General features: G+C 56.2%; 53 protein-coding genes (2 of these 53 only partly in view). 27 read left to right on the top strand and 26 right to left on the bottom strand.

The features are described from left to right. The 4 genes from V9K67_RS19670 to V9K67_RS19655 form a co-directional block, all read right to left on the bottom strand. On the bottom strand, positions 1 to 423 hold the 5' portion of the coding sequence (locus V9K67_RS19670) for a DUF4331 family protein (protein WP_336725429.1). It extends 111 nt beyond the left edge of the window; 423 of the gene's 534 nt are visible here — the first part of the coding sequence; its start codon is at positions 421 to 423; its stop codon lies beyond the left edge, outside the window. A gap of 86 nt (positions 424 to 509) precedes the next feature. Continuing rightward, on the bottom strand, positions 510 to 1,181 hold the full coding sequence (locus V9K67_RS19665) for a DUF4331 family protein (RefSeq protein WP_336725426.1): 672 nt from the start codon (positions 1,179 to 1,181) through the stop codon (positions 510 to 512). Positions 1,182 to 1,348: 167 nt separating this feature from the next. Then, positions 1,349 to 2,236 carry an SDR family oxidoreductase gene (locus V9K67_RS19660; RefSeq protein ID WP_336725423.1) on the bottom strand — a complete coding sequence of 296 codons (888 nt, stop codon included), beginning with the start codon at positions 2,234 to 2,236 and terminating at the stop codon, positions 1,349 to 1,351. A 225-nt stretch (positions 2,237 to 2,461) separates the two neighbouring features. Then, positions 2,462 to 3,046, bottom strand: a complete 585-nt coding sequence (locus V9K67_RS19655; RefSeq protein WP_336725420.1) for a hypothetical protein — start codon at positions 3,044 to 3,046, stop codon at positions 2,462 to 2,464. Positions 3,047 to 3,451: 405 nt separating this feature from the next. Between V9K67_RS19655 and pfkA the strand changes: the two genes are divergently transcribed. From pfkA to V9K67_RS19640, 3 genes are all read left to right on the top strand, one after another. Beyond that, positions 3,452 to 4,435, top strand: coding sequence for a 6-phosphofructokinase (gene pfkA, locus V9K67_RS19650; protein WP_336725417.1), 984 nt, complete (start codon positions 3,452 to 3,454; stop codon positions 4,433 to 4,435). A gap of 325 nt (positions 4,436 to 4,760) precedes the next feature. Next, on the top strand, positions 4,761 to 6,254 hold the full coding sequence (gene pyk / locus V9K67_RS19645) for a pyruvate kinase (RefSeq protein WP_336725414.1): 1,494 nt from the start codon (positions 4,761 to 4,763) through the stop codon (positions 6,252 to 6,254). A gap of 73 nt (positions 6,255 to 6,327) precedes the next feature. Continuing rightward, positions 6,328 to 6,672, top strand: coding sequence for an avidin-fold protein (locus V9K67_RS19640; protein WP_336725411.1), 345 nt, complete (start codon positions 6,328 to 6,330; stop codon positions 6,670 to 6,672). 121 nt (positions 6,673 to 6,793) lie between these two features. Here the strand turns inward: V9K67_RS19640 and V9K67_RS19635 are convergent, their stop codons facing one another. Beyond that, positions 6,794 to 7,210 (bottom strand): c-type cytochrome, encoded by a 417-nt coding sequence (locus V9K67_RS19635; RefSeq protein WP_336725409.1) that lies wholly within the window; start codon positions 7,208 to 7,210, stop codon positions 6,794 to 6,796. Between the two features lie 190 nt (positions 7,211 to 7,400). Here V9K67_RS19635 and V9K67_RS19630 point away from each other — a divergent pair, with 190 nt between their 5' ends. Then, positions 7,401 to 7,958, top strand: a complete 558-nt coding sequence (locus V9K67_RS19630) for an NADPH-dependent FMN reductase (protein ID WP_336725407.1) — start codon at positions 7,401 to 7,403, stop codon at positions 7,956 to 7,958. A 123-nt stretch (positions 7,959 to 8,081) separates the two neighbouring features. Here V9K67_RS19630 and hmpA read toward each other — a convergent pair whose 3' ends face one another. Continuing rightward, entirely contained in the window at positions 8,082 to 9,287 is a 1,206-nt protein-coding gene (hmpA, locus tag V9K67_RS19625) for an NO-inducible flavohemoprotein (RefSeq protein WP_336725406.1), read from the bottom strand. Between the two features lie 230 nt (positions 9,288 to 9,517). Between hmpA and V9K67_RS19620 the strand changes: the two genes are divergently transcribed. Then, complete coding sequence (locus V9K67_RS19620) at positions 9,518 to 11,836, top strand: glycoside hydrolase family 20 protein (RefSeq protein ID WP_336725405.1); 2,319 nt, start codon at positions 9,518 to 9,520, stop codon at positions 11,834 to 11,836. 94 nt (positions 11,837 to 11,930) lie between these two features. Here V9K67_RS19620 and kduI read toward each other — a convergent pair whose 3' ends face one another. Continuing rightward, on the bottom strand, positions 11,931 to 12,761 hold the full coding sequence (gene kduI / locus V9K67_RS19615) for a 5-dehydro-4-deoxy-D-glucuronate isomerase (RefSeq protein WP_336725403.1): 831 nt from the start codon (positions 12,759 to 12,761) through the stop codon (positions 11,931 to 11,933). Between the two features lie 249 nt (positions 12,762 to 13,010). Beyond that, on the bottom strand, positions 13,011 to 13,781 hold the full coding sequence (locus V9K67_RS19610) for an SDR family oxidoreductase (RefSeq protein WP_336725402.1): 771 nt from the start codon (positions 13,779 to 13,781) through the stop codon (positions 13,011 to 13,013). Between the two features lie 231 nt (positions 13,782 to 14,012). On the opposite strand from V9K67_RS19610, the gene V9K67_RS19605 reads away from it, so the two are divergent. The 4 genes from V9K67_RS19605 to V9K67_RS19590 all read left to right on the top strand — a co-directional run bounded on the left by V9K67_RS19605 (position 14,013) and on the right by V9K67_RS19590 (position 18,056). Continuing rightward, positions 14,013 to 15,050, top strand: coding sequence for a LacI family DNA-binding transcriptional regulator (locus V9K67_RS19605; protein WP_336725399.1), 1,038 nt, complete (start codon positions 14,013 to 14,015; stop codon positions 15,048 to 15,050). A gap of 101 nt (positions 15,051 to 15,151) precedes the next feature. Beyond that, on the top strand, positions 15,152 to 15,982 hold the full coding sequence (locus V9K67_RS19600; RefSeq protein WP_336725397.1) for an alpha/beta fold hydrolase: 831 nt from the start codon (positions 15,152 to 15,154) through the stop codon (positions 15,980 to 15,982). A 1-nt stretch (position 15,983) separates the two neighbouring features. After that, a complete protein-coding gene (locus V9K67_RS19595) occupies positions 15,984 to 17,171 on the top strand; it encodes an ATP-binding protein (protein ID WP_336725394.1) in 1,188 nt (395 codons plus the stop codon). 63 nt (positions 17,172 to 17,234) lie between these two features. Further along, positions 17,235 to 18,056, top strand: coding sequence for a hypothetical protein (locus tag V9K67_RS19590; protein ID WP_336725392.1), 822 nt, complete (start codon positions 17,235 to 17,237; stop codon positions 18,054 to 18,056). A gap of 29 nt (positions 18,057 to 18,085) precedes the next feature. Here the strand turns inward: V9K67_RS19590 and V9K67_RS19585 are convergent, their stop codons facing one another. Further along, positions 18,086 to 19,075 carry an ROK family protein gene (locus tag V9K67_RS19585; protein ID WP_336725390.1) on the bottom strand — a complete coding sequence of 330 codons (990 nt, stop codon included), beginning with the start codon at positions 19,073 to 19,075 and terminating at the stop codon, positions 18,086 to 18,088. A gap of 170 nt (positions 19,076 to 19,245) precedes the next feature. Here V9K67_RS19585 and V9K67_RS19580 point away from each other — a divergent pair, with 170 nt between their 5' ends. Further along, positions 19,246 to 20,250 carry a Gfo/Idh/MocA family protein gene (locus V9K67_RS19580; RefSeq protein ID WP_336725389.1) on the top strand — a complete coding sequence of 335 codons (1,005 nt, stop codon included), beginning with the start codon at positions 19,246 to 19,248 and terminating at the stop codon, positions 20,248 to 20,250. Between the two features lie 84 nt (positions 20,251 to 20,334). Next, on the top strand, positions 20,335 to 21,369 hold the full coding sequence (locus tag V9K67_RS19575) for an aldo/keto reductase (protein ID WP_336725388.1): 1,035 nt from the start codon (positions 20,335 to 20,337) through the stop codon (positions 21,367 to 21,369). A 123-nt stretch (positions 21,370 to 21,492) separates the two neighbouring features. Here V9K67_RS19575 and V9K67_RS19570 read toward each other — a convergent pair whose 3' ends face one another. Together V9K67_RS19570 and V9K67_RS19565 are read right to left on the bottom strand one after the other, a co-directional pair. Beyond that, complete coding sequence (locus V9K67_RS19570) at positions 21,493 to 21,702, bottom strand: hypothetical protein (RefSeq protein WP_336725387.1); 210 nt, start codon at positions 21,700 to 21,702, stop codon at positions 21,493 to 21,495. A gap of 135 nt (positions 21,703 to 21,837) precedes the next feature. Further along, positions 21,838 to 22,533 (bottom strand): YggS family pyridoxal phosphate-dependent enzyme, encoded by a 696-nt coding sequence (locus V9K67_RS19565; protein ID WP_336725386.1) that lies wholly within the window; start codon positions 22,531 to 22,533, stop codon positions 21,838 to 21,840. Between the two features lie 154 nt (positions 22,534 to 22,687). Between V9K67_RS19565 and V9K67_RS19560 the strand changes: the two genes are divergently transcribed. After that, positions 22,688 to 23,329, top strand: a complete 642-nt coding sequence (locus V9K67_RS19560) for a hypothetical protein (protein ID WP_336725385.1) — start codon at positions 22,688 to 22,690, stop codon at positions 23,327 to 23,329. 72 nt (positions 23,330 to 23,401) lie between these two features. On the opposite strand, the gene V9K67_RS19555 is transcribed toward V9K67_RS19560, so the two are convergent. Continuing rightward, entirely contained in the window at positions 23,402 to 24,526 is a 1,125-nt protein-coding gene (locus V9K67_RS19555) for a hypothetical protein (RefSeq protein ID WP_336725384.1), read from the bottom strand. A gap of 190 nt (positions 24,527 to 24,716) precedes the next feature. After that, positions 24,717 to 25,874, bottom strand: a complete 1,158-nt coding sequence (locus tag V9K67_RS19550; RefSeq protein WP_336725382.1) for an acyl-CoA dehydrogenase — start codon at positions 25,872 to 25,874, stop codon at positions 24,717 to 24,719. 90 nt (positions 25,875 to 25,964) lie between these two features. On the opposite strand from V9K67_RS19550, the gene V9K67_RS19545 reads away from it, so the two are divergent. From V9K67_RS19545 to V9K67_RS19535, 3 genes are all read left to right on the top strand, one after another. After that, positions 25,965 to 26,543, top strand: coding sequence for a Crp/Fnr family transcriptional regulator (locus V9K67_RS19545; protein WP_336725381.1), 579 nt, complete (start codon positions 25,965 to 25,967; stop codon positions 26,541 to 26,543). 174 nt (positions 26,544 to 26,717) lie between these two features. Further along, a complete protein-coding gene (locus V9K67_RS19540; RefSeq protein ID WP_336725379.1) occupies positions 26,718 to 27,263 on the top strand; it encodes an NAD(P)-binding domain-containing protein in 546 nt (181 codons plus the stop codon). Positions 27,264 to 27,326: 63 nt separating this feature from the next. Further along, positions 27,327 to 27,911, top strand: coding sequence for a YceI family protein (locus tag V9K67_RS19535; RefSeq protein WP_336725377.1), 585 nt, complete (start codon positions 27,327 to 27,329; stop codon positions 27,909 to 27,911). Between the two features lie 539 nt (positions 27,912 to 28,450). On the opposite strand, the gene V9K67_RS19530 is transcribed toward V9K67_RS19535, so the two are convergent. From V9K67_RS19530 to V9K67_RS19510, 5 genes are all read right to left on the bottom strand, one after another. Continuing rightward, positions 28,451 to 29,527 carry a fatty acid desaturase family protein gene (locus V9K67_RS19530; protein ID WP_336725375.1) on the bottom strand — a complete coding sequence of 359 codons (1,077 nt, stop codon included), beginning with the start codon at positions 29,525 to 29,527 and terminating at the stop codon, positions 28,451 to 28,453. Positions 29,528 to 29,582: 55 nt separating this feature from the next. Next, on the bottom strand, positions 29,583 to 30,317 hold the full coding sequence (gene bshB1, locus V9K67_RS19525) for a bacillithiol biosynthesis deacetylase BshB1 (RefSeq protein ID WP_336725373.1): 735 nt from the start codon (positions 30,315 to 30,317) through the stop codon (positions 29,583 to 29,585). A 212-nt stretch (positions 30,318 to 30,529) separates the two neighbouring features. Then, the gene (locus V9K67_RS19520; protein ID WP_336725371.1) at positions 30,530 to 31,189 is read right to left on the bottom strand and encodes a DUF4294 domain-containing protein; all 660 of its coding nucleotides are present in this window, start codon (positions 31,187 to 31,189) and stop codon (positions 30,530 to 30,532) included. Positions 31,190 to 31,281: 92 nt separating this feature from the next. Continuing rightward, positions 31,282 to 33,744, bottom strand: a complete 2,463-nt coding sequence (gene ccsA / locus V9K67_RS19515; protein ID WP_336725369.1) for a cytochrome c biogenesis protein CcsA — start codon at positions 33,742 to 33,744, stop codon at positions 31,282 to 31,284. Positions 33,745 to 33,750: 6 nt separating this feature from the next. After that, positions 33,751 to 34,182, bottom strand: coding sequence for a cytochrome c maturation protein CcmE domain-containing protein (locus V9K67_RS19510; RefSeq protein WP_336725366.1), 432 nt, complete (start codon positions 34,180 to 34,182; stop codon positions 33,751 to 33,753). 172 nt (positions 34,183 to 34,354) lie between these two features. On the opposite strand from V9K67_RS19510, the gene V9K67_RS19505 reads away from it, so the two are divergent. Genes V9K67_RS19505 through V9K67_RS19495 form a run of 3 tightly spaced genes read left to right on the top strand, consistent with a single transcriptional unit; the run spans position 34,355 to position 37,346 of the window. Continuing rightward, positions 34,355 to 35,410 carry an agmatinase family protein gene (locus V9K67_RS19505; protein ID WP_336725365.1) on the top strand — a complete coding sequence of 352 codons (1,056 nt, stop codon included), beginning with the start codon at positions 34,355 to 34,357 and terminating at the stop codon, positions 35,408 to 35,410. Next, positions 35,403 to 36,023 carry a hypothetical protein gene (locus V9K67_RS19500; RefSeq protein ID WP_336725363.1) on the top strand — a complete coding sequence of 207 codons (621 nt, stop codon included), beginning with the start codon at positions 35,403 to 35,405 and terminating at the stop codon, positions 36,021 to 36,023. The genes V9K67_RS19505 and V9K67_RS19500 overlap by 8 nt, the downstream gene beginning before the upstream one ends. A gap of 21 nt (positions 36,024 to 36,044) precedes the next feature. Continuing rightward, on the top strand, positions 36,045 to 37,346 hold the full coding sequence (locus V9K67_RS19495; RefSeq protein WP_336725360.1) for a radical SAM family protein: 1,302 nt from the start codon (positions 36,045 to 36,047) through the stop codon (positions 37,344 to 37,346). 185 nt (positions 37,347 to 37,531) lie between these two features. Here V9K67_RS19495 and V9K67_RS19490 read toward each other — a convergent pair whose 3' ends face one another. Beyond that, entirely contained in the window at positions 37,532 to 37,999 is a 468-nt protein-coding gene (locus V9K67_RS19490; protein ID WP_336725359.1) for a CHRD domain-containing protein, read from the bottom strand. Positions 38,000 to 38,254: 255 nt separating this feature from the next. Here V9K67_RS19490 and V9K67_RS19485 point away from each other — a divergent pair, with 255 nt between their 5' ends. After that, positions 38,255 to 39,130: a hypothetical protein gene (locus V9K67_RS19485; protein WP_336725358.1), complete on the top strand. Its 876-nt coding sequence runs from the start codon at positions 38,255 to 38,257 to the stop codon at positions 39,128 to 39,130. A 137-nt stretch (positions 39,131 to 39,267) separates the two neighbouring features. Continuing rightward, positions 39,268 to 40,572, top strand: coding sequence for a bifunctional folylpolyglutamate synthase/dihydrofolate synthase (locus tag V9K67_RS19480; protein ID WP_336725356.1), 1,305 nt, complete (start codon positions 39,268 to 39,270; stop codon positions 40,570 to 40,572). Between the two features lie 59 nt (positions 40,573 to 40,631). Here the strand turns inward: V9K67_RS19480 and V9K67_RS19475 are convergent, their stop codons facing one another. From V9K67_RS19475 to fbp, 4 genes are all read right to left on the bottom strand, one after another. Beyond that, positions 40,632 to 41,177 (bottom strand): NUDIX hydrolase, encoded by a 546-nt coding sequence (locus tag V9K67_RS19475; RefSeq protein WP_336725354.1) that lies wholly within the window; start codon positions 41,175 to 41,177, stop codon positions 40,632 to 40,634. 100 nt (positions 41,178 to 41,277) lie between these two features. Further along, positions 41,278 to 41,802 carry a YfiT family bacillithiol transferase gene (locus V9K67_RS19470; protein ID WP_336725352.1) on the bottom strand — a complete coding sequence of 175 codons (525 nt, stop codon included), beginning with the start codon at positions 41,800 to 41,802 and terminating at the stop codon, positions 41,278 to 41,280. Between the two features lie 59 nt (positions 41,803 to 41,861). Continuing rightward, a complete protein-coding gene (locus V9K67_RS19465) occupies positions 41,862 to 42,623 on the bottom strand; it encodes an ABC transporter ATP-binding protein (protein WP_336725350.1) in 762 nt (253 codons plus the stop codon). Then, positions 42,616 to 43,647 (bottom strand): class 1 fructose-bisphosphatase, encoded by a 1,032-nt coding sequence (gene fbp / locus V9K67_RS19460; RefSeq protein WP_336725348.1) that lies wholly within the window; start codon positions 43,645 to 43,647, stop codon positions 42,616 to 42,618. Before fbp ends, V9K67_RS19465 begins: the two co-directional genes overlap by 8 nt. 199 nt (positions 43,648 to 43,846) lie before the next feature. Between fbp and V9K67_RS19455 the strand changes: the two genes are divergently transcribed. Further along, positions 43,847 to 45,100 carry an aspartate kinase gene (locus V9K67_RS19455; protein WP_336725347.1) on the top strand — a complete coding sequence of 418 codons (1,254 nt, stop codon included), beginning with the start codon at positions 43,847 to 43,849 and terminating at the stop codon, positions 45,098 to 45,100. Between the two features lie 144 nt (positions 45,101 to 45,244). Here the strand turns inward: V9K67_RS19455 and V9K67_RS19450 are convergent, their stop codons facing one another. Further along, positions 45,245 to 46,399: a L,D-transpeptidase family protein gene (locus tag V9K67_RS19450; protein WP_336725345.1), complete on the bottom strand. Its 1,155-nt coding sequence runs from the start codon at positions 46,397 to 46,399 to the stop codon at positions 45,245 to 45,247. An 81-nt stretch (positions 46,400 to 46,480) separates the two neighbouring features. Then, entirely contained in the window at positions 46,481 to 47,614 is a 1,134-nt protein-coding gene (gene hppD / locus V9K67_RS19445) for a 4-hydroxyphenylpyruvate dioxygenase (protein ID WP_336725342.1), read from the bottom strand. A 340-nt stretch (positions 47,615 to 47,954) separates the two neighbouring features. Between hppD and V9K67_RS19440 the strand changes: the two genes are divergently transcribed. The 6 genes from V9K67_RS19440 (at position 47,955) to V9K67_RS19415 (ending at position 56,581) form a co-directional block, all read left to right on the top strand. Then, complete coding sequence (locus V9K67_RS19440; protein WP_336725341.1) at positions 47,955 to 49,088, top strand: 5-(carboxyamino)imidazole ribonucleotide synthase; 1,134 nt, start codon at positions 47,955 to 47,957, stop codon at positions 49,086 to 49,088. Positions 49,089 to 49,355: 267 nt separating this feature from the next. Beyond that, positions 49,356 to 50,441: an efflux RND transporter periplasmic adaptor subunit gene (locus V9K67_RS19435; protein ID WP_336725340.1), complete on the top strand. Its 1,086-nt coding sequence runs from the start codon at positions 49,356 to 49,358 to the stop codon at positions 50,439 to 50,441. An 87-nt stretch (positions 50,442 to 50,528) separates the two neighbouring features. After that, on the top strand, positions 50,529 to 53,642 hold the full coding sequence (locus tag V9K67_RS19430; RefSeq protein ID WP_336725339.1) for an efflux RND transporter permease subunit: 3,114 nt from the start codon (positions 50,529 to 50,531) through the stop codon (positions 53,640 to 53,642). A 13-nt stretch (positions 53,643 to 53,655) separates the two neighbouring features. Continuing rightward, a complete protein-coding gene (locus V9K67_RS19425) occupies positions 53,656 to 54,972 on the top strand; it encodes a TolC family protein (protein ID WP_336725338.1) in 1,317 nt (438 codons plus the stop codon). 33 nt (positions 54,973 to 55,005) lie between these two features. Continuing rightward, positions 55,006 to 55,533 carry a 5-(carboxyamino)imidazole ribonucleotide mutase gene (gene purE, locus V9K67_RS19420; RefSeq protein ID WP_336725337.1) on the top strand — a complete coding sequence of 176 codons (528 nt, stop codon included), beginning with the start codon at positions 55,006 to 55,008 and terminating at the stop codon, positions 55,531 to 55,533. A gap of 103 nt (positions 55,534 to 55,636) precedes the next feature. Beyond that, positions 55,637 to 56,581, top strand: coding sequence for a DUF6929 family protein (locus tag V9K67_RS19415; protein WP_336725335.1), 945 nt, complete (start codon positions 55,637 to 55,639; stop codon positions 56,579 to 56,581). 75 nt (positions 56,582 to 56,656) lie between these two features. On the opposite strand, the gene bshC is transcribed toward V9K67_RS19415, so the two are convergent. Beyond that, positions 56,657 to 56,785, bottom strand: the final stretch of a protein-coding gene (bshC, locus tag V9K67_RS19410; protein ID WP_336725333.1) for a bacillithiol biosynthesis cysteine-adding enzyme BshC. It continues 1,569 nt past the right edge of the window; the window shows 129 of its 1,698 coding nt (coding positions 1,570-1,698); its start codon lies off the right edge, out of view — the gene reads right to left on this strand; its stop codon occupies positions 56,657 to 56,659.

Genomic DNA, 56,785 nt, shown 5'->3' with positions numbered 1-56,785 from the left:
CAGCAGCAGTTCCGTGTCGATCACGTCGTCGGCGAGTGCTCTTCCCGTAAGCACGTTGGTGCCGTCGAAGAAGGTGGTGGTGCCGCTCATTTTTACGTTCAGCACGTCGGTCACCAGGGCCGTCGCGAACTGGTCTTTGGACATGCCCAGGGCATTGCCCATATAGCCGAAGGCGGTGAGCTTGTTGACGAAATCTGTTTTAAACGCCGCGCTCATGGCCGAAGGAACGGTGCCATTAAATTCGTCCTTGCGGGCCATGCCGATGAATACCGTATTGATGGCGGGCCTTGCCATCTGGTCTTTCTGCATGTAGGTACCTGAAGTATCGAAACTGTCTTTATCGTCTTTGTCCTTCTTGCAGCCGGCCAGCAGCACAAGAGCCAATGAGGGCACGAACGCCCATAATTTATTGATGCGTTTCATAATTGCTGATTGAAATGATTTACGGGAAAGAAAGAAGTGATGCGAAAGGAGTGGTCGCTCAAAGCGAATTGCTTATTGCTTATTGCTTATTGCTTCGTTTTCGTTTCCGCCCATACGTTGAGGGTGGCGGCGCTGCCCAGCAGGGACTTGGGAACTTCCACGACGATGGATAGGACATTGGTACCGGCAAAGGTGTCCATGCCGGGGCTGCGGAAGGCCGTTTGGGTGCCGGCCATGATCTCTTTAAAGCGGGTGAGGTCGAAAAAGAAGGGATCGTCCCTGGGACCGGCAAAGACCCGGATGCCGTTGTTGTTCATACCGGTGGCGGGAGACGAGCCGTAAGCCGTTACTGCGGCTTCGGTCATCGGGGCGGAAGTGCGGATAGCGCTCATGGTGCCGGTGGTAGCCGGGGCCACGGGACCGTACACCCGAAGTTTTCCGTTCTGCACCAGGCACTGGAGGACAAGGTCCTCCACGTTATCGCCGGTATTGTCGATATTAAATTCGTACAGCGTATTGGAAGGGAACTGCGCCGTAGCGGTTGCCATAGGCGACATCAATCCCATAACGTTGCAGGCGAACACCATCTTTGAATTGTCGGCCGGGCTTTGAAAGGCGTAAATGTCGGTAATGTCGGTGCCGGCGCTGGTACTGCCCGCACCCGTAACCATAGGCGCATCAATATGGTCGGCGGCCCACAGCACGCCTCCCGCCAGTGCCAGACCGGCAACGAGTCCTGTAATGATCTTGCGTTTCATAAATAATGATTAAGAGGTTGCGAAATATGCATCATGTACGATCGGTGAAACGGTTTGGATTGCCTTTAGAAAAATTTTCCTAAAAACTTTCCAAAAGCGCCGTACGCCTATCCTACAAACTCTTCCTCCAGAAAACTCAGGAACGCAGGAACTTTGGAACCCAGGAACTACTTAAAAGTTCGCTTCAACCCCTCGGAAAAGGGCGTCGCCTGGTAGCCGAGGTCTTTTTGGGCTTTGGAGAGGTCGAAAACGGTGCGGGGCGGGCGTTTGGCGGGTTGGGCGAAGAAGTCGGCGGTTACCGGCCGTATGCGGCTGCTGTCCAGACCCAGGTGGTCGGCGGCGGCGCAGGCCATCTGGTAAGGGGTCAGCTGGTCGGCGCCGGAAAGATGGTAGATGCCGGTAGCCTGGCGTTCGATGATCTGCACCATTCCTGCCACCAGGTCTTCCACAAAGGTGGGGGTCCGAAGCTGGTCGGTAAAGATGCTGAGGTTTTCGCCCCGCTTCAGTGCGACGGCCACGTTGGTAAGAATATTGTCGCGGCCCGAGCGGGGAGCACCGTAAACCAAAATGGGACGGACGATGCTCCAGGAAAAGGGATAATTTTTAACCGCATCTTCGGCCAGCACTTTCGTTTGACCGTAATAGTTTACCGGTCCGGTGGCATCCTCCTCGGTATAGGTTTCCTTCTCGCCGCTGAATACGAAATCGGTAGAGATGAACAGGAAAAAGCTTTGGAGCAGGGCTGCCTGTTGCAGCAGGTGCAGCGTGCCGGTAACATTGGTGCGGTACGCTCCTTCGCGGTCTTTTTCACAAACGTCGGGTTTCGAAATGGCCCCGCCATGCACCACTACGTCGGGCCGGTACTGTTGCAGCAGGGACGCCACTTGCTGTTCGTCCTCGAAATCCAGGGGTTCGTACCGGAATTGCGGGTGGGTAAAGGGTAACCGGCAGGGCCCTTTTCCGGTGGCGATCACCCGGTGGTTTCTTTGCAACAGCAGTTCCGACAGGTAATGACCGATAAAGCCGTTGGCCCCCGTTATGAGTATGGTATGCATGCGTCAAAAATAAGGGAGCGGCGGGAATGGGCAATAAGCAATAGGCTGGGGACAAAAAGGAAGGAAAAAGGTAAGCTGCCGATACCCACCCTACGCGGGGCGCAACCGGCAGCGCCTTCAAAATACCATCACAATGGAAGGGGAAATGGAATAGTTGGTTTTTCTTGGTATTATATGGTTAGGGGCAGGCAGGAAGCCCTTCCTGCCTGCCCCGGGGTGTAGGGCTTAATTCAGGGCGAAGGTTTCTACCACATCGTTATAGGGCATTTTCCGGACGGAAGCAACCGTTTGCCCTTTGCGTTGCAGCGCTTCCCGGGAGATCACCATGTAGCGGAATTCCACCTTGGTTCCCGGCGACCAGGTGGCGTTGGCGCCTTTTACCTGCAGGGTAAGCTGGATGGCATTTTCCTTCGGCGAAAAGCTCCACATTTCCGAATAATCCGGCTTGTCGAAATCCGGTAAAAAGTAAAACGGCATTTTAATGGGCTTGTCCGGAGCGCCCAGTTCCACAAAGGAGGGCTCCTCCGTCCATAAATTGCGGGCAAACACCAGCACAACGCCGTTGGCCAGGACCGAGGCGGTGATCTCCGCTGCCGGCCGGTTGAACTGGCAGGTAGTGGTGCTGCCTTCCCGCTGGGAGGCCCAGGCCGAAACGGATTCCCAGCCGGAATTGTAAATGCCCGGTCCGGACTCGTGTAAATCCAGCTCGGTTTTGCGGGTAATATTGGTATCGGCGGGGGGTAGATTGTTACTGAAAGCGACCAGAGCAATGAGTAGGGTACATACAGTGGTGGTAAACTTTCTTTTCATAAACAAATGGTTAAGGATTAAAAGGCGTGTTCCAGGGATGAGTTCCAATACTGTGCCATTGCCGGGCTACAGGGCAATGGGTTCCAGCGGAGCTAATTTTCAGATCCGCTCCTCCTTTTTGGGGCGAGTTTGCCTCAATTGTAGAGGTGTCCTGGAATTTCCGGCCAACCCTCCCGCCCATCAAAAAAAACGCCATTCCCCCTTAAGTCCTTGTTTGCCAATTCCCTGGCAACCCCTCCGCTCCCCCTGTTTCCACCGGCCGATCCCGCAACCGGAAGGCACATATAACACCAAATTCTATTTGAGGTACCGGATTGAATTGTCCGCTATAGTTGTTACAAAACCCTATTTTTGAACCCTTGATTTTTGAATGCTTTGTATTTTGATTAGAAACAGTTACCAGAAATGCAAAAGAAAGTAAACCGTATTGCAGTACTGACCTCCGGTGGCGACTCGCCCGGTATGAATGCGGCCGTCCGGGCCGTGGTGCGTACCGGCCTATATTATGGCCTGGAAGTGTATGGCGTCATGAGGGGCTACCAGGGTCTGATTGAAGAAGACCTCTTCAAAATGGAGTCCCGCTCCGTAGCCAACATCATCCAGCGCGGCGGCACCGTCCTTAAAACTGCCCGCTGCAAGGAATTCTACCAGCCCGAAGGCCGCAAGAAGGCCTACGACGTGCTGAAGGCCCGCGGCATCGACGGCCTGGTGGTCATCGGCGGCGACGGCTCCTTTAAAGGCGCCATGGCCCTGAGCAAGGAGTACGACATCCCCGTCATCGGCCTGGCCGGCACCATCGATAAAGACATCGCCGGCACCGACTTCACCATTGGCTTCGATACGGCCGTGAACACCGCCGTGGAAGCCATCGACAAGATCCGCGATACCGCCGACGCCCACGACCGCCTCTTCATCGTGGAAGTAATGGGCCGCGACGCCGGCTACATCGCCCTGCACTCGGGCATCGCCACCGGCGCCGAAAGCATCCTCATCCCCGAACGCAAGACCGACATCGACAACATCATTGCCTCCCTGGCCGAAAAAGAGCGCCGCAAGAAGCTCGTAAATATTATCGTCGTGGCCGAAGGTGACGAGTTCGGTGGCGCCGATATGGTGGCAAGGGTGGTCAAAAAACGCCTGCCCAACATCGATACCCGCGTATGCATCCTGGGACACATCCAGCGGGGCGGTTCGCCTTCCTGCCTCGACCGGCTGATCGCCAGCCGCATGGGCTACCATGCCGTGGAATGCCTGCTGGAAGGACGCCACAACGTGTTCGTGGGCATCCAGAACAACCGCATGAACTACATTCCCCTGGACCAGGTAAGTAAAAAGAAAGGAAAGATCAGCGAAGAATGGATGAAGATCGTCAAGATCCTCGCCAGCTAAAACGCGCCGGGTCCCCCTTTATCCTCCCGGGCCCGCAACGGCCCTCAACCAGGAACCCTCCTATCTACAGCTCTTTACAAAACGATAATCAGGTCGTTTACGTGCAGGAATCAGTTTTCCATACAAGGCGCAGCGGGATACCTTTGCAAAGGATTCCGGTTCCTTCTTATACAAACCTGCCTGCCGTATGACCTGGAAGCAGTAAAAAAAATTATTTAAAAAGTACTTTCTTGTCTCCTATAAAAGTTTTTCATAAAGTTGTACTGTCATTTGAAAAATTCTTTATCAACGGGTGGAGAGTAAATTTCCTTTAAGCGTTTCAATTATGAGCAAAAACATTGACAAGTATTTACATACGCAAATGGACAAAGAAGCAGGTATCGAACACACCTTTCACCACACCAAGATCGTAGCCACCGTAGGCCCTGCCTGCAACACCTACGAAAAGCTGCTGGAACTGGTGAAGTCCGGCGTAAACGTATTCCGGCTCAACTTCTCGCATGGTACCCACGAGGACAAGGCGCAGGTGATCGAGTACATCCGCAAGATCAATGCTACCCAGCCCTACAACATTTCCATCCTGGGCGACCTGCAGGGACCGAAGCTGCGGGTGGGTGATATCGAAAACGGCAAGCTGGAGATCCAGCCCGGCGACGTGCTCACCTTTACCTCCAAGGAGAAAGTGATCGGTACCAAGGAAAAGATCTACGTTTCCTACCCCAACCTGCACCTGGACGTGGAAGTGGGCAACAAGATCCTGATCGACGACGGCAAGCTGGAAGTTGTCGTCATTGAAATCACTGCCGACGGCGAAGTGAAAGTAGCCGTGACCTACGGCGGCATCCTGTCGCCCAAAAAAGGCGTGAACCTGCCCGATACCAAGATCTCACTGCCGGCCATGACCGAAAAAGATATTGCCGACCTGGACTTCATCATCCAGCAGCAGCTCGACTGGGTGGCCCTCTCCTTCGTACGCAAGGCAGAAGATATCATCGACCTGAAAAGAAGACTGTCCGAACGCAACAGCAACTCCAAGGTAATTGCCAAGATCGAAATGCCTTCGGCCCTGGCGGACCTGCGCAATATCATCGTGGAATCCGATGCCGTGATGGTGGCCCGTGGCGACCTGGGCGTGGAGCTGCCGGTAGAAAAAGTGCCGATGGCCCAGCGCGAGATCATTCGCAAATGTATCCACCGCGCCAAGCCCGTGATCGTGGCCACGCAGATGATGGAAAGCATGATCGACCGCATTAAACCCAACCGTAGCGAGATCACCGACGTGGCCAACGCCGTACTGGAAGGCGCCGATGCCGTGATGCTGAGCGGTGAAACCGCCACCGGCCAGCACCCCGCCCTGGTGGTGCAAACCATGCGCAAGATCATTTTGGAAGTAGAAAAGACCGAGTACCGCTACAACCGCGAAGAGGACCTGAAACCCCAGCCCAAATCGCCTTCCTTCCTCAGCGATGCCATCTGCTACAACGCCTGTAAGATCGCCAAGGATGTAAATGCCGACGCCCTGATCGGTATGACCCAGAGCGGCTACACCGCCTTTATGCTGAGCAGCTACCGCCCCAAATCGCCCCTCTTCATCTTCACCAAGGAACGTTCCCTGCTCAACCAACTGAGCTTAAGCTGGGGCGTACGCGCCTTCTACTATGGCGAAGAGGAAAGCCTGGACGATATCCTGTTCGACCAAGTGAACATCCTGAAAGAAAGAGGATTTTTGAAAAGCGGCGACATCGTGGTGAATACCGGAAGCACGCCGGTACCCCTGCACCTGCCGACCAACCTGATCAAGATCTCTAAAGTCGACTAAAACCTTTCCAAAATAATGATTCAAGCCGGGGTAATATGCCCCGGCTTTTTTTTACCCAAACGGATATACCCCCATGATCCACTACCACAACAAACGGTTCCGGTCCGTACAAAACAGTGCGAATGGCGAAGTCGGTACAGCCACCGAATTCGAGTACAGCGAAGCGCAAAATATTGTAACGGCTACCTATAAAGGCGGCAACATCCTGTCGGGCCACCTGATCGCCCTGAAAAATCCCGACGGCTCACTGGACATGCGCTACCACCACGTCAATGTAAAGGGCGAGCTGATGACCGGCACCTGCCATTCGGTGCCCGAGCTGCTGCCCGACGGCCGCCTCCGCCTGCACGAAAGCTGGCGCTGGACCAGCGGCGACGGAAGTGAAGGGCAATCCATCATCGAAGAGCTAAGAGGTTAAGCGGAAAAAGAGAAAAAGAACAGTGAAGCGGCGCTTACAATAAAAAAGGGAGGGGCCTGTCCCGGCGGACAGGCTCGTCTCCCTTATGAGCTATGCGGATGCGGCAATTGAAAAGCGGGCCTTAGGCGTTCTTCATCAGCAGCACGTATTTCACCACCGTTTTGGCATCCTCCTGCGACAGGTTGGGATGCGGCGTCATGGGCACCTGGCCCCAGTTGCCCGCGCCACCCCGGATCACTTTTGCCGCCAGCGAATCGATGGTGGCTTCATCGGCATTGGCGTACCGCTCCGCAATCTCGTGGAAGGAAGGGCCGGTCAGCTTTTCGTTGATCTTGTGGCAGGTACCGCAATCATTTTTGGCTTCGATCTCCAGCCCCTTGGCGTAGTTGGGATCCTTGGTAATGTCGACAGTAGAGGTTGTCGTTGCCCCACCTTCCGTACCACTTTCCGGTGCTTTTTCCGAAGAGGAATTCCCGCCGCAGGCGGCCAGCGCCATCATCAAAGAGGCCGCTATCGTTAATTTTTTTACCGTTTTCATTGCTGGATAGAAAAATTTGGTTGCCCCTAAGGTAAGGAATCAAACCCGCCTAAACCAACGGGCGCAGGTAACTCAGGAACATAGGAACTCAGGAACGTAAACTTGTGAACCCGTCAACTTGTAAACGCGTAAACGCTATCTTATGGCAATGATTTTGTTGGGTAAGGTGCAGCGTGTAAATTAGTCGGTTATGAAGATAGAAATATTATCGGGGAGCCCGCGGACCAGCAGCCTGACGCACCGCGTAGCGGTATCCCTGCAACAGATGTTACAGCAACGGACTGAACATGAAATCGGGCTCATCGACCTGAAGCAGCATATCCTTCCGCCCATGGAAGCCGTATTTGCTTCACCGGACGAAACCCCGGCAAAATACCGGCCCCTGGCCGACCGGATCTTTGGCGCCAGCGCCTTTATCCTGGTGACGCCCGAATACAACGGCAGCTACTCTCCCGCCCTGAAAAACCTGCTGGACCATTTTCCCAAACAGCAGCACAAGGTCTTCGGTATTGTCACCGCTTCTCCCGGCGCCCTGGGCGGCATGCGCGCCGCCCTGCAGCTGCAGCAGCTGGTGTTTGCCCTCTTCGGCATCGGCTCGCCCCATATGCTGATCATTCCGTTTGTGGACAAGAAATTCGACAAAAACGGCGCACTCTGTGACGCCTCCTTCCAAAAAAGTATCGACCTCTTCCTGGAAGAATTTTTATGGCTGGCGGAAAAGATCGCGGACGAAAAAGTACCCGCTTAAATTTCGTATTTTTAGGAAGCAAAACCGTTGCAGCCACTCGCATGCTGCCCATCGTTTGCTCGGAATCAATGCAAAAAAAATGAACCCGCCGGGTTCATTTTTTTTATGGTTGTGTACCATGCCTTAGTCCAGGCTCAGGATGCTCGGTCCGAACTCTTCGTAATGAATAGCTTCCGGACGCACGCCCTTTGCCACCAGGTCCTTATATTGTTTTTTGATAAAGGCCGAGGGTCCGCAGACATAATAGTCGGCATCCGGCAGCAGGGCTTCGTCGCTTAACCGTTCCAGCTCCACGATGCCTTCGTATTCGTGTTCTTCGGCTGCTTCCAGGGAATCGTAGAAGTAGTGCTTTTGCACCCCGCCATGCTCCGAGGTCATGGCGTGCACATGTTCCTTGAACGCGTGCACTTCCTTGTTGCGGCTGCCGTGGATCCAGGTGATCTTGCGTTTGCTGCCCCTTTCCACCAGCGATTCCAGCATGCTGAGCAGTGGGGTTTGGCCAATGCCGCCGCTGATAAACACTACAGGAGTTTCCTTGGCGGCATCCAGGGTAAAGCCACCGAAGGGAGGCGCCAGCTCCACCACGTCGCCCACGGCCACGTGGTCGTGCAGGCGGTTGCTGATCATGCCGTCGGGGTGCTGGCTGCCCGCTTCCCGTTTTACGGAGATGCGGTAAAAGCGTTCGTTGGGGGCGGCGGAAAGACTGTACTGGCGGGGCTGGAACAGGTGCAGCTCGGGCAGGAACAGCCGGACGCTGATGTACTGGCCGGGCAGGAACGGCGCCACCTTGCCGCCATCGGCCGGGTAGAGGTAAAAAGAAGTGATCTCGCCGGACTCCTGCACTTTCTCTTTCAGGATAAACGGCCGCCAGCCGGTCCAGCCGCCGTCCTGGGCCACGGAATCCTTATAGAAGCCGCTTTCCACGCCGATCATGATGTCGGCCAGCTGGCCATAGGCCACCGCCCAGGCTTCGATCAGCTCCGGGGTGGCGCCTTCCCCCAGCACTTCGCTGATGGAGGCCAGCAGGTGCTTGCCTACGATGGCATAATGCTCGGGCCGGATATCGAGGCTGGTATGCTTGTAGCCGATGCGGCCGACGGCATGCCCCAGCACCGAAGGATTTTCGATGTGCTCGGCATAGGCCAGCACGGCCATGGCCAGGGCCATCTGCTGCTTCCCGTTCTTCTGGTTGCCCATGTTGAAGACGTTCTTCAGCTCGGGGTTATGGGTAAACATGCGGTTGTAAAAATGGGTGGTCAGGGCAACGCCGTGTTCCCGAAGAATGGGAACGGTAGCCTGGATCAGTTCTTTTTGCTTGGCTGTGATCATCGGTTCTGTATTAAAAAGGATTTGAAAGTCTTAAATACTTTTATTATTTGCGCAATAAATAAGTGCCGTTTCAGGCAGCAAATTTCGGGCACCGGCCGGAACAGAAGCTGACCTAAATCAGGTTTTCGAAGAATTCCGGTCAGTAAAAGAAACGCTAATTCCACCAGGAAGTGCCCAACAATCGCCGGGAAGCGACAGGCTTTCTTAAATTGGCCCTTCAAAACGTGTACATGGGAAAAACGATCCTGGTCCTTTTTTGTTTTTTGTGCGGCCTTGCCGCCCCTGCCCAGCAGGTCAGCATCATTCCGCAACCCGCCTCGCTGGAACTGCGGCAGGGAACCTTTACCCTTAACCCGCAAACCGTGCTGGTAGCCACCGGGGAAGAAGAGGTCAAAGCCGCCCGCTTTTTCAACGACTATTTAAAGGAAGTCTATGGCTGGTCGCTGCCCACCGGCACCACCGCCACCAAAAACTCCATCCTGCTGGTCACCCGCACCTTTATCAGGGCCCCGGATAAGGATGCCTACAGCCTTACCGTCGATAACGAAGGCATCCGCATAGAAGGCGATACCCATGCCGGCACCTTTTACGGCATCCAGACGCTGATCCAGCTGCTCCCCACCGACAGGCCAGTACCCCAGGCACTCACCTCCCCAAAAACCCGCTCGGCCTCCTCTCCCCTTCCCCATACCCAATTCCTGATACCCTATCTATCTATTCAGGATGCGCCCCGCTTCAATTACCGCGGCATGCACCTCGATGTGGCCCGGCATTTCTTCCCGCCGGCCTTTATTAAAAAATACCTCGACTACCTGGCCCTGCACAAGATGAATTATTTCCACTGGCACCTGACCGACGACCAGGGCTGGCGGGTGGAGATCAAGAAATATCCCCTGCTGACCCTTACCGGCAGCTGCCGCAACGGCACCATCATCGGGCGGTTTCCCGGCCGCGGCAACGACAGCACCCGTTATTGCGGCTACTACACGCAGGAAGAGATCAGAGAGATCGTTCGCTATGCCGCCGACCGCCACATTACCGTCATCCCCGAGATCGACATGCCGGGCCATTCCTCGGCCGCCCTTACGGCCTACCCGGCCCTGGCCTGTCCCGGTACCGGCCCCTACAAGGTAGAGGAAACCTGGGGCGTCTTTAACGGCGTGTATTGTGCCGGCAACGACTCCACCTTCCAGTTCCTGGAAGGGGTGCTGGAAGAAGTGCTCCAGCTGTTTCCCGCTTCCTATATCCACCTGGGCGGCGACGAGGCCCCGAAAACCAACTGGAAGAGCTGTGCCCGCTGCCAGCAGCGCATCCGCGGGGAAGGCCTGAAGAATGAAGCCGAACTGCAAAGCTATTTTATGCGCCGGATGGAAAAGTTCGTCAACGCCCGCGGCCGCCAGATCATCGGCTGGGACGAGATCCTCGAGGGCGGCCTGGCGCCGCAGGCCGTCGTCATGAGCTGGCGGGGCGAAAAAGGCGGCATCGAAGCGGCCCGCCAGCAGCACCCCGTGATCATGACCCCCGAAGCCTACGCCTATTTCGACCAGGCCCAGAAAACCGACGAGGACTCCATCACCATCGGCCGTTACCTGCCGCTGGAAAAAGTGTATGCCTACGAACCCGTGCCCGCCGGCCTGTCACCGGCCGATGCCCGCTACATCCTGGGTGCCCAGGGCAACCTCTGGACTGAATACATCCGAAATACGGGCATGGTGGAATACATGGTCTTCCCACGCATGAGCGCCCTGAGCGAGGCGCAGTGGAGTTTGAAGGAAAAACGTTCGTGGAAGGATTTTGAAAAACGCCTGCCGGCCCAGCTGGCCCGCTACCGCCTCTGGAAGGCCAACTACAGCACCGCCTTTTACGATATCGCGGCCACCCTGTCCCCCGCCCCCAACCGCCAGGGGCTGGGCCTGCAGCTCCAGACCAATGACCCGAAGGCGAAGATCCGTTTCCGGGCCGCGGAAACCGAAAACTGGCGCCCCTACACGGAACCGCTGATGCTGCGCCGCGGCGGCCGGCTGACGGCCGTCAAGGAGGGCGGGTTCCCCGACACCCTGACCCTGGACCTGAACCTGAACAAGGCTACCGGCAAAAAGATCACCCTGTCCGTTGCGCCCCTGCAGGGATTCGCCGGCAACGGCGCCTTTACGCTGGTAGATGGCCTCACCAATAAAATGGGATTGAGCCGCAGCAGCGAGCTGCTGGGATTTAAGGGAAGTGATGTGCCCGCGGTTATCGACCTGGAGGAAAAGCAAACGGTCAGCAGCGTAGTGGTGCATACCCTGCGCATAGGCGGCAGCCGCATTTACCCGGTGCAGGCCATAGAAGCCTACCGCTCGTCGGACGGCAAGGAATTTACTTTTATCGGCAGCTCGAACCAGTTTACCGCCCTGGACGACCTGAAAGGATCCATCCGGCTCCAATTCCCGCCTACTCCTGCCCGTTATATCAAAATAGTGGTAAAACCCCTGCCCAAAATTCCCGAAGGACGGGCCGGCGCGGGAGAGAAGCCGCTGTTCTTTATAGATGAGATTGAACTAAACTAGAAAGTTTACGAGTTTACAAGTTTACAGGTTTACGAGTTGCTGACGCCAGCGATGAACTCGTTAACTCGTAAACTTGTAAACTCGTAAACTAATATTAACGGAGATTACGGATATCTACGACGTCCATATCCTGGTACACGAGGTTTTCACCGGCCATGCCCCAGATGAAGGAGTAGTTGGCGGTACCGCAACCCGAGTGGATGGACCAGGGCGGGGAGATGATGGCCTGCTGGTTGGCCAGCAGCATGTGGCGGGTTTCGCTGGGCTCGCCCATGAAGTGGAATACGCGCTGGTCTTCGGCGATGTCGAAGTACAGGTACACTTCCATGCGGCGGGTGTGCACGTGCGACGGCATGGTGTTCCATACGCTGCCCTGCTTCAGCACGGTCAGGCCCATTACCAGCTGGCAGCTTTTCAGGCCTTCCAGGTGGATGTATTTGTAAACGGTCCGGTGGTTGGAGGTCAGGGGGTCGCCGATGGTCAGCGGGCTGGCTTCGTCCTTGGCCAGCTTACGGTTGGGATACGTCTGGTGCGCGGGAGAAGACAGCAGGTAAAATACGGCCGGCTGGCTGGCATCGTTGGAGCGGAAGGTCACGCTCTTGGTGCCTTTGCCCAGGTACAGGCCGTCCAGCTTGCTCAGCTGAAAGCTTTCGCCGTCGGCTTCTACTACACCGTCGCCGCCAATGTTGATCACGCCCAGCTCCCTTCTTTCCAGGAAATAGTCGGCCCGCAGTTCGGGATGCGCTTCCAGGGTCAGGGTTTGCTGCACGGGGCGGGCGCCGCCAACGATCACGCGGTCGTAGTGCGAATACACCAGCTGAATCTTATCGTCCACCATCAGGTTTTCCACCACGAAGTTGTCGCGCAACTGCTGGGTGTTCATCTGGCTCACTTCCTTGGGACTGTTATGAAATCTAACTTCCATTATTGTTGACTTTTATTTGTTATAAGAGAGAAAGTTCACCAGTTCACAGGTTCACAAGTTAGCCGGGCTAACCGGTTATATTTTCTAAGTTAGAAATTGGAGCGATTGCCAAAAAACAAGGCCATTCTGAAACTGGTTCCAGTACCTATCTGAGGAACTATTCCGCTAACTTAAAAAACCAACCTTCCCCACTAACTCGTGAACTCGTGAACTTGTGAACTCCGATATCAAATTAAAGAATGCCATCAGTTAACGTGCCATCCAGCCGCCGTCCACGAGCAGGATCGCGCCGTTTACGTAGGAAGAGGCTTCGGAAGACAGGAACACTACGGGACCTTTGTAGTCTTCGGCTTCGGCCCAGCGGCCGGCAGGAATGCGGTCCAGGATGGCTTTGCTGCGCTCGGGATCGTTGCGCAGGGCCTCGGTGTTGTCGGTGGCTACGTAACCCGGGGCGATACCGTTCACGCAAACGCCTTTGGAACCCCACTCGTTGGCGAAGGCTTTTACCAGGCCGGCAACAGCCGATTTGGAAGCCGTGTAGCCCGGAACGTTGATACCGCCCTGGAAGCTCAGCAGGGAGCAGGTAAACACGATCTTACCATAGCCGCGCTCAATCATATCTTTTCCGAATTCGCGGGTCAGCACGAACTGGGCATCGAGGTTAACCGCGATCACCTTATCCCACCATTCGTCGGGGTGTTCGGCTACGGGCTTGCGCAGGATCATGCCGGCGTTGTTGATCAGGATATCCACCGGGGCTTCGTTGGCCTTGATCTCGTTCACGAGCTTGTAGATCTCTTCGCGGTTCGAGATGTCGGCTACATAGGCAGAGAACTTCTTACCCAGTGCTTTCACCTTTTGCTCGGTGTCGCCGCCGCGGATGGTATCGTTGTTCGATACGCCGATAATGTCGGCACCGGCTTCCGCCAGGGCCAGGGCCATAGCCTGTCCGATACCTCTGTCGCAACCGGTTACCAAAGCGGTTTTACCGGTAATTTGAAATGAATTGAGGATGCTCATATGATTGTTGATTAAAAATTAATTTGTTCAGCTTTTCCCCCGTAAAACCGGGGCAACAAAAGTGCGCTATTAGCCCCGAAAAAATGGAACATCGGGATTATTTTTTTACGACAACGTTGTAGGGCAATCCCTGCTTTTGGGCTTTTCCGGACCTCTTTTTTTACTTTTTCCCAATTAAGGCTTAGCTTTCCCCCTTAACTCTTTACCCCTTTTCCTCTTTTTCTCTTAGCCATGCGGTTTGAGGCCATCACTATAAAAGACATTGCCCGGGCGCTGAACCTATCGGTATCCACGGTTTCCAAGGCCCTGCGCGGCAGCCACGAGATCAGCACCGAAACCCGGAAGACCGTTACCGACTATGCCGCCCGGCACCATTACCGCCCCAACCCCATTGCCCAGAGCCTCAAGCAGGGCCGCAGCAAGTCCATCGGCGTGGTCATCTGCAACATCGACAACAACTTTTTTTCCCAGGCCATCAACGGCATGGAATCGGTAGCCGAAAAAAAGGACTACCACGTGATCATCACCCAGAGCAGGGAGTCGTACGAAAGCGAGGTAAAGAGTATCCGCCACCTGTCGTCCCGTTCGGTCGACGGGCTGATCGTTTCCCTGTCGGCGGAAACGGAAGATATCGACCACCTGGTTTCCATCCACGACAAGGGGCTGCCGATTGTTTTCTTTGACCGGGTGGCCGAGCAGGTGAACACCCACCAGGTTACCTGCAACAACTTCAAGGGCGCCTATGAAGCCACCCTGCACCTGCTGTCCCAGGGCTTCCGGCGCATCGGCCACATCACCAGCCCTTCCGGCCTGTCTATTACGCAGGAGCGCCTGCAGGGCTATAAAAAAGCCCTGGAAGAAAAGGGCATTCCCTTCGACGAGGCCCTGGTACACTACTGCCAGCACGGCGGCCAGGTGCCCGAAGAAACCGAAGCGGCCGTGGAACGGCTGCTGCAGCTGCCCCAACGCCCCGATGCCCTGCTGACCATGTCGGACCGCATCACCACCACCACCCTGGCCTACCTGCACCAGCTCGGCATCCGTGTACCGGATGAAATTGCCCTGATCGGCTTTACCAATGCCGCCACTGCCGGCATTTTCAACCCTTCCCTTTCGGCCGTGGTACAGCCCGCCTTCGAGATCGGCCAGAAGGCCATGGAGCTGCTGATCCAACTGATTGAAAGCAAGCGGCCGGTCAGCCGGTTCGAGAAAATGGTGTTCGACACGCAACTGGTCATCCGCGATTCCAGCAAGCGAAAGGAGCTTTAGGGAATGGGTTCATTGGGAATTAGGTTATTAGGGATTGGGGGCAGGCCTTCCGGGTTTTGCCAACTTTGTTTACCTTGCCCTTGTTCCTTTAGCCCTCAATTATGAACAAAAACATACTCCGCCGCAATAACGTAACGGTTTTTGGAAAAGGCACCCGCCCCATGCTGTTCGCCCACGGCTTCGGCTGCGACCAGCACATGTGGCGGTTTGTTACCCCTGCCTTTGAAGAGGACTACCGCGTTATCCTGTTTGATTATGTCGGCTGCGGCCGCTCGGACCTTTCCGCCTACAACCCCGGGCGCTATGCTTCCCTGCAAGGCTATGCCCAGGACGTGCTGGACATCTGTGCCGCCCTGGAGCTGGAGCAGGTGATCTTCGTCGGCCACTCGGTCAGCTCCATGATCGGGCTGCTGGCCGCCATTGAGGAACCCGCCTACTTCGAGCGCCTGGTGATGGTTGGGCCCTCGCCCTGCTACCTCAACGACGGCGCCTATACCGGCGGCTTTTCACCGGCCGACATCCGGGGCCTGCTCGCTACCATGGAAAAAAATTATATCGGCTGGGCCAACTTCCTGGCCCCGCAGATCATGGGCCATCCCGGCCGACCCGAACTGGGACAGGAACTGGCCGACAGCTTCTGCTCCACCGACCCGGTCATTGCCCGCCAGTTTGCCGAAGTGACCTTTTTCTCGGACAACCGCCGCGACCTGCCCAAGCTGAAAATCCCCGCCCTGATCCTGCAGTGCTCCGAAGACATCATCGCCCCCCTGGAGGTGGGCGACTACCTGCAGCGGCACCTGCCCCGGGGCCACCTGCGGGTGCTGCGGGCCACCGGCCATTGCCCCCACCTGAGCGAACCTATGGAAACCATCGACGCCATCCGCGATTACCTGGCACCAGCGGAAGCCCTACAAACACAAGAGGTTTGCTGATATGACCGATCAGTTCCCCTCCCTCCCCTGCGGCCTGTTTTCCTTTGATGACGAAGGCCGGATCCTGGCGGTGAATGATACCCTGTGCGCCTGGCTCCAAAGGTCGCCGGAAGCACTCGAAGGACAAAAGGTGAATGTCCTGCTGACCCTGCCGTCCCTGATCTTTTACCAGACCCACTTTTTTCCCCTGCTGAAAATGCAACAGGCAGCGGAGGAGATCTTCCTGACCCTGAAGGCCGCCGACGGCACCGGCATCCCCGTGCTGGTCAGCGCCCGGCGGACCGAAGCGGAGCTGCGGACCGCGAATGTTTGCTGCTGCCTGGCGCTCTGGAACCGGGTGAACTACGAAGAGGAACTGATTGCCGCCCGGAACAAAGCGGAAAAAGCCCTGCAGGAAAATACGGCCCTGCTGGAGGTGCAGGCCCGGCTGCAGCAGCAGATCGCCCTGCTCGACGAAAAAATGTTCCAGCTCGAACAGCGCAACGAAGAACTGCAGGAGCGCAATACGGTGGTGGCCCACGACCTGCAGGAACCGCTGCGCAAGATCAGCCTGTACGCCGACCTGCTGCTCAGCCCGCAACCGCCCAAGCCCCCGGAAGAGATGGTGCAAAAGATCCTGCAAATGACCCGCAGCATCCGCGAACGCCTCCTGGGCATTCAGCGCTATTCCCTGCTCGATACCGAGCCGCTGAAGCTGACCGAGGTGCCGCTGAACGAAGTGGTCCACATCGCCAAGCAAAAGGTGGTGACCGACTTTGCCGGCGTGGAAGTGCACCTCTACGCCGACGACCTTCCGCCGGTAACAGGCGACCACCAGCAGCTGGTGGTGCTGTTCTACGAGCTGATTGCCAACTCCGTGCAGTTCCGCTCGCCCCTCCGGCCGCTGGAGATCCGCCTGGAATCCACCCTGCTGAACCGCAACCTGTTCCGCGTGCTGGAGGACCAATACCGCTTCGGCGACCACTACAAGATCACCTTTTCGGATAACGGCATCGGCTTTCCTTCGGGCTTTGAGAAAAAAGTGTTCCAGCTGTTCCGGAAAATCCATACCAGTTCCAAAGGACTGGGCATCGGCCTGACGGTTTGCAAAAAGATCGTTGCCAACCACAGGGGTACCCTTTCGGTCAAAAGCATTGAAGGCAAGGGCACGACCTTTACCATTTACCTGCCCGTTCTGCCGCCGGAATAAGGGGTTCAGGGCAATTTAATTATCTTGTACGGCAAAGGAGGCCCCACCATGAACGAACTGCATATGTTTCCTACTTTTTCGCCCGCACGGGCAGGGCGGCAGTGGCGCTGGCTGCTGCTGGCGCTGCCCCTCTTTAGCGCCTGTTCTTCCGGCGACACCCGGGCTCCGGAAGCCGACCCTGCGCCCGCACCGGAGCTGACGACCCTGGTGGCGGCCCCGGCAGATTCCGTGCAGCAGGCCCCGCCCCCCGACTCCGCCGCCCTGCTGGCTGCCGATTCCCTCAACCGCCCCCGGCAGAAAGCGTTGACGGGCAACTTTACCGGCGAGATCCGGGGAAAGGTTTATGGAAAATCGTTTAGCCTGCCCCTGACCGTTACCCTGCGCGACCCTTTGCCCGGTGAAAAGAACGCCCGCTACCTGCACCTCTACACCCGAAACCGCTCGGAGATCGGCAGCCTGTTCCTCATGAGCGCCGATATGGGGGTTTCCCCGGTCACCCGCAAAAAGGAAACGGAGCAGTTCATGACCGTCCGGCTGACGGATAGCCGCCTGAACGGCCTGCTGACCAGCGAACAGGAAGAGGGCTCGCCCCTGGTCAACGGCTTTATCGCCCCGAATGTTTCGGCCCGCTCGGCCCCGCAGGAAGTGGTCAAAAAGTTCTACCAGCGAACCGGTGTTTCGGAACGGTTTGGCTTTTTGAAGAACACCTCCGTGACCATCGAAGGCAGGGGCGACAAACTCTATGGAAAGGTCCGTGGAAAGGGGGCCAGCACCACCGCCATTACGGAAGCCACCGGCGAGGTGGCCTACCAGGCCGAATTCGTGGTGACGCGGATGGCGGAGAAAGCCAAGTCCGCGGAGGAGCCCCTTCCCGGCAACCCATAACCGGAAACGGGCCCGCGGCCCCGGTACGCTCAATAGCTGTTGTCCCGGCAGGCGGTTGCCAGGCTCAGCGCCGCCATATCGCCCAGCGCCGCTCCGAGGCCGGCGGGAACGATGGCGCACGCCCGGTACGAAGTCCCGATGGCTTCCGCTTCCAGCACCGCCCGCATCGGGGGTTCCAGCAGCTCCTTTGCCCGGCCGTAGATGCTGCCCAGGATGATGCACTCGGGGTTCAGCAGGTCGATCAGCAGGGCCAGGCCCTGACCCAGGTAGTGGCCGCAGGTGGCATAAATGTCCCGGGCGACCCCATCGCCCCGGAAGGCCGCTTCCGCCACGACTTTTGCCGTCAGCAGGGGGAGTTCCTCCAGGCTGCCGCAGAACGATACCCGTTCGCCCATTTGCAGCCGCTGGCGCACCTTCATCTGCGCCAGCTGTGCAATGCCGCCCCCGCTGCAAAAGCCTTCGAACGACCCGGCCTTGCCAAAGCCCACCGGCCCCAGGGGGGCCAGCCGCAGGTGACCCGCCTCGCCCGCCAGGCCGGAGGCGCCCGCATACAGCCGGCCGTTCAGGATCAGTCCCGCTCCCAGGCCGGTACCGAAGGTGAGGAACACCAGGTGCTGAAAGCCTTTGCCGGCCCCGAACTTCCATTCCGCCAGGGCGCAGGCGTTGGCATCGTTTTGCAGCAGGGCTTTCTGGCCGAACCGGGCTTCCGCCAGCGCCACCAGCGGAACAGCGTCCCAGCCCGGCAGGTTGGGCGGCGACAGCACCACCCCTGCACGGCTGTTGAGCGGCCCGCCGCAGCTGAGCCCGATACCGGTAAGCTGCACTTTGGAAAGGGAATTCGTTGCCAGCAGGGCTTCGGCCGTGGCAAACAGCCATTCGATCTGCTCATAAACCGGCCGGTTGGTCGGCAGCACGGTTTTGTCCACTACCCGGATTGCGCTTTGCCCCCCGGGTGCCGTCATTACGTGTCCGAGCACCACCGCGCATTTGGTGCCGCCGATATCAAATCCCAGTAACATGTTTTTTCGTTTCGGGAAAGTTCATAAAAATGTGACAAACAAAAGAACCCGGCTGGTTTACAAGCTTCCCGAAAAGCGGTTGGCGGCAACGGGCCGATCTTTTTCATCCGGAAGAAAACAGTACATTCATAAAACGCTTATTTTACAAGACCTTTTAACGATTACAACACATGAAAACGATCCAATGGGGCATTATCGGTTGCGGAGATGTAACCGAAGTAAAAAGCGGGCCTGCCTTTAACAAAGTGCCCAATTCGAAACTGGTGGCGGTAATGCGCCGCAATGCGGAAAAAGCCGAAGATTATGCCCGCCGGCACGGCGTACCCAAATGGTATACCGACGCCCGGCAGCTGATCGACGATCCGGAGGTGAATGCCATTTACATTGCCACCCCTCCGCAGCAGCACGAGGAATACGCCATTGCGGCCCTGCGCGCCGGCAAGCCGGTGTACGTGGAGAAGCCGATGGCGCTGAACTTCGAAGGAGCTGAAAGAATGCGGAAGGTGTCGGAAGAGACCGGCGTGAAATTAGCGGTTGCCCATTACCGTCGCGAACACGCGTTGTTCCGCGAGGTGAAAGAGCTGCTTGATGCCAATGCCATCGGCGAGGTGCGGCTGGTGATCCTGCGGCTGCTGCAGCCCCACCGCTCGAAGATGATCACCAAAACCCCCGACAACTGGCGCACCAACCCGGAAGTTTCCGGCGGCGGCCTCTTTCACGACCTGGCCCCCCACCAGCTCGACCTGATGCTGCATTTCTTCGGACCCGTAAAACAGGCCCACGGCATGGCCCTGAACCAGGGCAACTACTACCCTGCCGACGACCTGGTCAGCGGCAACATCCTGTTTAAAAACGACGTGCTGTTTACCGGCACCTGGTGCTTTACCGTTCCCGAAGGGCAGGCCGAGGACAGCGTGGAAATCATTGGCGCCGAAGGCAGCATCGCCTTCAGCGTTTTTGAACAGGGAAGCCTGGTGCTGGTACGGGAAGACGAAGTGGAGGAGTTCACCTTCGAAAAGCTGGACCACCTGCAGCAGCCGATGATCGAAAAGGTGACGGCCTACTTCCTGGACAAAGGCCCCAACCCCTGCCCTGCCTGCGACGGCGTGGAAATCATGCGCCTGCTGGATGTATTTACCAAAAAGCAGCCGGAGCCGGCCCTGAGCAAGGCGTAAGGGACAATAGGCAATAGACAAGGGACAATAGGCATAGTATACTGTAGGCAGAACGGAACAGAAATAAGCAAACAATAATAAAAGATGAAGTACAATGCATTTGGCGATACGGGCGTACTGGTATCGGAATTGTGCCTGGGCACCATGACCTTCGGCGGAGCGGGTATTTGGGAAAACATCGGCAAGCAAACGCAGGCCGAGGTAAATGAATTACTGAAAATCTCGGCGGATGCGGGGATCAATTTTATCGACACGGCCAACGTGTACTCCTTCGGGCAGTCGGAACAGTTGCTGGGCGAGGGTTTGAAGCAAACGGGCCTGCAGCGCAACGACCTGTTCCTGGCCACCAAGGTCCGCGGCCGCATGGGCGACGGCATCAACCAGATCGGCTTGTCGCGCTACCACATGTTCCAGTCGGTGGAAGAAAGCCTCACACGCCTGCAAACCGACCATATCGACCTGCTGTACGTACATGGCGTGGACAAGCTCACCGCCGTGGAGCAGGTGGTGCATACCCTGCACGACCTCGTTACCTCGGGTAAAGTGCGCTTTATCGGCGTGTGCAACTGGCCCGCCTGGATGGTGATGAAAGCCCTGGGCATCGCCCGCAAAAACGGCTGGCACGAGTTTGTGGGCCTCCAGTATTTTTATGCCATCGCCAACCGCGACGTGGAACAGGAAGTGCTGCCCCTGGCGGCCGACCAGCACCTGGCCTTCATGCCCTGGAGCCCCCTGGCCGGCGGCTTCCTGTCGGGAAAATTTTCCCGCGACCAGACCTCCACCGGCGGGGCCTCGCGCCGCGACAATTTCGACTTCCCGGTGATCAACAAGGAAAGGGCCTACGACATCATCGACGTGCTGAAAGAAATCGGCAACGGCTACGGCGTTTCCGCGGCCGAAGTGGCCCTGGCCTGGGTACGGCAGCAAAAGGGAGTTACCAGCACCATCATCGGCGCCAAAACACCCCAGCAACTGCAGTCCAACCTGCACTCGGCCTCCCTGCAGCTGTCCCCGGAAGACCTCTCGCAGCTGGACAAGATCAGCCAGCCCGAAAAATGGTATCCCGGCTGGATGGTAGACCGTCAGATGCGCGAACGGTTCGGGGTGGGGACAGACTAAGGACAAGTTCCTAAGTTGGCTGCCGCCGGCAAGGAGTATAAGTTGTTCTAATGCAAAAGGACTACAAATTGCCTAAGAGCGTTTGTAGTCCTTTTGTTTTTTTAAAATAAATTCGGTGCAGTTTTAATCGGCCCTGCGGGTGCCGCGGGTCAGGGCTACCAGCAGTAAAATAAATACGGCTGCTCCAATCACCCATAACCAGGGAGCGCCCCATACGCTGCCACCGCCGCCGCCGGTATTAATATTGACATCTACTTTTTTTGTCTCGCCATCCTGGGCAAATGCCAGGGCATTCATGATTGCGGCCATTACCGTAAAATATACCTTTTTCATAGCAGATTTTTTCCTTTATAGTCGAAAAATGTGCCAAAGAGCAAGTACGAGGTAAACGGTACGAAGTACGAAGTAAGGAAAAAGACATGTTTTCCTCCATACTTCGTACCTCGTACCTCGTATTTCGAACTTGCCCTATTCGGCTTTCTTCCGGGCGCCGAAGATCAGGCTGCCGATGCGGACCATGTTGCTGCCTTCTTCCAGGGCAAGGGCGTAGTCGCCGCTCATACCCATGGAAAGGATTTCAAAGGAAACGTTGGAAGCGGCTCCTTCCGGAAAAAGTTCCTTGTATTTATCAAAAAGCTCTTTCAGCGTATCAAACTCGTTGCGTACCCGTCCTTTGTCCTCCGTGAAAGAAGCCATGCCCATCAGCCCTTTTATCCGGATATTTTTCCATTCCTTCAGGGTTTCTGCGCCGGATTGCAGCAAGTCGTCCAGCTCGGCCTCGTCCCAGCCGAACTTGGTTTCCTCGCGGGCAATGTGCACCTGCAGCAGCACGTCGACCACCCGGCCCGCCTTCGCCGCCTGCTTATGGATCTCCTGTAACAGCCGGGCACTGTCTACCCCGTGCACCAGGTGCACAAAGGGAACAATGTATTTTACTTTATTGGTTTGTAAATGACCGATAAAATGCCAGCGGATATCCGCCGGCAGCAGGGCTTGTTTTTCGGTCAGCTCCTGCACGTAATTTTCGCCGAAGTCCCGCTGGCCCAGCTCGTATAATTCGCGGATGGCCTCCACCGGTTTGGTTTTGCTCACCGCCACCAGCGTAGCCCCTTTTTGCTGCAACAGGCCCAGGATCTCTTCGTACTTGCTTTGATTGATCAGCATTTTTTGTGATATTGAAACTACAAATGTAACGGAGGAAGAAAAAGAGGGCGTCTTCCTTCCAAAATAGCTCAACAATTTTTCCCCAAAAGGGCATTCTGGCATTTTTACTGTGGTACCAAAGCAGAACTTTCAATCACCTCAAAAAAGCAGCAAAATGAAATATATTCTCCTCTATTTTCTTCTTGTAGCTTTTGTACCTGCCCCGCGGCGCGGCTTTACCCAGGAAGCCTCCGCCCCTGTAAAATTCCATGGAAGGGTGGTCACCCTCGACAGCACCTACGAGGGCGAGATCCTCGTAAACATGTTCGGGGCCAACCCCGACACGATCCGGGTGGAATGGGAAAAGACTACGGAAACCGATACCAGCACCCGAAAGACGACCTATTCCATCACCAACCATGTGAACAGCATCACCATGGTGCTGATCGAGTCGGACACCTTTTATTTCAAGAACCTGGCCGACCGGCCCGAACAGGTACGGCCCAATTGCCTGGTGAAGAAAGTTTACGGCACCGAGATCCTGGGCTTGTACCAGTTTACCTCTTCCGACGGCCGCCCGAACCTTTACGTGGGCATGTTCCGCCGCGACCCGCTGAATATTGAAGAAACCGACTTTACCAGTGACAAGGAAAGCATGGTGCCCTACCTCCTGTATTTTAACCGCTGTCCCCGCCTCTACAAAAAACTAAAGGCCGGCACCGAAGGCTATGCCTTTACCAAGGGTGCTTCCACGGATGCCACCGTCACCACCTGGAAGAAGGTCATTGATGAGTACTTTTTGTGTGTGGGTGAGTAAAAAGTTTACGGGTTTACGGGTTTACAAGTTCCTGACGGGCGCCAGCAACTCGTAAACCCGTAAACTTGTAAACTATCTACCTCTCCAGACTAAGTTCTCCAACAGCAAAAGGTCGTTGTAGGCGGGGCAATAGTAGTCAAAGCGGCCGAGGCGGCTTTGGGTAAGCCAGCCGTTGACGGGGTTGGGCAGCATGGAGGCCATGTTGGCCACGAAAAAGACAAAGCCCGATTTATCGGGAGCATGGACCGGAACCGGGGGCAGGTAGTACGGGTCTTTTACCCCCCAGCGCAGCAGGGCGGTGGAAAGGACCAGCTTTTCGTGCAGGTCAGCCGTTTGGGTATAAATCCCCTTCGCCGCTTCGATCATCCCTTCCTTTTGCGCTTCCAGTACGGGTATTGTGGCCACCGACATCAGGCGGGATAGGTGGTACAGGATGATGGAGGGGCGGTTGTAATAAGGTGAGGCGAAAACGGCATCGGTCAGGTATTCCCGCTTCCGCACCACTTCCGAAATCAGGTGCAGGGAAGCGGAATCGGCCGCGGTATAGGGCAATTGGTATTGGTGCACCAGGTACAGGATATTGGCCAGTACGCACACGTCAAAATCGATAGGAACTTTATGGCTGAGCCAGGTGGAATAGGCGGGTAATCTTTTATAGGCCCGGAAGGTACTGCGTACTTTATGCACCCGGTTATTGGAAAAACCTTGCAAATAGTCATGTACTTGCTTCGCGGTGGCAGGTGCGGCGCCGGTAGCCAGCAGGCAGATGGCGGTGCAGTCGGCATCGTCGGGCAGGGCGTTGGCCTTGAATAGGCTCAGCACTCCTGAATTGGGAAAATACCTGATGGGGCGCGTTTGCCAAAAGCTGTACAGGGGCAGTCCCCGCCGGTTTTGAAATTTGGGCAGCGCCCCGGCCGCGGCAGCCAGGATGGAATCACACAACATTTTTGCGTCGGGGTCGAGCGAAGGCCGCAGGGTACGCAGGGTAAAAGCGATGAGGCCGGTAAAAAAGCTGTTGTCGTCCTTCTTCAGCACCCCGGCATTGAAATAGTATTGCCGGTAAGAAGGGAACAGCCCGACAGGAAAATAGCGCTCGTGGTTCATCTGGGTCCGGTACAGGCCCCGGAGCAACTGTTGGACCTGCAACGTATCGGACGCCCGTGCTTCCCTGCAGGAAAACCCCCAAACTAGCACCATCCCCAATATAAGCTTGTAACAAAATTGCCTACACCTCATCGGCGGCAAAAGTAGCGCCTGCCGGGGAATTGGTTGATTGGTTAATTGGGGTATTAGGCCTTACTGACCGAAACATTCTTCCCGGCGGGGAACCCTAATTCCCCAATTAACCAATTAACTAATATCCCAATCAACCCATTCCCCCATTTATTCAGTGCTTTAAAATATGCCGGCTAATGACCATGCGCTGGATCTCGCTGGTGCCTTCGTAGATCTGGGTGATCTTGGCATCCCGCATCAGCCGCTCTACATGGTATTCTTTTACATAACCGTAGCCGCCATGCACCTGTACGGCTTCAGTGGTGGTCCACATGGCGGTTTCCGAGGCGAACACCTTGGCCATGGAGCCGCTGACGGTATAATCTTTATGCTGGTCCTTGTCCCAGGCGGCCTTCAGGCACAGCAGGCGGGCCGCATCGATACGGGTAGCCATATCGGCCAGCTTGAACGCAATGGCCTGGTGGTGCATGATCGGCGAGCCGAAGGACCTGCGGGTTTTGGAATACTCCACGGCCAGCTCGTAGGCGCCGGAGGCAATGCCCAGTGCCTGGGCGGCAATGCCGATGCGGCCGCCGGCCAGCGTTTTCATGGCGAAGGAAAACCCAAAGCCGTCGGCGCCGATGCGGTTTTCCTTCGGCACCCGCACATCATTGAAGGAAACGGAATGGGTATCGGAAGCCCGGATGCCCATTTTATGCTCCTTCCCTCCTACCGCCACGCCGGGCCAGGCCTTTTCCACGATAAAGGCATTGATGCCGTGCGACCCCTGGGCGGGATCGGTCTGGGCCATCACCAGGTAGACGGAAGCCGTGCCCCCGTTGGTGATCCAGTTTTTGGTGCCGTTGAGCAGGTAGTGGTCTCCTTTATCTTCGGCGGTCGTACGCTGGGAGGTAGCATCGCTGCCGGCCTCGGGCTCGCTGAGCAGGAAGGCGCCGGTAAACAATTCGCCGTCTTTTTTGCCCGCTGCCAGCGGCGCCAGGTACTGCTGCTTTTGTTCGGGTGTACCGTAGGTTTCCAGTCCCCAGCACACGAGGCTGTTGTTGACGCTCATGCACACGCTCACGGAAGCATCCACCTTGCTGATCTCTTCCATGGCCAGCACATAACTGACCGTATCCAGGCCGCTGCCGCCCCATTCGGGACTGACCATCATACCCAGGAACCCCAGGTCGGCCAGTTTTAGCAACTGCTCGCGGGGAAATTGCATTTTCTCATCCCTTTCTATGACACCGGGCAGGCATTCGGTCCGGGCAAAATCGCGGGCAGCCTGCCGGATCATCTGTTGCTCTTCGCTAAATTGGAACTCCATACCATAACCTTTTACTCCCTACAAGATACGGCACGAATAACACGATTTAAAGGAATAAAATGAATTACTTTGCCCCCGAATCGGGTGGCCATGTTCGAACTGTTATTGAAAAAAGTAAATGAAAAGATCTCCCTGACGGAGGAAGAGGAAGAAATCTGCAAAACGTTTTTCGTTCCCAAAAAGCTGCGCAAGAAACAGTACCTGCTGCAGCAGGACGATATTTGCCGGCACCTGGCCTTCGTGGAAAAGGGCGTACTGCGTTCCTATACGGTCAATGATAAGGGCGTGGAGCATATCGTCCAGTTTGCCCTGGAGGGCTGGTGGATCGCCGATCAGTACAGTTTCCTGACCCACGAGCCGTCCTCCTATAATATCGATGCCCTGGAAGATGCGGAGCTGCTGCTGCTCACCCGCTCGTCCTACGAAGCCCTGATGGATGCCGTTCCCAAGTTTGAACGCTACCAGCGCCTGCTCCTGCAAAACAGCCTCATCGCTATGCAGCGCCGCCTGGTGGGCTCCCTAAGCCTCTCCGCCGAGGAAAAGTACACCAAGCTCATCCACGCCTACCCCGATATCATCCAGCGTGTCCCCCAGCACATGATCGCCTCCTACCTGGGTATTACCCCCGAAACGCTGAGTCGTATCAGGAAGCAGATGATCCGCAAATAGAGTTTACGGGTTGACAGGTTCACGGGTTTACGAGTTGCTGGCGCCCGTCAGGAACTCGTAAACCCGTGAACCTGTCAACCCGTAAACTTGATATAGATCAACGCCCTTTCTTATCCTTTCTCAATGGAAGAGGCTGTGTCGGCGGCGTACTTTTGCCTTGTCAACAACAAACAAATGCAAACGAAACAAACCATCGCCTTAATCGGAGCCACTGCAGGCAAATGCCCCGAGCTGGCAAAGAACCTGGCAAAAGGCCACTACCGTTTGCTGTTAATGGACAAGGATCCGGAACAACTGGGACGCCTGCTGCAGGCTATTAAAGAAGCCGCACAACAGGCCGACCTGGAAGTGATCGACTGTCCCCGGGAAGCCTGCTGGGAAGCGGATATCATCATCAGCACCGTTCCCTGTTGCGAGGAAAAACAGCTGGCCGAAAACATTAAACAGGTGGCCACGGGCAAGATCATCATCAGCCTGGCCGCAACCGGCGGGCAGGAAGCCGCAGCAGCCGCATCGGCACTGCAACAGCTGCTTCCTTACTCAAAAGTGGTACGCACCCTTACGCCGGTGGCCGAAGCCGGCGAAGCGCTTCCAGGACAGCAGGAAAGCAATTTCCTGGTGGCCGGAAAGGACGAAGAGGCCCTGGATACCGTGATCGACCTGCTGCAGCAATGCGGCCTCCACCTGGTGATCGGCACCACCACGGCAACAAGCAACTGACCATAGGAAAAAAGGTAAGACCTTCTATAAATTTTTAAACAAAACCATCAACAATCTATTCAAATGAAACGTTTATCGATCCTTCTCGCATTCGTACTGGCCCAGGTAGTAGTTTTCGCCCAAACAAAATGGAGCGTGGACAAATCCCACTCTACCGTTAAGTTCTCCGTATCCCATATGGTAATCTCGGAAGTGGAAGGCAACTTCAAAGTGTATGACGGCACCATTACCGCCCCCACTGCCGACTTCAACGGCGCCAAAGTTGACTTTGCCGTAGATGTGAACAGCATCAACACCGACAGCGAAATGCGCGACAAGCACCTGAAAGGAGATGATTTCTTCAATTCCGAGAAATTCCCGAAAATGACGTTCAAGAGCACTTCCTTCAAAAAAGTATCCGGCAATAAATATGTACTGAGCGGCAACCTGACCATCCGCGACGTAACCAAACCCGTGAAGTTTGACGTGGTTTATGGCGGCACCGTGAAGGACCTGTACGGCAACATCCGCTCCGGTTTCAAAGCTTCTACCGTGATCAACCGTTTTGATTACAACCTGAAGTGGAATGCCGTAACCGAAGCCGGTGGCGCCGCTGTAGGTAAGGACGTAACCCTCGACCTGAAATTGGAGTTTACTCAGGCTAAATAAGTGTGTTGGATTATTAAGAAGCAAAAGCGCCCGGATGTTTCCGGGCGTTTTTGCATTTGGAGAGGGCGCAAGCAGCGTAGCTCCGCGGTAGTATAGATAAGCAAAAGAAAAAATCTTCCGATTATCGGAAACTTCAGCTTAAAGGAAACCATGGGCAGCGCCCATTCCTGTTGGTAGAAAACCGCAGGGGGGAGGCGTTGTTGGGCAGCGCCCAACCCTGAGTAGCCAGTACAGTTCGAACCAGTAAAACGGCCGCTCTTCGACTTAAGGTTTGAAACCATCTGCCATTGGTCTTCCCATCTGTAACCGTCCTACATCCACAGGCAAGGGCGCTGCCCAGGCAAGGAAAACCAGAATGCTCTAATTGACTCCATCTCCTGAAAGGCTTCTGAGGTACCGATTCTTCTTGCAACCTTGCAGGCCATGCAGCCGCGAAGCTACGCACACCCTCTCCATTGGGAGAACCTGTGCCGCCAAAAAACAAAAAAGCCGCAGGAACAATGATGTCCTTGCGGCTTTTTAAAATCATTAAATGACCACTACTTCCGTCCCATATCTCTTAAGAAATGGACGTGCGACATGATGGCTTGGTCCAGGCGTGCATATTCGATGTAAGTGACGTTGAACTCGGCGCAGGTAGCCTTGACGATCTTGTTGATCTCGGGGTAGTGCACGTGCGAAATTTTAGGGAACAGGTGGTGCTCTACCTGGAAGTTCAGGCCGCCGACGTACCAGTTTACCAGCTTGCTCTTGGGAGCGAAATTGGCGGTGGTCTTCAGCTGGTGCACGGCCCATTCGTCATCGAGCTTGCCGGTAGCTTCGTTGGGTACCGGGAAATGCGTATGCTCCACGGTATGAGCCAGCTGGAAAACGATGCTGATCACCAAACCGGTCACCAGGGCAAAGGTCAGGAAGCCGGTCAGCCAGGCAGTAAAGCCTACGGTATAAATGGGCAGCGCCACGTATAAAACAAGGTTGAAAACCTTGAAACCCCAGAATACCAGGTGGTCGGACAACTTCATTTTCTTGAGCGGGGTAATGCCGATTTGCTTGCTGAAATATTTGGAGTAATCCAGAAAAACGATCCAAAGGATATAAAGCAGCGCATAGAGGAACCAGAAATACACGTGCTGGTACTTGTGCATTTTGTGCCTGGGCTGGGTAGAGCTCATACGCATCCAGGGCTGGATGTCGATGTCATCGTCTACGCCGTCGATATTGGTGTAGGCATGGTGAATGATGTTGTGCTTCACGTTCCACATAAAGGAGCTGCCGCCGAGGACGTTCAGCGAAAAAGCGGCCAGGGTGTTCACCCATTTGCGGCGGCTGAAGGAGCCGTGCCCCCCGTCGTGCATGACGTTAAAGCCGATGCCGGCTACGGTCAGTCCCAGCAGCACGCATTCGGCCAGGGCCAGCAAGGTGCCCGGGGTAAAGAACACCAGGTGCACGTACAGGGCAATAAAAGAAGTTACCAGGATGCCGGCCTTCAGGTACAATTCGAAATTGCCGGTAGATTCTTTGCCGGCCTGCTTAAAATACTGGTTGACGCGCTTTTTCAGCTCGGAATGAAACGACTGGGAGACAGTATTAAACTTGGGAGTTGCTACAACACTCATGGCGCAAGGAAGATTTACTTATTTAATGGGTTGACAAGGATTGGAAGGCGTTCGCTTAGGTTTCCCGTAATACCAGGGCATCCAGGTTGGATATGCCGATATCTTTTCTGGAAAGAAACCCTTCGCCGTATTTTACGCCGATGCGCTTGCCCAGGAGGCGGGCCCGGGCGGTGATGGCCTGCAAAAACTCGGGACTGGAGATATAGGTCTGGGGTTCGTCGCTGTCGGAACTGGTGTGGAACTGGGTCTTATAGGCCAGGGTGGCGGCCAGGCGTTGTTCCCACACATCCGAAACATCCACAATCAGGTCGGGTTCGTAAAAGCGGTCCTGGATAAAATGCAGCAGGTATTTGGGGCGCCAGCGTTCCTGCTCGCGGCCCTGGTCGTCGGTGGTCTTGATCTGCTTGAGGCCGGCCAGGAAACAGGAGTCGTAGATCAGGCTGCCGGCCCGGCCGTGGTCGGGATGGCGGTCGTCGTAGATATTGCCGATCACGATCTCGGGCTGGTATTTCCGGATCGCGGCGATCAGTTGCAGCTGGTGGGCTTCGTCGTTCTGGAAAAAGCCGTCCCGCATCTTCAAATTCTCCCGGGCGACCAGGCCGATGATCGTTGCCGCGTCGGCGGCTTCCTGGTAGCGTGTTTCCACGGTTCCCCGGGTACCCAGTTCCCCCTGGGTCAGGTCGATAATGCCCACCTTTTTTCCCCGCTGTACCTCCTTGATGAGGGTACCCGAACATCCAAGCTCTACGTCGTCGGGGTGAGCGCCTATTGCCAATACATCCAATTTCATTCTTCTGACTAACGTTTTGAGGGCGCAAGATAACCCGAAACGGCGAAGGAAGGTGTTAAAAGCCGAAAGTTCAGCGTTTGTGGTTTGTGGTTTGTCGTTTGTGGTGGTCGTAAAAAACGGGGAAACCCCTTACGGAAGGAAATCTTTTCCAAACCGTAAGGGGTTTACCTTATCCACGATAACTATAAACCACCAACGACCAACCACAAACCCTACTGGGTTCTGACGCCGGGCTTGTAAGGGTTGTTGTACCAGGAGCCGTCGATCTCTTTGACGATGGCTTCGATCTGGCGGTCGGTGGCATCGTGCTGCCAGTCGTAGTCCTGCTTCAGGCTGCTGCCGAAGAAAAAGGCCACGGTCTGGTACATGCGGGCATTGAGGCCGCCCTTGTATTCCTTGATAATTTCGTAACAGTTGTTGCCGGTCTGCCGGTTAATGAGCTTCATCAGCACCTTGCCCTGGTAGACCGAAAGGTTGGACAGGGGATCGGCAAACTGGGTCTTCAGCTCTTTTTCCCGCGATTTGATGTAATCCTTCCAGTCGCCCCGTGAATTCAGGTTGGTCAGGTGCGACCGCACGTCGTTGAGCGTATTGCCGGCGGTGCGGGCGTAGGGATACGTTACATAGACCGCGTTGCGCAGGCGGTTGTATTTCTGGATCGCCTTGGCCAGCTTGTGGGCCGGCATGTTGGAAACATACACCATCTCCAGCTCGCGGTACGGCATCGATTCGCCATTGTAGATGATGGCGGCAACGATGATGGTATCATTGGGCCCCCACTTGGCCGTTTTCATGGGCTCCACTGCCTGGGCCGACAGTAGCCGCGAAACCACCAGGGCACCTATAAGCAGAAGGATTCGGTTAATGGGCATAGAATTCATTGGTTACAATCAGGGTTAGTTTCTCTCTGCAAAGAGACAATGAATCTAGCGGATTTGCTGTTTACGAAAATATAATTTTTTACCTAAAGTTTACGCAGGCTCACCCGGTTGGTACGGATGCGCCACCACATGCTCATGCCGGTACCAAACACCATCACGAGGGTTCCCAGCCATAACACATTGATAAAGGGGAAGGTATACGCCTTCAGGGTTACATACTGCATGATGGCGTCCGACTCCTTGATCCCCAGCTCGGCCTTGTTACCCGATACCTTTTCCAGCTGTACCACCAGGTTCTCGGCGGTCACCGAGTCGGGGTACGACTGCAGGTCGCCGCTCCGGCTGATCAGCAGGGGCTCGATGGTATAGATCGACTCGGACTTGGCAAACACCTTTACCGTGGCCACGGAAGCCGTATCGGTCAGGGCAAAGCCCGCCTGCGGGATCTTGTCGCGGGAAACGATGTTCTCCAGCACCGCGAACCCTTTGGAATAGAACACGGTGTCGCCGATGGCTACGGTCTGCTTTTTAAAGGTAGACGTGTCCTCCTTCGACTTGTCGGGGTCGGGCAGGGAGGTAATGTAGGTGAATACGTCGTGGTTCCAGTAGTGGCGGGCGTCGGGGTTGGCCATCAGGCCTTCGTTGCCCTTATAGTTTACAAAAGCGTTGGGCGTCAGGGTAAAATTCTCCTTGCCGTCCTTGCTCTCGAACTTGATGTGGTAATACCAGAGCGGCTTTTTCGGGTGGGTGGAATCCTTTTCGTAGGTCACCCAGTACTTGCCCATATCGGTCCGCATGCCCTTGATCAGGGTCAGGTTCTCGCCGGCCTGCTCCTTGCTGCCTTCGCCGAAGGAAATGAAGATGCCGGTAGTGTTGTGCGACAGCACGTCCTTTTTGGACGAAGAGATGAGGATACCCACCAGCATCAGGCCGAAGCCCACGTGGGCCACCGCCCCGCCGGCGCTGCGCAGGCGGCCGTTCAGGCCTACCCAGATATAGGATGCATTGGAAATGACGGCGTACACGCTGGCGGCGATGGCCAGCCATACGGCGCCCAGGTAGCCGATGCCGTGCTTGTTGTAATCGATCTTGCCAAAGCCCAGGATCAGCCCGGCTACCGCCAGGGCGGCCACTGCAGGCCAAAGGATCTTTTTCAAAAAGGGCTTGCCGGTGGCTTTGTACTTGAGGTACATGCCAAAACCGCTCAGCAGGCCGATCACTACGGCCACGAAGACCTGGATGCGGTTATAGGCAAATTCGGAGTCCTCGCCCATGGCCAGGGGCGTGAACAGCTTGTCGTTGCTGACGAACAGCTTCGCCACCTTGTTGAAGACCGGGATGGAGGTCATGCAACTGATGGTGAGGGCCGACAGGAACAGCACCAGGGAGCCGACGAACATCCAGAATTCCCGGGAAGAAGCCTCTTCTTCCTTGGCGATATGGGGGATTTTTTTATAGCGGCTGATGAACAGGCCCAAAGAGGGGGCCGCCAGCAGCAGCAGGAAGATGCGCAGGTGCCACTTGGTGATGCCCTCGCCGGTAAAGGCGTGGACGGAAGTATCCTGGAGGTCGCCGGAGCGGGTGAGATAGGTGGAATACAGCACCAGCAGGAATCCCAGCAGGACAAACAGGTGCGTGGCCCGGAGCGAATGCCCGGTGTTGCGGTAGATGAGCATCGTGTGCAGCCCGGCCACCAGCACCAGCCAGGGCACCAGCGAAGCGTTCTCTACGGGGTCCCAGGCCCAGTAGCCGCCGAAGGTCAGCGACTCGTACGCCCAGGCGGCGCCCATCATGATACCGAGACCGAGCACGGCTACGGCAAACAGGGTCCAGGGCAGGGCCGGCTTGATCCAGTCGCCGAAGCGGCGGGTCCACAGGCCGCCTACCGCAAAGGCAAAGGGGATAACGGTGGCCGCAAAGCCCAGGAACAGTACCGGCGGGTGAATCACCATCCAGTAGTTCTGCAGCAGGGGGTTGAGGTCATTGCCGTCTTTAACCAGGCTGAGGTAGTCGGGCCGGGAAAAGATGGGAGCGTTCAGCTCGTTGCGCAGCAGCACGTAGGGGTTGGAACCGATTTTCCAGCCCAGCAGGGTAATGCCGGCCACCATGGTCGCCAGCAGGAACTGGGTAAAGCTCAGCACGGTCATTACCGGGGCTTCCCATTCCTTTTCCTTCCGCATCACTACCAGTCCGAGCACGCAGTGCCAGATGCTCCACAGCAGGAAGCTGCCCTCCTGCCCTTCCCAGATGGCGGCCAGCAGGTACTTGGGCTCGAGGCTGTTGCTGCTGTGCTGCCAGGCGTATTTGTATTCAAACAGGTGTTGCTTGACAATATAATAAAGGATGCCGAAAATGATAAAAACAGAGGCGGCCTCCGCTAAAAAGAAGATCCGGGCCAGCTTTTTCCATTGGCCTTTTTGCAGGGGATCGGCCAGCACGACGCTTTTGCCGTACGCGAAGGTGGCGGCCAGGGAGGCTACCAGGGACAGCACAATAAAAAAGTGTCCCAGTTTTCCCGGGACCAGGTGTTCACCAATAAAATCCATCAGTGGTTAATATTTTGATTCAGTAGAGGGTGCGGTGCTGTTCGTCAGGCTTTTTTCAGCATTCTGCATGTTGTCTTTGTACTTGGAGGGACATTTCATCTGCAGTTTGGTGCATTCGAAGTGGCCGTCGCGCATGTACCCGTTCAGGTCCAGTCCTTCGCTCTTTTCGATATCGGTGGGCTTGGCATTGTTGTATACCACCCGGCTGCGTTTGCCGTCCTGGTCAATGGCGTAAAAGGTAGTCAGGTTGGGGTTTTTCAGCTGGTCGTATTCGATCGGGGTGTTTTTGTCCAGCTGCACCTTTACCACGATAAACTTTCCGTCTTTCTTCCGGGCCGAGGCAAAGGTCTCGTAGGTGGTCAGGTCCTTAATGAAAAACGACATGCCGGAAATGGCGGCGACTACCAGGATGAGCAAAATAATGTGGATTTTCTTCATGGGTCTTGTTCTCCGCCGCAAAGGTAGAGCAATTCCCCTACCGGCACAACGACTTCGGTTTCAATTTGCCTCTGAAAAACAGTTTTCACAAAACAATAAGAGGCGAAAAAAACGGTGATTTTGCCACCCGGGGAAACGGGTTTAACTTGCACCGCTTTTAAAAAAGTGCGTAATGATTGACCTTTCGAGTTTTGACCCCAACAGCGCCGGTAACCCGAACAACAATATTTTCGGTTTGCCCTTTAGTGAAGAAGACGCCCGCCTCGTTCTGCTGCCCATTCCCTGGGAGGTGACGGTAAGTTTTGGATCCGGCACGGCCCGCTCCTCGGAGCAGATTTTCAAGGCCAGCCTGCAGGTGGACCTCTTCGACCCGGAAATGCCCGACGGCTGGAAGCAGGGCTTCTTCCTGAAGGAATCGGACAAGAAGATTCTGCTGAAAAGCGACTACCTGCGCAAGGAAGCCGAGCTCTACATCGACTACATCTCCAAAGGCGAAGAAGTGGAAGACAACCAGTTCATGTCCAAGACCCTCAAAGAGGTGAACGAAGGCAGCGTGTTCCTGAACAACTGGGTGTACCAGCAAACCAGGGAGCTGCTGGACGCCGGTAAACTGGTGGGCCTGCTGGGCGGCGACCACAGTACCCCCCTGGGTTACATGAGAGCCCTGGCCGACGTGCACGGCGACTTCGGCATCCTCCAGATCGACGCCCATTGCGACCTCCGGGAAGGTTACGAAGGCTTCGTGTACTCGCACGCCAGCATCATGTACAACGCCCTGAAGGAAATTCCCCAGGTGAAAAAGCTGGTGCAGGCCGGCATCCGCGACTATTCGCAGGGCGAATGGGAGTTTATCCGCGACAACAGCAACCGCGTGACCACCTTCTTCGACAGCGACATCAAGTTTCGCCAGTACGAGGGCGAGACCTTCCGCGCCATTACCGACGACATCATCAGCCAGCTGCCGGACAAGGTATACATCAGCTTCGACATCGACGGCCTGGATCCCAAGCTGGGCCCCAATACCGGCACCCCGGTACAGGGCGGGTTTGAGACCGAACAGGTTTTTTATATTTTCAATAAGATCCGCAAAGCCGGCAAGCAGATCATCGGCTTCGACCTGAGCGAGGTGAGCACCAGTGAGAACGGCTGGGATGCTAACGTGGGTGCCCGGGTGTTGTTTAAACTCTGCAACCTGCTGGTTGCCTCCAATCCAGTCGTGCATGCATAAGATCTTTATCAAGGTAGAAGGGATCGAACGCCGCCGGAAAAGCCCGGCCCTGCTGCACCTGGTGGCGGGCTTTTTCCTGCTGCTCAACGCCGGCAACCTGTTTCAGTTGCTGGAGTACCGGTCCTTTCTCCTGGTCTTTCCGGCCTATGCCGTGGGCTTTGCTTCGCTGGCCTATGGCCTGCTGCGCAAAAAGTTCGACCCCCGGCGCCGCCGAAATGCCTGGTTGCGGGGGCTGCAGGCCGGGGCCTTTCTTTTTCTGGCCTTTTTTATGATGCCTCATACCGGGGGCTTCCCCATCATCAGCCTGCTGGTATGGGGCGGGCTCAGCCTGTTCCTGCTGCTGGCGGAACGCAACCTGTTCCAGGAGCCTTTTTTGGGGTTCAGCCCGCAGGGCGTGCTGCTGCCGGGATTTTTCTCCGGCCAACAGGTAGCCTGGGAAGAAATTGAGAACATCGTGCTCCGCCCCGATTACGTAACGGTTTATTTTCACGAAAACCGCTACCGTCAGTACGAAGTACTCCGGGAATTTTCTCCTGAAGTGGCGCAACAGGTGCAGGCCCTGCAACAAAACCGGGCAGCCCAATCCGAATCATCAGTCCGACCTGGTCAATAGCCGGGTCCAAAACCATTCAACATGAAATTAACAGCATCTCCCTACATCCTGTATTCCGACGGAAAGGGAAACATATTTGAAGACACCTCCCTTTACGTGGTGGGACGCAGCGGCTGGGATGCAATGCCCATACCCGAAGACGAATGGATCGAGCTGCCCGAGGGCGGCCAGCTGTACGAGCTGCCGGGCCGCCGCGGGATCGGCATCGACGTGAAAACCGGCGACATGCGCCTGTGCGAAAAAGGATGGGCGGTGGCCGCCTTCATCCCGCCGGCCCATACCGGCCTCTACCTGGCGGCTTACGAAACGGCGCCCGACGCCCCCACGCTGCCGCTTTTCTGTTACACGGCAGCGGGCTGGCTGAACCACAAATTCTATGTCCCGGCGGTTCGCATCGAGCAGGACATCCGCCAGGAATGCCGCGGCTTCGACCAGCAAAAGGTGGAGACCGGCGTGCAGGACTTCCTGAAGGCCTACCCCCATAACCGGCTGGTGGCCCACCTGGCCAACAACTGCGCCCTCACCTACCAGTGCCCCGCCGCCCGCAACTATTTTATGGGCCGCTGGGAGTGCCCCATCCCCTCCTCGCCGGCCTGTAATGCCAACTGCGTCGGCTGCATCTCCTTCCAGCCCGAGGACGAGGCCATCGTGTCCACCCAGGACCGCCTGACCTTCAAGCCCCGCGTGGAAGAGATCGTGGAATACACCGTTCCGCACCTGGAAACAGCGCCTTACCCCATCGTTTCCTTTGGCCAGGGCTGCGAGGGCGAACCCCTGCTGATGTGGGAGACCATCCGCGACTCCATTATCGAGATCCGCAAGCACACCCCCAAGGGCAGCATCAACATCAACACCAACGGCTCCAAACCCGCCGCCGTCCGCGCCCTCTGTGAAGCCGGCCTCGACAGCATCCGCGTGAGCACCAACTCGGCCCGCCGCGAAATTTACATGCCTTACTACCGGCCCAACAACTACGAGTTCGAGGACATCATCGAGAGCCTGAAGGTGGTGACCAGCTTTGGCGGCTGGACGTCCATCAACTATTTCGTGTTCCCGGGCATGACCGACAGCGTGGCGGAATACGAAGCCCTGCGTAAGCTGATCCAGGAAACCGGACTGAAGATGATCCAGTGGCGCAACTTCAACATCGACCCCGACTGGTACCTCGGCAAGATCAACGTAGGCGATACCGGCGAAATTCTGGGCATGAAGCAGATGATGGAGCTGATCCGGGAAGAATTCCCCGACCTGAAATTCGGCTATTACAACCCGCCGTCGGAACGCATCCACGGCGCTTATGATAAGGATTTTGCCCATTACTAAATAGGCCTCTTTCTGCACAGGAATGAGAAAAGGTTGTCGCATCTGTCGACAACCTTTTTCTTTTCACCTATAAAATACCACTATGGAGAAATTTCGGATGTCGGATGTCGGGACCCTTCAAAGAAGAAAGACTCCTTCCATAATCAAGGGCATCCGAAATCCGAAATCCGATATCCGAAATTACTTTACCGGGTGGCCGAAACCTGCCCGCGGACCTCGCCGGCCCCGTGGACCTTTGTATGGATGTTGTAGTATAGCTTGCCGGCCAGCAGGTGGTTTTCTACGGAATCGACCAGTATAGCCGTACCGGAAGTAGAGCCGTTTTTGTCCTTGGTGGCCGGTAAAATATCGATGAGCGGCGGGGCGCTCTGGCCGGGCATCGCCGGCCCGTGGAAGTGCATGAGGGTGACGGAATCTTTGAGGTTGGTCCAACTGATGGTGTAGGTCAGCTTGTTGGCATCTTTATCGTAGGAGCCGGTAAGGGTGGCGGCGGCCGGCGTAGTGACGGCCGGCACTTCCTGGGCGCCCGAGCCAGCCCCGCTGAGCATATACTGGTTATCGTCCTTGTCATCCTTGCAGCCGGAAGCGGCCAGCGCCAGAATTCCTGCCCACAAAAAGAACTTCACCCAACGTAATGATTCTGACTGCGTCATAAATTACCATTTATAAGTTAAGGGATCTGTCGAAGGGGCCCGCCCGGAGGATAGGCTCCTTAATGATTACGCAGGCGGTCAGCAAAGGGTTGCCTGGGAAGCATAATATTTTATTCCTGCCGGATGGGCTCCGGAATTCTAAAAGGAACGGCCCGTATTGGTAAATGTTAAAAGAAGGCGCCTTATTTTCGTTCCCCGGTAAATTGTATAACTTTTGCACGCCTCTAGGATCAAACCAATCCACCTTTTTCGCATATGAACAACGCTATCCCGCTATCGGCAGAATTTGAACGGAAGAAAAATGTAAAAGCCTCTGCGATCACCGCAGGGGTGGCAGCCTTGATCCTCCTGCTGGCTATTATTATCAAATGGCCGCTTCCCGTTACCGAAACGCCTGTGCAGGAAGAATTCATGGAAGTCAACCTGGGTAGCGGCGACCAGGGCTTCGGCACCGACCAGCCCCTGCTGCCGGGTACCCCCGCCCCGGCCGAGCAAACCACGTACACTCCGCCCCAGCCGGTGCGCGCCGTGACCAGTGAGGCCAAGGACGTGGAAACCGACGACCGCGAGGAAAACGACGCCCCCGCCATTACCAAGCCTACCGTAGCCACCCCCAAGGCTACCCGCATCAACGAACAGAACAAAACGGTTAAAACCGCCACCAACCCGACTCCCGAACCCGTGGCCAAGCCCACCCCCGCCCCGCCCCGCCCGAAAGCCGTGCTGGGCCGTACCACCGGTGGTACCGGCAATGGCGGCAACGGCGCCGACTCCTACCATCCCGGCGGCAGCGAAGGCATAGCGGGCGGTACCGGCGACCAGGGTCGACCGGGCGGCGACCCCAACGGGAAAAGCTACACCGGCACCCCCAAAAATTTTGGCGTCCAGGTGTTCAGCATTCCCAACCAAAGCTTTGAGGACGACTTTAACGAAAATGCCAAGGTGGCCCTCGACATCACCGTGGACGAGAACGGCAAGGTGAAAACCGCGACGCTCCAGCCCCGCGGCACCACCACCTCCAACCGCAACATCATCAACATCGCCCGCCGCCGAGCCTTCGAACTGAAATTCTCCAGCTCGCAGGGAGGGCAGAAGGGAACTGTAGTCTTTAACTTTTCCGTGAAAAGTTAAAGACTACAGTTCCCGGTTTACGAGTTTACGGGTTTACAAGTTCACGCGTTCTTTAGGTGGAACAGGCATTATCCATCCGACTGACTCGTAAACCCGTAAACTTGTAAACTCGTAAACTTCGCGTTACTTTGCTTCCGATGACTTACGCGGAGACTTTAGAATTCCTGTATACAAAACTGCCCCTGTTCAGCCGCATGGGCAGTGCTGCTTTAAAGAAGGACCTGACGAACACGCGCATTCTTTGCGACCGGCTGGACAATCCCCAGGATCAATTCAAAACCATTCATATTGCCGGCACGAACGGTAAGGGATCGGTCAGTCATATGCTGGCGGCCATCCTGCAGCAGGCCGGCTACAAAACCGGCCTGTATACTTCGCCCCACCTGCACGACTTCCGCGAACGGATCAGGATCAACGGCGAACTGATGGAGGAAGCGGCCGTGGTGGATTTCGTGGAACGCACCCGCGAGCTGACCGAGACCATCGAGCCTTCATTTTTCGAACTGACCGTAGCCATGGCCTTCGACTATTTTGCCCGGCAGCAGGTAGATGTCGCCGTTATAGAAGTAGGACTGGGCGGACGGCTGGACAGCACCAACATTATTTCTCCCGAACTGTCGGTGATCACCAACATCGGCCTGGACCACGTGGCCCTGCTGGGAAATACCCTGGCGGAAATTGCCGCGGAAAAAGGCGGGATCATCAAGGAGCATACGCCGGTGGTCATCGGCGAGAAACATCCCGAAACGGCGCCCGTATTCACCCGCATCGCCTTGGAAAAAGCGGCGCCCCTGTTCTTTGCGGAAGACAGTTATTCGGTAACGGCCTACGAGCTTACGGCCGCCCGCCTGAAGCTGCATGTAGCCGACACCCAAACGGGATCACCACAAACGTTTGCCCTGGACCTGCCCGGCGTTTACCAGAAAAAGAATATTCTTTCGGTGCTGAAAGCGGTGGATGTCTTAAAAGAAAAAGGTTGGCAGCTTACCAGCGATCATCTAAGGTCGGCCCTGCAACAGGTAAAGTCATTGACCGGCCTGCACGGGCGCTGGGAAGTGATGCGCCAAAAACCGACGGTGGTGCTGGAAGTGGCACATAACGAGGACGGCATGCGCCAGATGCTGCAGCACCTGCAGCTGATTTCCTACGACCGGCTGCACCTGGTTTTCGGCATGGTGAAGGACAAGGATATTACCTCCGTACTGAAGCTGCTGCCTAAAGAAGCCACTTATTATTTTACACAGGCCGATATTCCCCGGGCCCTGGACGGCCCGTCGCTGCAGGCCGAAGCTTCGGTTTATCAACTTCAGGGCGAAACCTACGCTAATGTAAACGATGCCCTCGGTGCCGCCCTTTCCGCCGCCGGCGCCAACGACCTCATACTTGTTTGCGGCAGCATCTTCCTGGTAGCGGAAGTGAGTGAGGAATTTCGTGATGCATGAAGCCTACCGGATCCGGCCCCATCGGGGCCGAAGCTTGGTAGAAAACGGCACGTAAAAACCTAATATTTCATTTCCCCCAGCTTGTTCAGGCCATAGAACAGCGTGGCGGTATGCAGGGCCTGCATGATCCTGTTTTCTTTCAGCAACTGCTTTACTTCGTCCAGGTCATACAGCAATACCTCCAGGTCTTCGTGTTCGTCCAGGGACTGGCCGGTAACTTTTTCGCCGCCGGTAGCCAGGTACATGTGCATGAAATTGTTGCCGGTGGAGGGGTTGGCGCAGATCTTTCCCAGGTATTCGAAGGATTCAAACTCGTGGCCGGTCTCTTCCAGCAATTCCCGCTTGATGGCGGTCAGCGGCTCTTCGCCGGCATCCACTACGCCTCCCGGTGTTTCAATGCCAATTTCTTCAATGCCATGACGGTACTGCTTTACCATCACCACTTTGTTGTCTTTGGTCAGGGCCAGGGCCGTTACCCAGGTAGGGTATTCCAGCACGTAAAAGGCCGGCATCACTTTGCCGTTCGGCAGTTCACACCGGTCCTTCCTTACCGTCAGCCAGGGAACTTGAAAAAGATATTCGGAGGAAAGAACCTTCCACTTCATAATGTAAAATGTAAAATAGTAAATGTAGAATGTAAAACTATACGGGGGATGGCCCTTCCTGACGCACTCGTAAACCCGTAAACTCGTAAACTCACAGAAGTTAATCCCATCCCATCTTCTCCCGCAGGGTCAGAATATGCGACACATGGTGGCGGCCGTGCCAGGAGTACATGCCCAGCAGGTTCCAGAGGGTCAGTTGCTTATTCAGCTCGGGATGCACTACGGTGCGGTCCCAGTCCCTATCGGCAAAATGCCGCAGGAATTCGTAGAGGCGCCGGTGCAGGGCAAACAGCAGGGTGAGGGAAATATTTACCGGCAATTCCTGTACATCGGCCGTGGCGGCCCACAGCTTTTCTTCGTAAGGTTTGATGGTGGGGTTGTCTTCGGTATAGCCCAATTTGAAGCGGATGTACGCGTTCATATGGCTGTCGGCCACATGATGCACTACCTGGTGCACCGTCCAGCCCCCGGCCCGGTAGGGCGTTTGCAGTTGCTGCTCGTCCAGGTTGCTGATGGCCGCTTCCAGCAGGTTGGGTAAAAATTTTATGTCCGCCAGCCATTCTTCCTTCTGTATCTCGGAGTAAGGCTGCGGAACAAATTCGCCAATGGGATAACGAGGGTCCATGATGTAAAATTTTTTGGGTTATGCGTTGGGCGATTGCGGCTTTGCCAATTGCCAATTGCTTATTCTCCCTGGAGCGAATGGCCGGTCAGGTGGATGAAGACATCCTCGAGGTTGGCCCGTTTCACTTCTTTGGGGCGCTCGAAGCCCGCGGCTACCAGCTCGTCGATCAGCTGGTCGGGGGAAGCCAGGGCGACGATCTTCCCGGCATTGACGATGGCCACGCGGTCGCAGAGGTATTCGGCCTCGTCCATGTAATGGGTGGTGAGGATCACGGTCGTGCCGTTTTGCCGGATTTTTTTGATCAGCTCCCATAGATTCCGGCGGGCCTGGGGGTCCAGGCCGGTGGTGGGCTCATCCAGGAATACGATGCGGGGCTCGTTGATGAGGGTGGTGGCTACCGAGAACCGCTGCTTCTGGCCGCCGCTCAGCTCCTTTACCTTGGCGCGGGCCTTGTCGCGGAGGTTTACCAGGTCCAGCAGTTCCAGGGCGTCAACCTTGCGGTTGTACAGGCCGGAAAACAGGTCCACCAGCTCCAGGAGGTTCAGGCCCGGGTAAAAGCCGCTGGTCTGCAACTGCACGCCGATAATCTTTTTGATCTCATTGGGCTGCTTGTCGAGGTCCAGTCCGTCGACCAGCACGCTGCCGCCGGTTTTCTCCCGCAGGGTTTCAATGATTTCCAGGGTAGTTGATTTGCCGGCGCCATTCGGCCCCAGCAAACCAAAAATCTCCCCTTCGAACACATCGAAGCTCAGGCCTTTGACGGCCTGAAAGCTTCCATAGTTCTTGATCAGGTTGTTAACCGATATGATCTTTTTACGCATTCGCCGTCTGGTATTTCGACAGGTGTGCATCCAGTTCTTCCATCATGCTCTTGCTGCCGATAAACAAAGGCGTGCGCTGGTGCAGCTCGGTAGGCTGGATGTTCAGGATCCGGTTACGGCCGTCGGTAGCCTTGCCGCCGGCAACTTCCAGCATGAAGGCAAACGGGTTGGCCTCGTACATCAGGCGCAGTTTGCCGCCGGGCTTGTCGATGGTGCCGGGGTACATGAAGATGCCGCCTTTGATCAGGTTGCGGTGCAGGTCGGCCACCATGCTGCCGATGTAGCGCTGGGTGTACGGACCGCCGCTTTCCTTGGTCTTGCCCTGGCAGGTGCGGATGTAATCCTGAACGCCCTTGTCGTACTCGTGGAAGTTCCCGTGGTTCACGGAGTAGATCTTGCCGTTCTCGGGGCACTTGATGTTGGGGTGGCTGAGACAGAACTCACCGATGGAGGGATCGAGCGTAAAGCCGTTGATGCCGCGGCGGGTGGCGTATACCAGCATGGTGGAGGAACCGTAAACGATATAGCCCGAAGCAATCTGCCGCACGCCCTGTTGCAGGAAGTCCGACTCGTTCACCAGCTCGCCCTGCTTGGTCACCCGGCGGTACACGCCGAAGATGGTGCCGATGGAGATGTTCACGTCGATATTGCTGCTGCCGTCGAGGGGGTCGAACAGGACCACGTACTTGGAGTTCTTGCTCTCCTCGTCGTCAAAAACAATAAAATCGTCCAGCTCTTCGCTGGCAATACCGGCGCAGCTCACCCCGTGCTGCAGGGAGGCCATAAACTGGTTGTTGGCATAAATGTCCAGTTTCTTTACGTCTTCGCCCTGGACGTTGGTCAGTCCGGCGTCGCCGAGGATGTCTACAAGGCCGGCCTTGTTTACTTCCACGTTAATGCGTTTGGCGGCAAGCCCGATGTCGCGCAAAAGGGCACTCAATTCTCCGGTGGCATTCGGTATCTGCCGTACTTGCTGGATAGTAAATTCATCCAGCGTCATCACTTGTCTGTTAACAGGATTCATTCGATTCATGCAGTTGTTATAAGGTCATCAAAGGTAAGTGATTCCTCAAGAAGGCGGCCGCATAAATAGGAGGAAAACATATTATTTCAGCAGCCTTTGCAGGACAGGTCAGGATGGTGACGCCCCTGGCCGGGGAGGCGGAAAGACACCTACTACAGTCCGGCCATCATTCCTTACATTTAAACCCAAAAAGCAACACATGAAGGTTTTTAAGTTTGGCGGGGCCTCGGTGAGCACGGCGGAACGCATCCGGAACGTGAAGAGCATCCTGGAATCCTACCGGGAAGAGGAAGTGCTGGTGGTGATTTCGGCCATGGGCAAGACCACCAATGCCCTGGAAGAAGTGGTCAACGCCTTTTACCGCAAAGACAAGGACACGGCCCTGGCCCTGTTTGCCGGCATCAAGGAGCAGCACCTGCAGCTGGCCCGCGAACTGGCCGACATCCACATGGCCCAACTGAACGACCTGTTCACCGAGGTGGAATGGCTGCTCCACGACCAGCCGGTCCGGGCTTACGATTACTACTACGACCAGGTGGTGTGCATCGGCGAGCTGCTCTCCACCTGCATTATCAGCAACTACCTGAACGAAACCGGCCTGAAGAACAAGTGGATCGACGTCCGCGACGTGCTGCGTACCGACAACAACTTCCGTGACGCCAAAATCGACTGGGAATTCACCAACTCCCGGGTGCAGAACGCCGTGGCGCCCCTGTTCGACGACTATACCCTGGTGATCACGCAGGGGTTCATCGGCGCTACCGACGAAAACGAAAGCACCACGCTGGGCCGCGAGGGCAGCGATTATACCGCCGCCGTCTTTGCCAACCTGCTCGATGCCGACAGCCAGACCATCTGGAAGGACGTGCAGGGCGTGATGAATGCCGACCCCAAATTGTACGAAGGCGCCCAATGGATCCGCGAGCTAAATTACCGCGAAGTGATCGAAATGGCCTATTACGGCGCCCAGGTCATTCACCCCAAGACCATCAAGCCGCTCCAGAACAAGGAGATTCCCCTGTACGTAAAATCCTTCCTGCACCCGCAGGAGGACGGCACCGTCATCCACAGCAGCCCCGTCAACCACCTGCCGCCTATCATCGTGTACAAGCAAAACCAGGTGCTGATCGAACTGCGGACAAAGGACTTTTCCTTTGTGGGTGAAGGCCTGAATGCCGGGGCGGATGAAATCTTCAGCCGGCTGAAGTTCCGGCCCAACCTCACGCAGATCGCCGCCATCAGCCTGCTGTACGTGGTGGACGACCGGCCCGAAAAGGTGGACCAGTTCGCCCATGCCGCCGCCGAATGGTTTACCGTGAACGTGCGGAAAAACCTGGCCCTGCTTACCATCCGCCATTTCAACAACGACATCTACCAGCAGCTGACCCGCAACCAGGAGATCGTGCTGCTGCAGCAAACCCCCGAAACCGTGCAGGCATTGATGGCTCCGTGAGGAAGGGGAATTGGTTAATTGGTTAATTTGGAATTAGGAGCAGCACCTAGCCTAATACCCCAATTAACCAATTAACTAATTAACCCAATGAAAAAGGGGAAGAGCACCAGCTCTTCCCCTTTTTCATGCTATAGAAATCGAAAGTTATTCGATGGCAAAACCCTGCTTGATGGCTTTGGGAACCGGCTTGTTGTTCAGGAGGGCGGGCCGCCACAGGGGCATTTTTTCCATCTCGGTAACCAGTTCGTCGTCAAACTCCTCGTTCACCCCTTTCACCACTTTGAAGTTGGTAGGCGTACCGTCGCGGTCCACGATAAATTCCACGACCACGTAGGCCTTCTTCATGCCTTCGGGCAGCGAGGGCAGCAGGCGCTTGCCGGTCTTGGCCAGGAAGGTCAGGAAGCCATTGCCGCCATCGGCAAACTGGGGCCACTCGTTCACCGCTTCCGCCACCTGGTCGATCTGGCGGTAGCGGTGCTCTACGCGGGCCCGTTTGGGCTTGGGCGCCGGCTCCTTGGGAGGCGGTGCTTTGGCCAGGCCCTCGAATATATAGTCGCCGCTGGCATTGACCATGATCGGGGGGATCTGGCGCGTCAGCTCGAAATGGTCGAATACCTTTTTGAGGTTCATGGCAAAAACATTCAGCTGCGGGCTGGTCTTGGTCAGCGTAGCCAGGAAGTTAACGCTCCTCTTGACATCGTAACGGATCGGGAAGATATGCACGGGGATAAAGTCCTGTCCCAGGTTCTTGGCATAAGCGGCCAGCAGGTACACCTCCTCGATCTTGTCGTCGGTCAGCGGGATGCAGCCCACCGTCACGCAGCTGCCGTGGATGTAGATATCGCCGCCGGGCCGCAGGGAATCGCTTAACAGGCGGTCCGAGGCATTCGGGTAGTTGATACCCAGGGCCAGGTGGTAGTTGCTGTGCGGCTTGAACTCGTTGATGTAGTAAAACCCTTCCGGCACCTGGTAGTCGCCGGCCATGCGCTTGGGACCGAGCGTGCCCGCCAGGGCGCAGATGCGGTAGGTCTTAAACAGCTTGAAGGCCTCTCTCCGGTCGTTCTTTACCCAGATCTCCAGGTGACCGTCGTACTTGAACGAACGGATATAAATGAACTTGGCGGGCCATACCAGTCCTTTGGCTTCAAACTGCTTGCGCAACGTATCTTCCTTCCGCTTCATGGCGCCATTGGGATTAGCGAAAGCCCGCTGGAAATCAATGAAGGAGGCGCCTGCACTTTGGGCATTCAGGCCGCCGGAAAGAAAGATAAGTATAAAGAGGGTAATAATATTTCTCATATCTATAGCTCTGTAATAATCATTATAAATAAATTATGCCATGCATCAGTTTAGCCCGGCGCAAATTAGCATTAATCTTGCTCACAGGTTGCCCCGGGCGGCCTGTTCGCGTTCTATTGCTTCAAATAAAGCCTTAAAATTTCCTTTACCAAAGCTTTTGGCCCCTTTCCGCTGGATGATCTCGAAGAAAAGGGTCGGCCGGTCCTGTACCGGTTTGGTAAAAATCTGCAACAGGTAGCCTTCGTCATCGCGGTCCACCAGTATGCCCAGCCGCTTGAGGTCGTCCAGGGGTTCATCGATCACCCCCACCCTTTCCTGCAGGTTGTCGTAATACGAAGTCGGCACCTGTAGAAAATGCAGCCCGCTCATCAATAATTGTGTAACCGTTGCTACAATGTCCGCGGTGGCAATGGCAATATGCTGTACGCCTTCGCCCTTGTAAAAATCCAGGTACTCCTCCACCTGCGACTTCTTCTTGCCGCTGGCGGGCTCGTTGATCGGGAACTTCACATAGCCGTTGCCATTGCTCATGACCTTACTCATCAGGGCCGAATACTCGGTAGAGATATCCTTGTCGTCGAAGGAAAGGATATTCCGGAAACCCATTACCTGTTCATAGAACGCCACCCATTTGTTCATCTGGTTCCAGCCCACGTTGCCCACGCAATGGTCAATGTGCAGCAGTCCTGCCGACGGGGGCCGGAAGCCGGGCTCTTCCCATTTACGGAAGCCCGGAAGGAACGGGCCGCTGAAGGCCTTCCGCTCCACGAACAGGTGCACGGTTTCCCCATAAGTGTGGATGCCGCTAAGCACTACTTCCCCTCCTTCGCCGGTCAGCCGCTGGGGCTCGAGGTAACTTTTGCCGCCCCGGCTGGTGGTTTGCTCCCAGGCGTCGGTGGCATCGTTCACCCCCAGGGCCAGCACCTTCACCCCGTCGCCGTGCAAGGCCACATGGCGGGCGATCTCGCTATCGGGCTGCAGGGCGGAGGTGAACACGAAGGTGATCTTGTTCTGCCGCAGCACGTAGGAGGCCCGGTCGCGCAGCCCGGTCTCGGGGCCCGCATAGGCCAGGGGTTCAAAGCCAAAGACAGTTCGGTAAAAATGCGCCGCCTGCCGGGCATTGCCGACATAAAACTCGATATGGTCGGTACCCAGCAGGGGTAAAAAATCAACGGGAGCGGCGACCTCCCTGGAGGAAACAGTAGCGATGGGCATAGGGCAAAATTGAATGGTTGACGAATCAAAGAACCCGTAAACTGCCACAAAAAGCATGCACGTCCAAGGGCGGCTGCCTGTGCCGGAGACCAGTAGCCGCCCCGGCGGGGAGGCGCCAACTGGAACCCGGAAAAGGACCGCAACCGGCTGATTTGCCGCCGAAATTAGGGCTTCCGCCGGGGAGCGGCCGGGGCGCCCGGGTTAAAAAAAACCTTTTTTCTGCCCGGGCCTCTTTCTAATATAGCTCAGTTTGGCCGTATTTCCGCTTTTACTTATCCACAGCGGTGCATTCCCTTACGCCCCCTACGTGCACTCAGTTTTGTTTTCCTACCTTCGCGCCATGCAAAAAGTAGGAATACTCGGCGGCGGACAATTGGGCAGGATGTTACTGCAGGCCGCCGCCAATTACCCGGTGGAAACCTATGTGTTGGAGAACGATGCGGACTGCCCGGCCGCCCACCTGTGCCGGCATTTTATCCAAGGCGACATCCGTGATTTTGAAGCGGTGTACCGGTTTGGAAAAAACCTGGATGCCCTGACCATCGAGATCGAGAACGTCAATATCGACGCCCTCGAAAAGCTGGAAAGCGAAGGGGTCAAAGTATTCCCCAAACCTTCGGTGCTGCGCATTATCCAGAACAAGGTGTTGCAGAAAGAATTTTATGCGGGCCACCGCATTCCTACGCCCGAGTACGCCATCCTGCAATCCCGCAGCGAGATCGGCAACTTCCCCCAGCTGCTTCCGGGCGTGCAGAAGCTGGCCACCGGCGGCTACGACGGCCGCGGCGTGCAGGTGATCGAAAACCTGAATACCGCCGCTTCGGTAGGCTTTGATGCCCACAGCGTGCTGGAGAAAAAAGTGCGCATCAAAAAAGAGATTGCCCAGATCGTGGCCGTGGGCCAGAACGGCAAAACCGCCCTGTACCCCCCGGTGGAGATGGTGTTCAACAAGGACCTGAACCAGCTCGACTACCAGCTGTGCCCGGCAGCTATCCCGCAGGAGGTGCTGTGGAAGAGCGAAGCCATCGCCCTTTCGGTGGTACGGAACCTGGGCTCGCCGGGCCTGTTTGCTGTGGAGCTGTTCGTCGACGAGAACAACGAGGTGGTCGTTAACGAAACCGCCCCCCGCGTGCACAACAGCGGCCACCATACCATTGAAGCGCATTTTTCCTCGCAGTTCGATATGCTGTGGCGGATTATTTTGAATTATCCCCTGGGTGAAACCAAATGCCTGCTGCCTTCGGTGATGGTCAACATCATCGGCAGCGACAACCATTCCGGCGAAGCCCGCTACTTAGGGCTCGAGGACGTGCTGAGCATGGACAGTGCTTTTGTGCACCTCTATGGCAAACGCTTTACAAAGCCCGGGCGCAAGATGGGCCACGTTACCGTGCTGAGCAGCGACCGCCAGGACCTCATTCACAAAGCCAACCGGATCAGGCAGGCCATTTCCGTGGTATCCGAAAAGGCCTAAAAATTTCGGATGTCGGATGTCGGAACCCTTCATAGAAGTACGACTCCTACTGCTTTCAAGGGGATCCGAAATCCGACATCCGAAATCACTTTACAGGGTGTCCCGCTTTTACCGGCCGGACACCTTTTTTTTGCCTTCCGGTCTTCTGGCAGTTTCCTCTTATATGAAGGTTAATTATCGTTAAACCTGTTCCTGTTTGACCCATGTTTCAACGTTAATCAGGGGATTAGTGGCTACTTTTGCCCGATAACCCCCAAACGAAATCACGTGAGAATTATACCGTTACCTTCCTTTCTTTTCCTGTTGTGTGCTTCTACCCTTCTGCTCGCTTCCTGTGGTCACAAAGAGGAAAAAATAGCTGCCCCCGGCAAGGGCCAGGGCGGCAAAGGCGGCAGGCAGTCGACTCCCAAAGTGGACGTATTCGTGGTGAGCACCCAGGAGGTTCAGGAAACCCTGGAAGTACCCGGTACACTGGTGGCCGAAGACGCTACCGAGATCCATCCCGAGGTATCGGGACGCATCACCAGCCTCAACATTCGCGAGGGTGCCCAGGTCAGCAAGGGTGCCGTACTCGCCCGCCTGTACGACGGCGACCTGCAGGCCCAGCGCCGCAAGCTGCAGGTGCAACTGGAGATCGCCCGGCAAACCGAAGGCCGCCACGAAAAACTGCTCAAAATCGGCGGCATCAGCAAGGAGGATTACAACAATACCACCCTCCAGGTAAACACCACCACCGCCGACCTCGACATCATCAATACCGAAATCGCCAAAACCGTTATCCGGGCACCCTTCAGCGGTAAGCTCGGCCTGAAGCAGATCTCCGTGGGCGCCTACGTAACGCCCCAGACCATAGTGGCCAGCATCCAGAAAACGAACGCCCTGCGCCTCGATTTCAGCCTGCCCGAAAAATACATTTCCCAGGTAAAGGCCGGCCAGACCATCCACTTTACCATCGACGGATCGGACCAGGAATACACCGCCAAGGTAATGGCTACCGAATCGGGCATCGACCAGGCCACCCGCAGCCTTACCATAAGAGCCCGCGTGTCGGGGGTGCAGTCGGGACTGGTACCCGGCGGCTTTGCCAAGGTGCAGCTGGCCTTCCAGCCCGATCCCAACGCCCTGCTGGTGCCCACCCAGGCCATCATCCCGCAGGCCCGCGGCAAGAAAGTGGCCCTGTACCACAACGGCACCGCCAAGTTCGTGGACGTGACCACCGGCATCCGCGACTCCGCCATGGTGCAGATCACCAGCGGCCTCAAAAAAGCCGACACGGTTATTGTTACGGGTTTACTGAGCGTGAAGCCGGATGCGAAGGTGCAGCTCAACAAAGTAGTGTCCACAGGCAAATAAGCCCGAACCCGAGCCCTGTAAAAACGAAGTATTTATCAACGAAATAAAACCGCTTTCTTCCCGCGGGAAGAAAGCGTCCGCTGTGGTATGAATATATCCGAAATTAGCTTAAGGCGGCCGGTGCTGGCCATTGTACTGAACATCATCATCGTGCTGTTCGGCGTCATCGGGTTTAAATTCCTGGGCGTCCGCGACTACCCGGCCATTGATCCGCCCAACATCAACGTGCGCACTTCCTATCCCGGCGCCAACCCCGACATCATCGAATCGCAGATCACCGAGCCGCTGGAAAAAGCCATCAACGGTATTGCCGGCGTTAAAAACATTACCTCGCTGAGCTCCTCGGGTTCCTCCAACATCACCGTCGAGTTCGACCTGAGCATCGACCTGGAAGCGGCCGCCAACGACGTCCGCGACAAGGTATCGCAGGCCACCCGCTCGCTGCCCTCCGACCTGGACGCGCCCCCGGTGGTGTCCAAGGCCGACGCCTCCTCCGACGCCATCCTGTCGATGACCGTGCAGAGCAATACCCGCAACCAGCTGGAGATCACCGAATGGGCCAACAACGTGCTGGTGGAACGCCTGCAGACCATCCCCGGCGTGAGCGGCATCCAGATCTGGGGCGAAAAGCGCTACGCCATGCGCATCTGGTTCGACCCCAAAAAACTCACCGCCTACGGCCTTACCCCCGGCGACGTGCAAACGGCCCTGCTGGCGCAGAACGTGGAGCTGCCTTCGGGCAAGATCGCCGGCAACGCCACCGAGCTGACCGTGCGCACCTTCGGCCGGCTGAACACCGAGGAGGAATTCAACAACATCATCGTTAAAAACCAGGGCGGCAGCGACATCCGCATTAAGGACATCGGCGAAGCCGTGCTGGGCCCCGAGAACGAGGAAACCGTGCTGAAAGAAAGCACCATCCCCATGATCGGCCTGGCCATCGTGCCGCAGCCCGGCTCGAACTACGTGGCCATCTCCGACGAATTCTACAAGCGCTTCGAGCAGATCAAAAAGGAAATGCCCGAGGACGTGACCCTCAATATCGCCCTGGACCAGACGAAATTCATCAAAAAGTCCATTTCCGAGGTGGAGGAAACCCTGATCATCGCCTTCGTGCTGGTGGTGATCATCATCTACCTGTTCTTCCGCGACTGGCTCATCGCCATCCGTCCGCTGATCGACATCCCCGTTTCGCTGATCGGCGCCTTCTTTATCATGTACCTCTGCGGCTTCACCGTCAACGTGCTGACCCTGCTGGCCATCGTGCTGGCAACCGGCCTGGTGGTGGACGACGGCATCGTGGTAACGGAAAACATTTACAAAAAAATGGAGCAGGGCATGAACAAGTGGCAGGCCGCCAAGGAAGGCTCCAAGGAGATTTACTTTGCGGTGATCTCCACCTCCATCACGCTGGCGGTGGTGTTCCTGCCCATCATCTTTTTGCAGGGCTTCGTGGGACGGCTGTTCCGCGAGTTCGGCATCGTGGTGGCCGGCGCCGTGCTGATCTCGGCCTTCGTGTCGCTGACGCTGACGCCGGTGCTCAACGTGAAAATGACCCGCAAGGTGCACAAGCACTCCTGGTTCTACACCAAGACCGAACCCTTTTTCGAGGCCATGGAGAACGGCTATAAAAACGCCCTGACCGCTTTCATGCGGGTGCGCTGGGTATCCATTATCATCATTGCCGCCTGCGTCGGCATCATTTATTTCCTGGGCGGCGGCCTGCAGTCCGAGCTGGCGCCCATGGAAGACCGCAGCCAGTTCCGCCTGCAGGTAACGGCGCCGGAAGGCACCTCCTTCGACGCCATGGACAAATACATCGACCGGCTGAGCACCCTGGTGGTGGACTCGGTACCCGAAAAGCAGATCGTGCTGTCGGTAACCTCCCCGGGCTTTTCCGGTTCCGGGGCCGCCAACTCGGGCTTCGTGCGGGTGACCCTGGTAGACCCCAACCGGCGCGAACGCTCCCAGGCAGACATCGTTTCGATGATCAACCGCAACCTGCCGCGCTTCAACGAGGGACGGGCCTTTGCCATCGAGGAACAAACCATCTCGGTAAACCGCCGCGGCGGCCTGCCCGTGCAGTTCGTGATCCAGAACAACGACTTCAGCAAGCTGGCCGAGGCGCTGCCGAACTTTTTGGAAGCGGCAGGCGACAACCCGGTATTTGCCAGCGTGGACGCCGACCTGAAATTCAACAAGCCCGAGCTGCGCATCAACGTGGACCGGATGAAGGCCAGCGAGCTGGGCGTGAGCGTGGGGGATATTTCCGAAACCCTCCAACTGGCCCTGAGCAACCGCCGCCTGGGCTATTTTACCAAGGAAGGCAAACAATACCAGGTGATCGGGCAGGTGGCCCGCTCGGACCGCGACGATCCTACCGACCTCAAGACCCTGTACGTGCGCAATGCCGCCGGCAACATGATCAGCCTCGACAACCTGGTGACCATCGAGGAGGCGACCACGCCTTCCACCATCTACCACTTCAACCGGTATAAATCGGCTACGGTGTCGGCCTCGCTGGCACCGGGCAAAACCATCGGCGACGGCATCAAAGCCATGGAAAGCATTGCCGGCAACCTGCTGGACGAAACCTTTGCCACCTCGCTGACCGGCAGCAGCCGCGACTATGCCGAAAGCTCGAGCAATACCTCCTTTGCCTTTTTGCTGGCGCTGGCCCTGATCTTCCTGATCCTTGCGGCCCAGTTCGAAAGCTTTATCGACCCGCTGATCATTATGTTTACGGTACCGCTGGCCATCGCCGGCGCCGTGCTCTCGCTCTGGGCGTTCGGCCATACGCTGAACATCTTTTCGCAGATCGGCATGATCATGCTGATCGGCCTGGTAACCAAGAACGGGATCCTGATCGTGGAGTTTGCCAACCAGAACCGCCTGAAGGGCATGAAGAAGGCCGATGCCGCCATTTACGCGGCCACCATGCGGTTGCGGCCGATCCTGATGACCAGCCTGGCTATGGCGCTGGGGGCCCTGCCGCTGGCCCTGTCTTTGGGCGCCGCCGCCACCAGCCGCATCCCGCTGGGGATCGTTATCGTCGGCGGGATCATCTTCTCGCTGATCCTGACCCTGTTTGTCATCCCGGCCATGTACTCCTTCCTGTCCTCGGCCAAAAAAGTAAGTGAACTGGATAATTTAGAAACGATCACCGGACATGCTGAACAAAAAGCACCGGCCCATATCTAAACAGAATAATCGAATGAAGCGTATCTTTTTAATAGCTGCCGCCTTTTTGTTCCAGCTGCCTTTGCAGGCGCAGCAGGATAGCGTCACCCTGGAACTGGCGGTAGCCACGGCTTTGCAAAACAATTACGACATCCGCCTGTCGCAGAACGACTCGATGGTGGCGGCGATCAACTATGAATACCGCAACTCGGCCTTTTTGCCGACGCTGAATGCTTCCGCCACCCTGCTGGCCAACAACAACTCGCAGAACGCGACGCTGGCCGACGGCCGCAAGCGCACCGGCAGCGGCATTCGCTCCAACAACCTCAACTCCTCCCTGGCCATGAACTGGGTGGTGTTCGACGGCTTCCGGATGTTTGTGTTGCGCGACCAGCTGGGAAAATACCTGGAACTCGGTTCGCTGACGGTTAAAAACCAGGTGGTGAACACCATGGCCGAAGTCATCACCACGTATTACGATATCGTGCGGCAGAAGCAGCAGCTCCGCAACATCGAGGAACAGATGGCGCTGAGCCAGGAGCGGCTGAAGCTGGCGGAGTACAAATTCGAAGTAGGCGCGGGCATCAAGCCTGATATCCTGCAGGCCCGGATCGACTTCAATGCCCGCAGGGCCGAACAGGTAAACCAGCTGGCCCTCATCGACCAGCGCAAGCAAAGCCTGAACCGGCTGATGAACGTGCCGCAGACCCTGAACTACAAGGTCAGCGACACCATCCCGGTACAAATGAACCTGGCGCTGGGCGACATGATCCAGGGCCTGGAAGGCTCCAGCCCGGCCATCCTGCTGGCCGAAAAAAATATCGACGTTGCCCAGCTGGGGGTAAAAGAGGCCAAGGCGGCCCGCTACCCCACCGTGGCGGTGACGGGTGCCTATAATTTCAGCCAGCTGAACAACAGCACGGTGATCAACCCGGCCCAGGCACTGAGCACACTGAACCGCGGCTTTAACTACGGCCTGACCGCCTCCATTCCCATTTTCAACAACTACAACGTACGCCGCAACATCCGCCAGTCGGAGCTGGCCGTGCGGTTCCAGCGGCTGAATTACGAAAACCAGCAACAGGAAGTCAATACCAATATCCTGAACACCTTCAAAGACTATACGGCCCAGAAAGAGATCATGGCCCTGGCCGATTCCACCATCGACCTGGCCCGTGAAAACCTCCATATCGTGCGGGAGCGCTACCGCCAGGGAGTAACCACCTTTATTGAAATGCGGGAGGCCGAACAAAGCCTCGGCAACTCCGAAACCGTCCGCATCAATGCCCGCTACAATATCAAAGTGGCCGAAACCGAGTTGCTGCGCCTGAAAGGAGATTTAGTGAAATAGGTTTATCCTTGCAGTTCAAAACAGACCGTAGAAATGGAACAACAAGCACAAACTCCCTTAGTGGGCATTATCATGGGCAGCGACAGCGATCTTCCCGTAATGAAGGCCGCGGCAGATATTCTGAAATTCTTTGGGGTGGCCTACGAACTGACCGTTGTGTCGGCGCACCGTACGCCCCACCGCATGATGCAGTATGCGGAAACCGCGAAGCAGCGGGGCCTGAAAGTGATCATCGCCGGCGCCGGCGGCGCCGCCCACCTACCCGGCATGGTAGCGGCCATCACGCCCCTGCCGGTCATTGGCGTGCCGGTGAAAAGCTCCAACTCCATCGACGGCTGGGACTCGATCCTCTCCATCCTGCAAATGCCCAACGGCATCCCGGTAGCCACCGTGGCCCTGAATGCGGCCAAGAACGCCGGCATCCTGGCGGCCCGCATCCTCGGCGCCTCCGACGAAGCCCTGGGAAAAAAGATGGAAGACTACATCAAACAACTGGAAACGGAAGTGCTGCAAAAAGTGGAACACCTCAAACAAGAAGGCTATCCCACCACTTTCGCCTAAACAATAAAATGGCAAATGAAAAAGCCTTTCCCAACACGGGAAAGGCTTTTTCATTTGCCACAACTGGCAAAATCATTGCACCCAAGAAGGAAAATCGAAGCACATGGTATGGTGTCGCCTGATCGTATTTGTATTATTGCCGGCTCTTTTCCCGGCGAAAAACGTTTGGGGCCAGGAACTGGAACTCATCAAAACTACCCATCTCCCCCACTACCCTTCGGCCTCAGCCCTGGAGTATAGCAACAACCGCCTGTATGTGATGGGCGATGATGCGCCTTACCTGCTGGTGCTCAACCGCCACCATCGCCCCGTCGACAGCCTGGGGCTCTTTCCCTCCAAAGAGAAAAGGATCGACAAAGCCACTAAAGCCGATATCGAATCCGCCACGGTTATTTCCACGGGTACGAAAAGCTTTCTTGCCTTATTCAGCTCGTTTTCGGATACGAACCGCAATAAATTCGTTTTCCTGGAATTGCAGGCAACAGGAAAACAGCAGCCTGCTGCTGTAGTTTCCTCCTCCTTCTTCAAGGTCGCCGGTGTGGAAGAAACCAACCTGGAAGGATCGGCCATCATCAACAATCGCCTGGTGTTCAGCAACCGGGCCAACAACACCCACCGCCGGAATTATTTCATCGTCACGGACTTCAGCAAAGAAAACGGCATAACAGGCACCCCGCAGGTGGTCGCCATTGACCTGCCCCAAACGAAAGGAGTATTGGGGATTTCCGGGCTCGATTATGTAGCAGAAAAGGACCTGCTTTTATTTACCGCTTCCTCCGAAGATACTCCGAACGCCACTTCAGACGGTACCATTGGCGACAGTTACCTGGGAGCCATCCGCCATATTTCCAAAAAACTTTCCGGCGATAAAATCCAGCCGGATGCCCTGGTCAACCTTTCTCCGGTGATCGGTAAAATGGGATTGCAGAAAATTGAATCGATTGCCGTAGAAGAAGTTACCAAAACCAGTCTCCTGGTACATTTGGCTGCCGACAACGACAATGGGGAAAGTACATTATTCAAGGTAAAGCTGACGTGGAAACTATAAAAAGCAAAGGGTTCGGAACTTTTAAAAAGTTCCGAACCCTTAAGCAGAAATTTTCTTTCTGTTCAAGCAGGATTATTACTCGGAAATCGCTCCCTTATCACGGGTACGCAGGATGGTGAATTCCTGCTCCAGGCAAAGAGAGGCGTCGTACAGGGCGTCGAAAAAGTCGCGGCCGTGGCGGGCATAGAACGAGCTGAAATTCTC

Source organism: Huijunlia imazamoxiresistens, from assembly GCF_037132455.1.
GTDB lineage: Bacteria > Bacteroidota > Bacteroidia > Chitinophagales > Chitinophagaceae > Flavisolibacter > Flavisolibacter imazamoxiresistens.
This window is presented reverse-complemented; position numbering and strand designations above follow the sequence as displayed.

Bases quoted from the DNA above. Each gene is read 5' to 3' on its own strand.
- purE (WP_336725337.1), top strand. From the start codon at position 55,006: ATGGAACAACAAGCACAAACTCCCTTAGTGGGCATTATCATGGGCAGC.
- V9K67_RS19585 (WP_336725390.1), bottom strand. From the start codon at position 19,075: ATGTTACTGGGATTTGATATCGGCGGCACCAAATGCGCGGTGGTGCTC.
- V9K67_RS19545 (WP_336725381.1), top strand. From the start codon at position 25,965: ATGTTCGAACTGTTATTGAAAAAAGTAAATGAAAAGATCTCCCTGACG.
- V9K67_RS19485 (WP_336725358.1), top strand. From the start codon at position 38,255: ATGAACAACGCTATCCCGCTATCGGCAGAATTTGAACGGAAGAAAAAT.
- V9K67_RS19430 (WP_336725339.1), top strand. From the start codon at position 50,529: ATGAATATATCCGAAATTAGCTTAAGGCGGCCGGTGCTGGCCATTGTA.
- V9K67_RS19630 (WP_336725407.1), top strand. From the start codon at position 7,401: ATGAAGATAGAAATATTATCGGGGAGCCCGCGGACCAGCAGCCTGACG.
- V9K67_RS19610 (WP_336725402.1), bottom strand. From the start codon at position 13,781: ATGAGCATCCTCAATTCATTTCAAATTACCGGTAAAACCGCTTTGGTA.
- V9K67_RS19440 (WP_336725341.1), top strand. From the start codon at position 47,955: ATGCAAAAAGTAGGAATACTCGGCGGCGGACAATTGGGCAGGATGTTA.
- V9K67_RS19470 (WP_336725352.1), bottom strand. From the start codon at position 41,802: ATGGACCCTCGTTATCCCATTGGCGAATTTGTTCCGCAGCCTTACTCC.
- V9K67_RS19590 (WP_336725392.1), top strand. From the start codon at position 17,235: ATGTTTCCTACTTTTTCGCCCGCACGGGCAGGGCGGCAGTGGCGCTGG.
- V9K67_RS19500 (WP_336725363.1), top strand. From the start codon at position 35,403: ATGCATAAGATCTTTATCAAGGTAGAAGGGATCGAACGCCGCCGGAAA.
- V9K67_RS19450 (WP_336725345.1), bottom strand. From the start codon at position 46,399: ATGAGAAATATTATTACCCTCTTTATACTTATCTTTCTTTCCGGCGGC.
- V9K67_RS19555 (WP_336725384.1), bottom strand. From the start codon at position 24,526: ATGGTGCTAGTTTGGGGGTTTTCCTGCAGGGAAGCACGGGCGTCCGAT.
- V9K67_RS19495 (WP_336725360.1), top strand. From the start codon at position 36,045: ATGAAATTAACAGCATCTCCCTACATCCTGTATTCCGACGGAAAGGGA.
- V9K67_RS19635 (WP_336725409.1), bottom strand. From the start codon at position 7,210: ATGAAAACGGTAAAAAAATTAACGATAGCGGCCTCTTTGATGATGGCG.
- V9K67_RS19490 (WP_336725359.1), bottom strand. From the start codon at position 37,999: ATGACGCAGTCAGAATCATTACGTTGGGTGAAGTTCTTTTTGTGGGCA.
- hppD (WP_336725342.1), bottom strand. From the start codon at position 47,614: ATGCCCATCGCTACTGTTTCCTCCAGGGAGGTCGCCGCTCCCGTTGAT.
- V9K67_RS19480 (WP_336725356.1), top strand. From the start codon at position 39,268: ATGACTTACGCGGAGACTTTAGAATTCCTGTATACAAAACTGCCCCTG.
- ccsA (WP_336725369.1), bottom strand. From the start codon at position 33,744: ATGGATTTTATTGGTGAACACCTGGTCCCGGGAAAACTGGGACACTTT.
- V9K67_RS19600 (WP_336725397.1), top strand. From the start codon at position 15,152: ATGAACAAAAACATACTCCGCCGCAATAACGTAACGGTTTTTGGAAAA.
- pyk (WP_336725414.1), top strand. From the start codon at position 4,761: ATGAGCAAAAACATTGACAAGTATTTACATACGCAAATGGACAAAGAA.
- bshB1 (WP_336725373.1), bottom strand. From the start codon at position 30,317: ATGAAATTGGATGTATTGGCAATAGGCGCTCACCCCGACGACGTAGAG.
- V9K67_RS19560 (WP_336725385.1), top strand. From the start codon at position 22,688: ATGAAATATATTCTCCTCTATTTTCTTCTTGTAGCTTTTGTACCTGCC.
- V9K67_RS19655 (WP_336725420.1), bottom strand. From the start codon at position 3,046: ATGAAAAGAAAGTTTACCACCACTGTATGTACCCTACTCATTGCTCTG.
- V9K67_RS19475 (WP_336725354.1), bottom strand. From the start codon at position 41,177: ATGAAGTGGAAGGTTCTTTCCTCCGAATATCTTTTTCAAGTTCCCTGG.
- V9K67_RS19660 (WP_336725423.1), bottom strand. From the start codon at position 2,236: ATGCATACCATACTCATAACGGGGGCCAACGGCTTTATCGGTCATTAC.
- V9K67_RS19580 (WP_336725389.1), top strand. From the start codon at position 19,246: ATGAAAACGATCCAATGGGGCATTATCGGTTGCGGAGATGTAACCGAA.
- V9K67_RS19520 (WP_336725371.1), bottom strand. From the start codon at position 31,189: ATGCCCATTAACCGAATCCTTCTGCTTATAGGTGCCCTGGTGGTTTCG.
- V9K67_RS19565 (WP_336725386.1), bottom strand. From the start codon at position 22,533: ATGCTGATCAATCAAAGCAAGTACGAAGAGATCCTGGGCCTGTTGCAG.
- V9K67_RS19425 (WP_336725338.1), top strand. From the start codon at position 53,656: ATGAAGCGTATCTTTTTAATAGCTGCCGCCTTTTTGTTCCAGCTGCCT.
- kduI (WP_336725403.1), bottom strand. From the start codon at position 12,761: ATGGAAGTTAGATTTCATAACAGTCCCAAGGAAGTGAGCCAGATGAAC.
- fbp (WP_336725348.1), bottom strand. From the start codon at position 43,647: ATGAATCCTGTTAACAGACAAGTGATGACGCTGGATGAATTTACTATC.
- V9K67_RS19530 (WP_336725375.1), bottom strand. From the start codon at position 29,527: ATGAGTGTTGTAGCAACTCCCAAGTTTAATACTGTCTCCCAGTCGTTT.
- V9K67_RS19620 (WP_336725405.1), top strand. From the start codon at position 9,518: ATGGGAAAAACGATCCTGGTCCTTTTTTGTTTTTTGTGCGGCCTTGCC.
- V9K67_RS19575 (WP_336725388.1), top strand. From the start codon at position 20,335: ATGAAGTACAATGCATTTGGCGATACGGGCGTACTGGTATCGGAATTG.
- hmpA (WP_336725406.1), bottom strand. From the start codon at position 9,287: ATGATCACAGCCAAGCAAAAAGAACTGATCCAGGCTACCGTTCCCATT.
- V9K67_RS19640 (WP_336725411.1), top strand. From the start codon at position 6,328: ATGATCCACTACCACAACAAACGGTTCCGGTCCGTACAAAACAGTGCG.
- V9K67_RS19415 (WP_336725335.1), top strand. From the start codon at position 55,637: ATGGTATGGTGTCGCCTGATCGTATTTGTATTATTGCCGGCTCTTTTC.
- V9K67_RS19665 (WP_336725426.1), bottom strand. From the start codon at position 1,181: ATGAAACGCAAGATCATTACAGGACTCGTTGCCGGTCTGGCACTGGCG.
- V9K67_RS19540 (WP_336725379.1), top strand. From the start codon at position 26,718: ATGCAAACGAAACAAACCATCGCCTTAATCGGAGCCACTGCAGGCAAA.
- V9K67_RS19605 (WP_336725399.1), top strand. From the start codon at position 14,013: ATGCGGTTTGAGGCCATCACTATAAAAGACATTGCCCGGGCGCTGAAC.
- V9K67_RS19465 (WP_336725350.1), bottom strand. From the start codon at position 42,623: ATGCGTAAAAAGATCATATCGGTTAACAACCTGATCAAGAACTATGGA.
- V9K67_RS19510 (WP_336725366.1), bottom strand. From the start codon at position 34,182: ATGAAGAAAATCCACATTATTTTGCTCATCCTGGTAGTCGCCGCCATT.
- V9K67_RS19570 (WP_336725387.1), bottom strand. From the start codon at position 21,702: ATGAAAAAGGTATATTTTACGGTAATGGCCGCAATCATGAATGCCCTG.
- V9K67_RS19550 (WP_336725382.1), bottom strand. From the start codon at position 25,874: ATGGAGTTCCAATTTAGCGAAGAGCAACAGATGATCCGGCAGGCTGCC.
- pfkA (WP_336725417.1), top strand. From the start codon at position 3,452: ATGCAAAAGAAAGTAAACCGTATTGCAGTACTGACCTCCGGTGGCGAC.
- V9K67_RS19505 (WP_336725365.1), top strand. From the start codon at position 34,355: ATGATTGACCTTTCGAGTTTTGACCCCAACAGCGCCGGTAACCCGAAC.
- V9K67_RS19535 (WP_336725377.1), top strand. From the start codon at position 27,327: ATGAAACGTTTATCGATCCTTCTCGCATTCGTACTGGCCCAGGTAGTA.
- V9K67_RS19595 (WP_336725394.1), top strand. From the start codon at position 15,984: ATGACCGATCAGTTCCCCTCCCTCCCCTGCGGCCTGTTTTCCTTTGAT.
- V9K67_RS19455 (WP_336725347.1), top strand. From the start codon at position 43,847: ATGAAGGTTTTTAAGTTTGGCGGGGCCTCGGTGAGCACGGCGGAACGC.